General features: G+C 52.7%; 48 protein-coding genes, 4 pseudogenes and 1 riboswitch (1 of these 53 running past the window's edge). Of the genes and pseudogenes, 15 read left to right on the top strand and 37 right to left on the bottom strand.

Annotated features, from left to right (window positions below; translation table 11 throughout):
• The 10 genes and pseudogenes from M891_RS0110990 to M891_RS0110945 form a co-directional block, all read right to left on the bottom strand.
• On the bottom strand, positions 1-630 hold the 5' portion of the coding sequence (locus tag M891_RS0110990; protein WP_028538867.1) for a Gfo/Idh/MocA family protein. The gene continues 474 nt to the left of window position 1, outside the view; 630 of the gene's 1,104 nt are visible here — the first part of the coding sequence; it begins with the start codon at positions 628-630; the stop codon falls past the left edge of the window.
• A gap of 22 nt (positions 631-652) precedes the next feature.
• Positions 653-2,272, bottom strand: coding sequence for a response regulator transcription factor (locus tag M891_RS0110985; RefSeq protein WP_028538866.1), 1,620 nt, complete (start codon positions 2,270-2,272; stop codon positions 653-655).
• Between the two features lie 64 nt (positions 2,273-2,336).
• Complete coding sequence (locus M891_RS0110980; RefSeq protein WP_028538865.1) at positions 2,337-4,139, bottom strand: cache domain-containing sensor histidine kinase; 1,803 nt, start codon at positions 4,137-4,139, stop codon at positions 2,337-2,339.
• Positions 4,140-4,235: 96 nt separating this feature from the next.
• Positions 4,236-5,078 (bottom strand): carbohydrate ABC transporter permease, encoded by an 843-nt coding sequence (locus tag M891_RS0110975; protein WP_028538864.1) that lies wholly within the window; start codon positions 5,076-5,078, stop codon positions 4,236-4,238.
• The gene (locus M891_RS0110970) at positions 5,075-6,037 is read right to left on the bottom strand and encodes a carbohydrate ABC transporter permease (protein WP_028538863.1); all 963 of its coding nucleotides are present in this window, start codon (positions 6,035-6,037) and stop codon (positions 5,075-5,077) included. Before M891_RS0110970 ends, M891_RS0110975 begins: the two co-directional genes overlap by 4 nt.
• A 117-nt stretch (positions 6,038-6,154) precedes the next feature.
• Complete coding sequence (locus M891_RS0110965) at positions 6,155-8,230, bottom strand: alpha-glucuronidase family glycosyl hydrolase (protein WP_028538862.1); 2,076 nt, start codon at positions 8,228-8,230, stop codon at positions 6,155-6,157.
• A 14-nt stretch (positions 8,231-8,244) separates the two neighbouring features.
• On the bottom strand, positions 8,245-9,021 hold the full coding sequence (locus M891_RS0110960) for a Nif3-like dinuclear metal center hexameric protein (protein WP_028538861.1): 777 nt from the start codon (positions 9,019-9,021) through the stop codon (positions 8,245-8,247).
• A 76-nt stretch (positions 9,022-9,097) separates the two neighbouring features.
• On the bottom strand, positions 9,098-10,414 hold the full coding sequence (locus M891_RS0110955) for an ABC transporter substrate-binding protein (RefSeq protein ID WP_028538860.1): 1,317 nt from the start codon (positions 10,412-10,414) through the stop codon (positions 9,098-9,100).
• 156 nt (positions 10,415-10,570) lie between these two features.
• Positions 10,571-11,512: pseudogene (gene glsA / locus M891_RS23735) on the bottom strand (glutaminase A).
• 58 nt (positions 11,513-11,570) lie between these two features.
• Positions 11,571-11,861 (bottom strand): alpha/beta-type small acid-soluble spore protein, encoded by a 291-nt coding sequence (locus M891_RS0110945; protein WP_084628876.1) that lies wholly within the window; start codon positions 11,859-11,861, stop codon positions 11,571-11,573.
• A 148-nt stretch (positions 11,862-12,009) separates the two neighbouring features.
• On the opposite strand from M891_RS0110945, the gene M891_RS0110940 reads away from it, so the two are divergent.
• Positions 12,010-12,882: a YitT family protein gene (locus tag M891_RS0110940; RefSeq protein WP_016312239.1), complete on the top strand. Its 873-nt coding sequence runs from the start codon at positions 12,010-12,012 to the stop codon at positions 12,880-12,882.
• 3 nt (positions 12,883-12,885) lie between these two features.
• On the opposite strand, the gene M891_RS0110935 is transcribed toward M891_RS0110940, so the two are convergent.
• Complete coding sequence (locus M891_RS0110935) at positions 12,886-13,932, bottom strand: ABC transporter substrate-binding protein (RefSeq protein WP_028538857.1); 1,047 nt, start codon at positions 13,930-13,932, stop codon at positions 12,886-12,888.
• A gap of 202 nt (positions 13,933-14,134) precedes the next feature.
• Here M891_RS0110935 and M891_RS0110930 point away from each other — a divergent pair, with 202 nt between their 5' ends.
• Positions 14,135-15,115, top strand: a complete 981-nt coding sequence (locus M891_RS0110930) for a FecCD family ABC transporter permease (RefSeq protein ID WP_028538856.1) — start codon at positions 14,135-14,137, stop codon at positions 15,113-15,115.
• Positions 15,115-16,164 carry a FecCD family ABC transporter permease gene (locus tag M891_RS0110925; RefSeq protein WP_028538855.1) on the top strand — a complete coding sequence of 350 codons (1,050 nt, stop codon included), beginning with the start codon at positions 15,115-15,117 and terminating at the stop codon, positions 16,162-16,164. Before M891_RS0110930 ends, M891_RS0110925 begins: the two co-directional genes overlap by 1 nt.
• Before the next feature lie 300 nt (positions 16,165-16,464).
• Here M891_RS0110925 and M891_RS0110920 read toward each other — a convergent pair whose 3' ends face one another.
• The 10 genes and pseudogenes from M891_RS0110920 to M891_RS0110875 all read right to left on the bottom strand — a co-directional run bounded on the left by M891_RS0110920 (position 16,465) and on the right by M891_RS0110875 (position 26,051).
• On the bottom strand, positions 16,465-17,250 hold the full coding sequence (locus M891_RS0110920; RefSeq protein ID WP_028538854.1) for an ABC transporter permease: 786 nt from the start codon (positions 17,248-17,250) through the stop codon (positions 16,465-16,467).
• Between the two features lie 7 nt (positions 17,251-17,257).
• Positions 17,258-18,061: an ABC transporter permease gene (locus tag M891_RS0110915; RefSeq protein ID WP_036700098.1), complete on the bottom strand. Its 804-nt coding sequence runs from the start codon at positions 18,059-18,061 to the stop codon at positions 17,258-17,260.
• Positions 18,054-19,112, bottom strand: a complete 1,059-nt coding sequence (locus M891_RS0110910; RefSeq protein WP_028538852.1) for an ABC transporter ATP-binding protein — start codon at positions 19,110-19,112, stop codon at positions 18,054-18,056. The genes M891_RS0110915 and M891_RS0110910 overlap by 8 nt, the downstream gene beginning before the upstream one ends.
• A 235-nt stretch (positions 19,113-19,347) precedes the next feature.
• Positions 19,348-20,040 (bottom strand): response regulator transcription factor, encoded by a 693-nt coding sequence (locus M891_RS0110905; RefSeq protein ID WP_028538851.1) that lies wholly within the window; start codon positions 20,038-20,040, stop codon positions 19,348-19,350.
• Positions 20,037-21,575 (bottom strand): sensor histidine kinase, encoded by a 1,539-nt coding sequence (locus tag M891_RS0110900; protein WP_028538850.1) that lies wholly within the window; start codon positions 21,573-21,575, stop codon positions 20,037-20,039. The genes M891_RS0110905 and M891_RS0110900 overlap by 4 nt, the downstream gene beginning before the upstream one ends.
• Positions 21,576-21,599: 24 nt before the next feature.
• Entirely contained in the window at positions 21,600-22,349 is a 750-nt protein-coding gene (locus tag M891_RS0110895) for an ABC transporter permease (protein WP_028538849.1), read from the bottom strand.
• Positions 22,321-23,001, bottom strand: a pseudogene (locus tag M891_RS0110890) (ABC transporter ATP-binding protein); the annotation flags it as partial. The pseudogene M891_RS0110890 and the gene M891_RS0110895, both read right to left, overlap by 29 nt.
• 147 nt (positions 23,002-23,148) lie before the next feature.
• Entirely contained in the window at positions 23,149-24,093 is a 945-nt protein-coding gene (locus tag M891_RS0110885) for a hypothetical protein (protein WP_028538847.1), read from the bottom strand.
• 238 nt (positions 24,094-24,331) lie between these two features.
• Complete coding sequence (locus M891_RS0110880) at positions 24,332-25,333, bottom strand: glycerophosphodiester phosphodiesterase family protein (RefSeq protein WP_028538846.1); 1,002 nt, start codon at positions 25,331-25,333, stop codon at positions 24,332-24,334.
• 31 nt (positions 25,334-25,364) lie between these two features.
• Positions 25,365-26,051 carry an FHA domain-containing protein gene (locus tag M891_RS0110875; RefSeq protein WP_028538845.1) on the bottom strand — a complete coding sequence of 229 codons (687 nt, stop codon included), beginning with the start codon at positions 26,049-26,051 and terminating at the stop codon, positions 25,365-25,367.
• 201 nt (positions 26,052-26,252) lie between these two features.
• On the opposite strand from M891_RS0110875, the gene M891_RS0110870 reads away from it, so the two are divergent.
• The gene (locus M891_RS0110870; protein ID WP_028538844.1) at positions 26,253-29,582 is read left to right on the top strand and encodes a DEAD/DEAH box helicase; all 3,330 of its coding nucleotides are present in this window, start codon (positions 26,253-26,255) and stop codon (positions 29,580-29,582) included.
• A gap of 65 nt (positions 29,583-29,647) precedes the next feature.
• Here M891_RS0110870 and M891_RS25790 read toward each other — a convergent pair whose 3' ends face one another.
• Both M891_RS25790 and M891_RS23730 read right to left on the bottom strand, forming a co-directional pair.
• Positions 29,648-30,034 carry a discoidin domain-containing protein gene (locus tag M891_RS25790; RefSeq protein ID WP_332258796.1) on the bottom strand — a complete coding sequence of 129 codons (387 nt, stop codon included), beginning with the start codon at positions 30,032-30,034 and terminating at the stop codon, positions 29,648-29,650.
• A 36-nt stretch (positions 30,035-30,070) separates the two neighbouring features.
• Positions 30,071-31,225, bottom strand: a pseudogene (locus tag M891_RS23730) (glycosyl hydrolase family 8); the annotation flags it as partial.
• A 307-nt stretch (positions 31,226-31,532) separates the two neighbouring features.
• On the opposite strand from M891_RS23730, the gene M891_RS25555 reads away from it, so the two are divergent.
• Positions 31,533-31,709 (top strand): hypothetical protein, encoded by a 177-nt coding sequence (locus M891_RS25555; RefSeq protein ID WP_016312251.1) that lies wholly within the window; start codon positions 31,533-31,535, stop codon positions 31,707-31,709.
• Positions 31,710-31,862: 153 nt separating this feature from the next.
• On the top strand, positions 31,863-32,720 hold the full coding sequence (locus tag M891_RS0110855) for an SDR family oxidoreductase (RefSeq protein WP_028538842.1): 858 nt from the start codon (positions 31,863-31,865) through the stop codon (positions 32,718-32,720).
• Positions 32,721-32,727: 7 nt separating this feature from the next.
• On the opposite strand, the gene M891_RS0110850 is transcribed toward M891_RS0110855, so the two are convergent.
• Together M891_RS0110850 and M891_RS0110845 are read right to left on the bottom strand one after the other, a co-directional pair.
• A complete protein-coding gene (locus M891_RS0110850) occupies positions 32,728-33,993 on the bottom strand; it encodes an MFS transporter (RefSeq protein WP_028538841.1) in 1,266 nt (421 codons plus the stop codon).
• Positions 33,994-34,019: 26 nt separating this feature from the next.
• Positions 34,020-34,478 carry a MarR family winged helix-turn-helix transcriptional regulator gene (locus M891_RS0110845; protein ID WP_028538840.1) on the bottom strand — a complete coding sequence of 153 codons (459 nt, stop codon included), beginning with the start codon at positions 34,476-34,478 and terminating at the stop codon, positions 34,020-34,022.
• A 164-nt stretch (positions 34,479-34,642) separates the two neighbouring features.
• Between M891_RS0110845 and M891_RS0110840 the strand changes: the two genes are divergently transcribed.
• The gene (locus tag M891_RS0110840) at positions 34,643-35,419 is read left to right on the top strand and encodes a YheC/YheD family protein (protein ID WP_028538839.1); all 777 of its coding nucleotides are present in this window, start codon (positions 34,643-34,645) and stop codon (positions 35,417-35,419) included.
• A 63-nt stretch (positions 35,420-35,482) separates the two neighbouring features.
• Here M891_RS0110840 and M891_RS0110835 read toward each other — a convergent pair whose 3' ends face one another.
• From M891_RS0110835 to M891_RS0110805, 7 genes are all read right to left on the bottom strand, one after another.
• Entirely contained in the window at positions 35,483-36,556 is a 1,074-nt protein-coding gene (locus M891_RS0110835) for a glycosyltransferase family 4 protein (protein WP_028538838.1), read from the bottom strand.
• An 82-nt stretch (positions 36,557-36,638) separates the two neighbouring features.
• On the bottom strand, positions 36,639-37,055 hold the full coding sequence (locus M891_RS0110830) for a PaaI family thioesterase (protein ID WP_051416919.1): 417 nt from the start codon (positions 37,053-37,055) through the stop codon (positions 36,639-36,641).
• Between the two features lie 74 nt (positions 37,056-37,129).
• Positions 37,130-38,824 carry a long-chain-fatty-acid--CoA ligase gene (locus M891_RS0110825; protein WP_028538836.1) on the bottom strand — a complete coding sequence of 565 codons (1,695 nt, stop codon included), beginning with the start codon at positions 38,822-38,824 and terminating at the stop codon, positions 37,130-37,132.
• A 26-nt stretch (positions 38,825-38,850) separates the two neighbouring features.
• Positions 38,851-40,635: an acyl-CoA dehydrogenase family protein gene (locus M891_RS0110820; protein ID WP_028538835.1), complete on the bottom strand. Its 1,785-nt coding sequence runs from the start codon at positions 40,633-40,635 to the stop codon at positions 38,851-38,853.
• Between the two features lie 27 nt (positions 40,636-40,662).
• Positions 40,663-41,844 carry an acetyl-CoA C-acyltransferase gene (locus M891_RS0110815; RefSeq protein ID WP_016312260.1) on the bottom strand — a complete coding sequence of 394 codons (1,182 nt, stop codon included), beginning with the start codon at positions 41,842-41,844 and terminating at the stop codon, positions 40,663-40,665.
• Positions 41,845-41,866: 22 nt separating this feature from the next.
• Positions 41,867-44,263, bottom strand: a complete 2,397-nt coding sequence (locus M891_RS0110810; RefSeq protein WP_028538834.1) for a 3-hydroxyacyl-CoA dehydrogenase/enoyl-CoA hydratase family protein — start codon at positions 44,261-44,263, stop codon at positions 41,867-41,869.
• A 37-nt stretch (positions 44,264-44,300) separates the two neighbouring features.
• Positions 44,301-46,478, bottom strand: a complete 2,178-nt coding sequence (locus M891_RS0110805; protein ID WP_028538833.1) for a (Fe-S)-binding protein — start codon at positions 46,476-46,478, stop codon at positions 44,301-44,303.
• Positions 46,479-46,807: 329 nt separating this feature from the next.
• Here M891_RS0110805 and M891_RS0110800 point away from each other — a divergent pair, with 329 nt between their 5' ends.
• The 3 genes from M891_RS0110800 (at position 46,808) to M891_RS0110790 (ending at position 49,444) form a co-directional block, all read left to right on the top strand.
• A complete protein-coding gene (locus tag M891_RS0110800) occupies positions 46,808-47,392 on the top strand; it encodes a TetR/AcrR family transcriptional regulator (RefSeq protein ID WP_028538832.1) in 585 nt (194 codons plus the stop codon).
• Between the two features lie 272 nt (positions 47,393-47,664).
• Positions 47,665-48,432, top strand: coding sequence for an electron transfer flavoprotein subunit beta/FixA family protein (locus tag M891_RS0110795; RefSeq protein WP_028538831.1), 768 nt, complete (start codon positions 47,665-47,667; stop codon positions 48,430-48,432).
• Positions 48,433-48,451: 19 nt separating this feature from the next.
• Positions 48,452-49,444: an electron transfer flavoprotein subunit alpha/FixB family protein gene (locus tag M891_RS0110790; RefSeq protein ID WP_028538830.1), complete on the top strand. Its 993-nt coding sequence runs from the start codon at positions 48,452-48,454 to the stop codon at positions 49,442-49,444.
• Between the two features lie 53 nt (positions 49,445-49,497).
• Here the strand turns inward: M891_RS0110790 and M891_RS0110785 are convergent, their stop codons facing one another.
• A complete protein-coding gene (locus M891_RS0110785; protein WP_028538829.1) occupies positions 49,498-49,680 on the bottom strand; it encodes a hypothetical protein in 183 nt (60 codons plus the stop codon).
• 140 nt (positions 49,681-49,820) lie between these two features.
• Here M891_RS0110785 and M891_RS0110780 point away from each other — a divergent pair, with 140 nt between their 5' ends.
• Positions 49,821-51,647 (top strand): ABC transporter substrate-binding protein, encoded by a 1,827-nt coding sequence (locus M891_RS0110780; protein ID WP_232228327.1) that lies wholly within the window; start codon positions 49,821-49,823, stop codon positions 51,645-51,647.
• Between the two features lie 49 nt (positions 51,648-51,696).
• Here M891_RS0110780 and M891_RS0110775 read toward each other — a convergent pair whose 3' ends face one another.
• The 3 genes from M891_RS0110775 to M891_RS0110765 all read right to left on the bottom strand — a co-directional run bounded on the left by M891_RS0110775 (position 51,697) and on the right by M891_RS0110765 (position 53,058).
• The gene (locus M891_RS0110775; protein ID WP_028538827.1) at positions 51,697-52,293 is read right to left on the bottom strand and encodes a nitroreductase family protein; all 597 of its coding nucleotides are present in this window, start codon (positions 52,291-52,293) and stop codon (positions 51,697-51,699) included.
• A gap of 102 nt (positions 52,294-52,395) precedes the next feature.
• Positions 52,396-52,713: a DMT family transporter gene (locus M891_RS0110770; protein ID WP_028538826.1), complete on the bottom strand. Its 318-nt coding sequence runs from the start codon at positions 52,711-52,713 to the stop codon at positions 52,396-52,398.
• Between the two features lie 3 nt (positions 52,714-52,716).
• Complete coding sequence (locus M891_RS0110765; protein WP_016312270.1) at positions 52,717-53,058, bottom strand: DMT family transporter; 342 nt, start codon at positions 53,056-53,058, stop codon at positions 52,717-52,719.
• A 57-nt stretch (positions 53,059-53,115) separates the two neighbouring features.
• Positions 53,116-53,224, bottom strand: a riboswitch (guanidine-I (ykkC/yxkD leader).
• 178 nt (positions 53,225-53,402) lie between these two features.
• Between M891_RS0110765 and namA (M891_RS0110760) the strand changes: the two genes are divergently transcribed.
• The 4 genes from namA (M891_RS0110760) (at position 53,403) to M891_RS0110745 (ending at position 57,352) form a co-directional block, all read left to right on the top strand.
• Positions 53,403-54,413 (top strand): NADPH dehydrogenase NamA, encoded by a 1,011-nt coding sequence (gene namA / locus M891_RS0110760; protein ID WP_016312271.1) that lies wholly within the window; start codon positions 53,403-53,405, stop codon positions 54,411-54,413.
• 231 nt (positions 54,414-54,644) lie between these two features.
• The gene (gene namA / locus M891_RS0110755; RefSeq protein WP_028538825.1) at positions 54,645-55,655 is read left to right on the top strand and encodes an NADPH dehydrogenase NamA; all 1,011 of its coding nucleotides are present in this window, start codon (positions 54,645-54,647) and stop codon (positions 55,653-55,655) included.
• A 183-nt stretch (positions 55,656-55,838) separates the two neighbouring features.
• The gene (locus M891_RS0110750; RefSeq protein WP_036700089.1) at positions 55,839-56,519 is read left to right on the top strand and encodes a futalosine hydrolase; all 681 of its coding nucleotides are present in this window, start codon (positions 55,839-55,841) and stop codon (positions 56,517-56,519) included.
• Positions 56,516-57,352: a 1,4-dihydroxy-6-naphthoate synthase gene (locus M891_RS0110745; protein WP_028538823.1), complete on the top strand. Its 837-nt coding sequence runs from the start codon at positions 56,516-56,518 to the stop codon at positions 57,350-57,352. The genes M891_RS0110750 and M891_RS0110745 overlap by 4 nt, the downstream gene beginning before the upstream one ends.
• Positions 57,353-57,510: 158 nt before the next feature.
• Here the strand turns inward: M891_RS0110745 and M891_RS23725 are convergent.
• Positions 57,511-57,671, bottom strand: a pseudogene (locus tag M891_RS23725) (IS200/IS605 family transposase); the annotation flags it as partial.

The raw sequence follows: 57,671 nt of genomic DNA, 5'->3' as shown, positions 1-57,671 counted from the left end.
ATTCCTGTGCGACGTATTGGCGGTAACTGCGTGGACTCTAGAAGGCATCCCCCGAAGCCATAGCAGCAGGTCCAGATGATGCACCGCGTGGTTCATCACACAACCACCACCTTCATTTTCCCACGTCCCCCGCCATTCCACATCGTAATAGCTGCTGCCGCGCCACCAATAGGAATTCACCTCGGTATGGACAATGCGGCCAGCCAAGCCGGCATCAATCACCCGCTTCACCCGGCGAATCGGATCATAGAAGCGGTTCTGCCCCACAACGGACAACAGCGCTTGACCTTGGGCAGCTGCCTCCAGCATCCGATCACATTCGGACAATGATGGAGCCATCGGCTTTTCCACCAGTACATGCTTGCCCGCAAGCAGAAAATCCGAAGCAATGTCGGCGTGAGTTGACGGCGGTGTACAGATCGATACTAAATCCACCGATTCTAAGCTCAACACTTCCTTGTAATCCGAGTAGATCGTGCAGTCCAATCCAAAACGCTCTTTGAGCTTGGCCGCCTTCCCTCCGCTTCGATCGACCAGCGCCATAATCCGGCAACGGTCACGAAAGCGGGCAAACGCCTCCAGATGGGTACTTGCAATCGAGCCAGTGCCAATAATGGCGATGTTTATCATGATATCTCTCTCCCCAGTTTCTTTATTTGATCAAATCGGTTGGGCTCATACCGGTGATTTTTTTGAACAGTGTACTGAAATAAGGCACATTCTTGTAGCCGACCTGTTCGGCGACCTCATAAACAAGCCGATTGCGCTCAAGCAACAACTCGCGGGCTTTTTCGATCCGAACACGCGTTAAGTAGTTGTTGAACGTTTCGCCGGTCATGTTTTTGAATATGATCGACAAGTGGTTGCGGGAAATGTACAGCTTTTCCGACAACTCCGCTAGCGTAATATCCTCGGCATAATGCTCATGGATATAGCCGGTCATATAATCCACTACCTGCCGGTGCTTACTGTTCCCTCGCCACTGGCGGCTGCTGCAGATCAGCGTAATTTTATCCGATAACCATTCGGTCAGCTGCTCTGGCCCCGTTAAGCCAACCAACTCTTTGGTGATCTGCCCTTCGGGGACCAGATCATTCAGCAGCACCCCAGTTTCATAGAGGCAATACGTAAATACCCCCCATAGCTCGCAAGCTAAAATTTGCACCGTTTCCGGAGTCATCGCTTTCTGCAGCTCCAGCCGGTTCATGTAATCAGCCACCAGCTTCTTAGCTTCCGCTTCCTGGGACGCCTTCAACGCCGAAGCCAATTCCACGTAAAATTTCACCGAAAATAAATTCGCCGCTGCCGTGTTTCCGTCTTCTTCGTCCTGATAATGATATAACGCGTATGTGGAATCTCGCCGTCCCAACCTCATGTCGATCGCGCGGAACGCTTCTTCCGTTGAATCCGGAATGTGCTGCCACTGCGCTTTCACGCCTCCAATCCCGACGCGGACAACCAGTTTCAGATAGCTTTTGATCGCATCGATCAGCTTCACACCCAGTTCATACAGCTTCTGCTCCAGCAATTCCTTGGGCTCCTCTGGACGCGGGTGGACGATTAAAACAGCCCTCGTGCTGTGCAACTCGGTATATTCCACAATCCCGAACCTTTTGCGGGCCACCTCGCAAACAATATTGCTGATCGCAAAACGGAACAGATTCCAATCCGTCAAGGAAAATTGGCCAACGCGCGCATCCCGGACAAGATCGATCCCGATCGTCACATGGCGAAAATCCGTCCAATGCCGATAAGGCTCCGGCAATCGCCCAGCCTCGCGGTAAGAGCTGTCCAGCGTTCCGACAACCGCCGAGCGAACCCATTCCTTCTCAATAAACGGCTCATACAGGCTCAGCTTTCGCTCCAGCTCGCCCTGTTTACGACGGTTTTCTTCCTCCTCGGCCAACTCATCGATCACCTTGCCCAGAATTGACTTCAGCGTGGGCATACTGATCGGCTTGGAGACGTAATCGCTGACATTAAAGCGCAGCGCTTGCCGCGCATGCTCGAAATCGGAGTAGCCGCTAAAAATAATGACTTTCCCGTCATACCCTTCCTTCCGCAGCTGCTCAATCATATCAATGCCATTCATCGCAGGCATATAAATATCCGTGATGACGATATCCGGATTGGTTTGCCGGACCACCTCCAGCCCGTCCTTCCCGTTCTGGGCTTCCCCAACCCAGGTCGCCCCAAGCTGTTCCCACGGAATCGCCCGTTTCATCCCCTGCAGCACTTGGCGTTCATCATCAATGATGGCGATTTTCCACACCCTCAACTACCTCCTTGACAGTTCTCTCCAAGATGTTTTAGATGTTTCGGCACGGACCTACGGTTTATGCAGCCGGTCCGGGTTCAAGCGGTTCGATCAGTTGAGGCACCGGGGGCTCCAACAGCTTCGGCAACGTAATCACCACACGGGTTCCCCCTTCCTCCCGTTGAGATAACTCTACGCCGTAAGCGCCTTCAAAGTAACCCGCGATACGCTCCTTCACATTGCGGATGCCGTAACCTCCCGTTCTCCGCTTCCGCTCACGAGGCACGGCCTGCTGCAGTCCAGCGCCGTCGTCATCGATCGTAATCACAAGCCGGTTCGACTGTTCCTCCAGCGTGATCCACAACTTCCCGCAAGTACGTCCGTTAAATCCGTGGACGATGGCATTCTCAACGAACGGTTGCAGTGTCAGCTTGGGAATAAACAACTCCTGAACGGAGAACGGAGCATCGATCGTGTAGTCCAGTTCACCGCCGCCTCCGGCTTGCCAACGAAGTTGCTGAATTTCCAAGTAACAATGGATATGCTCCAGCTCCTCGCCAATGGTAATAAAGCTGTTGCCGTTGGATAAGCCAATCCGAAACATCCTGCCCATCAGCTCGAGAATCCGGCTAAGCTCGTCCTGTCCAGCTTCGATGGCCATCCAGTTTAATTGATCCAGCATGTTGTACAAAAAATGCGGGTTGATATTGGCCTGCAGCGCTTCGATTTCCGCTTTACGTTGCTGCTCGTATCTTAGTCGCAGTGATCGGTACAACTCTTCAATCTGCTCCATCTGCTTGCGATATCCATCAAACAGATACCCAAACTCGTTCTCGTAATCGTTGGGCAGATCAACGGGATGCTCGCCGCTGCCTGCTTCGTCCCGGCCGCCTACGAAATATTGCCGCATGGCGGTCACCAGCTGTTTGATCGGTTTGGTAAATTGGCGGCTTAAGTAAAGCGTAAGCAACAAGACAAGCAAAATGGCGATCACGCCAATCACGCCGATGACCAGTGCCAGACGGAAACTGCCGCTCGTAATTTCACTCCAAGGCGTGACTTCCACGAGCATCCAATGGGAATCCTGCATCTTGGAATATACCAGCAGGGAATCCCCCAGCTCCTTGTTCCCCCGGATATGAACGTATCCCGATTGATCCGTTTTTACATTGATCCATTGGGATAACTCGGTATGCTCAGGCACCAGGCCGGTTTTTAGTGTCAGCTGGCCCAACGTGTCAATCATTATCCGATTCGCCGGCGCAGAATGTCCAGCTAAGAGTTGTTCAATCTCTTTGGCTTTGACGTGGACGACGAGCACGCCGAGGTATTTGTTCTCCTCGACGATTTTGCGGGCGAAGCTGAGCACCCGCACGTTCCCTTGGAAACTGGGGACTTCATGCTCGCTAACCCAGGCAAAATCATTCTTGTCGAGCGCCTCCACCCAATCTTGCTTAGCCAGATCGCCTAGACTACGGAATTGGATATAGCTGTTGGCGTCCCCACGTAACGGACGCTCCATATATAAGTCGATTCCTTGGATGATCGGAATCGAATAGGTCAAATTCGCTAAAGCGCGCTCCACACTCACAGAGCGGCGATGCCGATCGTATTCATCCTGCCGATCGCGCAGGAACGTAATCAGTTCATTATCGCGTGACGTCGACAACGAAATTTGCTCAATCGTCACCAACCGAGTGGTAATTTCGTTATTTAGCTCATCCAGCAACAACTGCTGGTAATGGGAACTGGTCTTGGCCAGTTCATTCGATGAAATAAGATAGCTGGCCCAGGCAATACAAGCCAAGACGGCCACCATAAAGATAGAAAAACTGCGAAAAAACAAACTGTCAATTCTGAATTTCTTAAACGGATTCGTCATGCGCAAGGCTGCACTCCCTTCAGGTGTAAGGAAAAAACGGTAAAGCTGCGAAGGTCGTTCACGCTTTACCGTTATATAATTGGCTATCCGCCACCCTTATCCCTTTATTCCGGTTGTGGCAATCCCTTCAACGAAGTATTTTTGCAAGAACATAAAGATCAAGGTAGCCGGAATGATGGAGACGAGCGACATCGCCAGCAGTTGTCCCCATTCTTGAGCCGACTGGGAATCGTTAATCATCCGCAGCGCCAGGCTAACCGTATATTTGTCTACCGAATTGAGATACAACAGATGTCCAAGGAAGTCGTCCCAGTTCCACAAGAAGCAGAAGATGGTGACGGTCACGATCGCCGGAACCATCAGCGGCATGACAATCCGGAAGTAGATCCCGAACCACGAGCAGCCGTCGATTTTGGCCGATTCGTCCAGCTCCTTCGGAATGCCGCGCACGAACTGGATCAGCAGGAAGACGAAGAACGTCCCGCCCGCACCGCCCGCAAGCATATGCGGCACGATAAACGGCAAATACGTATTCACCCATCCGAGCTGGTGGAACAAAGCGTATTGCGGAATGATCAGCACCTGCCCCGGCATCATTAAGGTGAGCATAAACAAGGAGAACCAGAGGTTTTTCAAAGGGAAATTCAATCTTCCGAACCCAAACGCTACGAGCGTGCTGGATACCAGCGTCGCAGCAATAACCGCGGCCTCTAAGGCGAAAGTGTTCAGATAGAAATCGGTGAATGTGTGACCCGGCACCGCATTCCAGCCCTTCACAAAGTTGCTCCATTGAGGAACCGAAGGGAAAATATTTGGCGAAGCCAGCTCGCCGTTCGTCTTCAGCGACGCGCCGATCCACCACAGCACGGGGTAGATCATGACCAAGCTAAACAGAATCATAAAGAAGTGCCGAACCAGCGGCTTCCATTTAAAGGTCATTTGCCATTTCTCCCTTCCGGTTCCGTCTCGTAGAACACCCAATATTTCGAAGTTCCGGCAATGATTAACGTAGCAATCACGATCATCACCAACATGATCCAGGCGAGTGCCGACGAATAACCCAGCTGATACCGGCTAAACGCCCGCTCGTACAAATATAGCGCATACACAAACGTCGAGTTCATTGGGCCGCCGTTTGTGATGACAAACGCTGACGTAAACATTTGGAACGCGTTGATCACGCCCATCACCAGGTTGAAGTACAATACCGGCGAGAGCATCGGCAGCGTGATGTTGAAGAACTGACGGAACCTACCGGCGCCGTCCACGGCGGATGCCTCATACAGTTCAGCCGGGATTTGCTTAAGTCCGGCCAGGAAGATTACCATCGATGAACCGAACTGCCAGACCGTCAGCAACACCAGCGTACTTAACGCCGTATCGGGGCTGGTGATCCAACCTTTCCCCTCAAAGCCAAACGCTCCGATAATTTTGTTAAAGATCCCGTCTACACCAAAAATATTCCGCCAAAGCAGCGATACCGCGATACTGCCACCGATCAACGACGGGAAGTAAATCGCCGTACGGTACAATCCGATCCCCCGCACCGCCCGGTTCAACACCATGGCGACAAGCAACGCTGCGATCAGCTTGAGAGGGACCGAGGCTAAGACGTACAGGAACGTAACCTTAACCGAGGTGACAAATTTGGAGTCTGCCGTAAAGATCAGCTCGTAGTTTTTGGTCCCTACCCAATGAATCGGTTCCAACAACGTGTAGTCCGTAAACGAGTAGTACAACGATAAAATCAGCGGGTATGCGGTCAGCCCGAGAAAACCGAGCAGCCACGGTGAAATAAATAAATAGCCGGCCACCGGAGCATTCCATCGTTTGTGGAAGGTCCGGCGTTTGTTGCTGACTGGCGCGTCTTCTAAGCTCAAGGCCGCGGAACTTTTCATGCTTGATTCACCTCTGCAGTTTCAGAATGCCTTATAGTTCAAGTATAGGGCGGGCCCACGGCCGGTTGTAGAAGAGGAATCCTCGAAATCTTTTAAAATATCACGAAAAAAATAATCTTAATAAATCCGACGTCCTTGCTGATCGTTAATGCCGCTTTTGCGATAGAAGTACGTATTGATTTGGTCACGCCACTCCTTGGCATGCTCCGCTTGCTCCGCCAATCGCTCGGCAACCTGCTGATGCAGCGAATCTTCCATCAAGCCGGATAGACCAGCCCACAATTCCACCAACTCCTCGGCTCGCTCAACCCCTTCAAAATGAGTATCGTAAATATGCTGAATGACCGTCTTGCCGGATTGGAGCACATGGGTGTACGGCACGTGATGGAAGAAGAGCAACAGCTCGTCGGGACACGTCTCCAGCTTTTCGTATAAACTTTGATTCGGCTCTGCATATTGTGAGGTATATCCCGTTCCCGTAGCTTTCGTGCGGTCCACACCGATCCCGTGGCAATCCGCAAAATGATACGTCCCCCACATCGAGTATTCATAACCATCGACATTCGGGCCATAATGATGGTTTGGATTCACCATAAAGCCGATGCCCAGCGGAGCGGTGTAGCTTTCATAAATGCTCCAGGAATCCATCAAAATACGAAGGATCACTTGGTTGACCCGCTCGTCGCTTCCAAATACGAGCTTAATCCATTCCTCCGCAATCGCTTCAGCGCTAAGGTCCGGATTCCAGGCCAGCCGCCCATAGCCATAAAAGTTCGCCTGTGCCAGCAAATGACCGGTCCAGTTAGCATCGTTCCCGATATTGGAAACCGCGGCAAACCCGCTGTAACGGGAACTATGCAGCGTACCGTCCACAATCCGTTTGATGGTCGAGCCCTCGCCCTTCAGATGGGTATCGAAGTCCAGCACTTCCTTCCACTGAGGTACGAGGTAGCAGACATGACGTTGCTGCCCGGTATATTCTTGGGTGATTTGGAACTCGATCATTTGATTTGTCGCAGGCATCGCACCTAGCAGCGGCGATACGGGCTCGCGCACTTGAAAGTCGATTGGGCCGTTTTTCACCTGCAAAATCACGTTCTCTTTAAACCGTCCATCGAGCGGAACGAAATGATCATAGGCAGCCCGTGCCCGATCTGTTTTGCGATCCCGCCAGTCCTGCTTACAGTTGTAAACGAAGCAGCGCCAGATCACTAGTCCGCCGTAAGGTTCCAATGCCTCGGCCAGCATATTGGCACCGTCTGCATGATCCCGTCCATACGTAAATGGTCCCGGTCGGTTCTCCGAATCTGCCTTTACCAGGAAGCCGCCAAAGTCCGGGATCGCCTGGTAAATCTCATCTGCGCGCTCCCGCCACCATGCTGCAACCTCTGGAACCAGCGGATCGGCAGTAGATAATCCGCCGATTTCAAGCGGCGCTGCGTAATTAATGCTGAGGAACAGCTTAATGCCATAGCTGCGGAAGATTTCAGCCACCTTGGCGACATCCGGCAGAAATTCCTTCGTAATCAGCCCGGTCTCGACCCGATGCACATTGACATTGTTAATGGAAATCGCGTTGATTCCTGTCGATGCCAGTAGCCGCGCATAGTCGGTAATGCGTTCCAGGTTCTGTGTGAACCGATGATTTTCGTAAAAAATCGAAGCTCCTGCGTAACCGCGCTCAATGCTGCCGTCCATGTTGTCCCATTGATTCACCATCCGCAGTACGTTCACCGGTCGCTCCGAAATATTCAATCCTTGCAGCGACTGTCCAGTCCCCAAGCGGCGCAGCAAGTCAAACACCCCGTACAATAAACCGGAGGCATTCTCCGCACCGATGGCGAACCGAGCGGAATCCGGTTTATACCGCAGAGCATAGCCTTCCGCCCCCAATTGCAAGGAAGCCTTCCCTTCCGAAAATACCTCATCTAGGATAGGACTATGCCCCAACAGCCCCAGCACAAAACAAGGACGGTCCCCTGCACTTTCCATAATAGAAATCTCACGCCCCAGCATTTGGGATAAACCTCTCGACAGCTCCTGAGCAGCAGTGTGCGCTGCCGGTTCATCCGTGCCATCGATAACGATGCCGTCACATTGATCTAACTCCGTCCGTCTCTCTCCCGGTTCAATCCTCCGGTATCGAAGCCAGGCATCATAACCAACTTCCGTCATAGTAGTTGTTTTGCTCATGGAATCTCCCCCTGTCATATCCATTGAAATAACGTTTCATTTTCGATCACATGCACCGGAAGGGTTGGGAAAGCCAAACGAAGCTTGCCGGCTAACCGCTTCATTCCAGGCGCTTCGCTGGGACCGTGGCCAAGGAACATCATCGCCTTCTCCCGCCCTTGATAGACGGCATCCCGCACATACTCAGGCGCTTCCCATTCCGGGCCTTCACCGGCAATGATGAGATCGACCTCTCTAAGCAGCGGGATCGCCAGATCGCCGCCGCCCCGGTAACCAACCAGCACTCCAATTTTCCGACATATCAGTTTCGGATTCCCTGTAAACCGGATAAACGGTAGATTCAGCTTCCGCTTTAACAAGCTGGCCAGCTCCTGCAGAGTCATGCCCGAATGCTCTAAAACTGCGGACGCAGGGCGATATTCCCGCACCGCATCCTGCCAACCGAGCTCCTCAATCAACCCGGCGGTAATGCCGTCCGGAGTCTCCCGGTGAATACCGTCATGGTAGCGATAGATCGCAAGGTCCAGCTCCTTTAATCGCTGCAGCTTATAACGGGCAACAGGATCCTCTTCCAGAAGCTTTGTCGTGTCCATCTGATGCCTGTAAAGAACCCCTTCATGCGATATCAACAAGTTAGCTCCCAGCGAAGCTGCCTGCTCGATCGCCGCTTGCGTGGCCATAAACGTCACCGCGATTCCGCGCACTTGGGATTCCGCCTTACCGCTGACTAAACCATCTACCGTAGGCTGGACCCGTGTTAACTGGTCGAGAACATCTTGAATGCGCAGCATGCATGACCTCCCCCTTCCCTGGTAAAAATCAACCCGGAACGAGAAACCTGTTCCGGGCTGAAGTCGAATGTAAATCTTATTCGTAAGCCATAGCTGCTTCTTTCAATTGCTTATAGGCTTCTTCTGGTGTAATCTTGCCGAAGCTCAGCTGATCATGGACCAGAGGGAAGTCTTTATCGATATAGTTCGTCCAGCCGCCTGGACCAGCTGTCCAGGTTTGGCCGTCTTTCTCAGTAGCGCGGAGCAGCTCCATGCCTACTTTATCCACTTCGCTCATGCTGGATTCCAACGCAGTTGCATTATCCTTGTTAACTGGCAAGCCCCGCGAGGTTTTCAGGATTTTGGAAGCTTCCGGATCATTGACGAACCAGTTGATAAACTCTACGGCCTCTGCCTTATGCTCGGAGTTCTCGGACACAGACAGGTACATCGAAGGTTTCAACCAACCCCCGGCTTCCTCAGCTCGCGGCATCGTAACGAGCGCGTAAGCGCCTGGCTTGATGCTGTCCCATGCCCCGTAGTTGTTGGAGAAGCTGTAACGGAACAAGATTTTACCGGCTACCATCAGGTCCATTTGCGGATCGAACTCTTTGTCAGAGGAGTTGACGTCCGCCGGCGGTACTAGCCCTTCGTTGCGCAGTTCCTCAAAATGCTTGGTCCATTCCATGAAGGAAGCTTCATCGATGTTAAACTTCCCATCATCCGTAATGACCGTGCCTTTACCTTTACTATATTGATACGCTGAGTACATGAAGTAGTTAGCAGCATAATCTTTGGTAAAATACTGACCGCTTGGCAGCTTACCTTTCAGTTCCTTCGCCAGGGCGAAGAAATCATCCCAGGTCCAGCCGTTTTCCGGATTTTTGACGCCCAGCTTGTCCAATGCGGCCTTGTCATAAATCATCCCAAACGCCACAGAACCGAGCGGAATCGCGTATTGCGTTCCATCCAGTTGACCGCCGGCCAAGAGCTTCGGATCGATCTTCGACACATCAACCCCATCCAGAGGTGCTAATTGCTTGCGGCTAGACCAGTCTGGCGTCCAGCCCGGATCAAGTTGAATGATGTCCGGTGCATTTTTCGCCGCCGCTTGAGTTGACAGCTTGTCCAAATAACCGTCCATCCCAGAGTATTCCGGTTCAAAAGTGATGTTCGGATGGTTTTTCGTGTACAAATCAAGAGCTGCCAAGGTGGCTTCATGCCGTTCCTGAGCCCCCCACCACATAATCCGCAGTTTCACCGGCTCATTGCCCGAACTCGTTGAAGCATTGCTTTCTCCAGCAGCTCCAGCCGGTTTGGCTGCATTGCCGTTTGTACCGCCGCCGCAGGCAGCCAGTGCACCAACCATGGTAACCGCTACCAGCGTCGTCAGTAAACGCTTCCATTTAAACATTGATAACCCTCCCATTTGAATCGTAAATATCTGTTTACATCCTTTATAGTAACGACTCCAAACGGAAGTGGGTATGAGAATAAAGCACAATTTGTTTTAAAATTCCTCGAAAATTGTTATTCACCTAAATATGCCCTTTCCTATTAAATAGGCTCCTTAAAATAGACTCCAATCCAACGCTTGCGATAGCCGTTCTATTAACTGGACGCCTGCGATGCTATTACCTTTGGAATTGAGTGCAGGCCCCACCACGCCAATTCCGTAACGTCCGGGCACTAGCGTCAAGATCCCGCCGGATACGCCGCTTTTTGCCGGAAGCCCTGCTTCGATGGCAAATTCTCCGGACCCGTTGTACATTCCACAAGTCACCATAAACGTTTTCGCGATTTGCACATACCGTCGGGGAATCAGCGTCTTGCCCGTCAAGGGGTCCTTCCCGTCAAAGGCCAGAACCAGCGCCATCCGCGCTAAATCCTCACAGCAGACCTTTATTGCACAATGCCGGAAGTAAATGTCCAGCACCTCTTCAACGCCGCAGCCCAACACCCCTTTATCCAACAAAAAATAAGCGATCGATCGATTCAAATGCGCCGTCTTCGATTCGGAAAGATAGACTTCCCTATCGTATTCCAGGTTGGAATTGCCGGCCAATTCGCGAAAGAATGACAAGATCCGTGCCGATTTCGCCTCCGCATTTTCCCCTTTGATCATGGAAGACACCACGATAGCGCCAGCATTAATTAACGGATTAAAGGGAATCGCCGGCTGCACCAACTCCAGCTTCATGATGGAGTTAAAGTGATCACCGGTTGGTTACATGCCGACCTTAGCGAAAACAGCGGATTCCCCATGGTCCATGAGGGCCAGAATCAACGTGAATACTTTCGAAATGCTCTGCATCGTAAAACTGTCCTGAGCTTCCCCCGCAGAGATCGATCGCCCCTGAGCATCCAGGATATGAATCCCCAGCAAATCTGGCTTCGCCTTGGACAGCTCCGGGATGTACTCCGCAACCTTGCCTGCAGCGCTTGTTTCTCGGCACTCTTCCACCCACTCCTGAAGGTGGAGCTTCAGTTGATCCCATTCACTCACAGCCATGGTGAACCCTCCTGCACGTTCTCTCGTATGAATCGCATCTAGATTTCCGTATCCAACTTTACTGCTGATTGTTTAAGCGTTCTTTCGCCAAGCGAATCATTTCCTTGACCATCGCTCCGCCGATGACACCGCCAACCTTGCCGGCCTTCGCGGTCGTTAAATCACCGTTATCCCCTTCGCGCAGCGGAACGCCTAACGATTGGGCCACTTCATATTTCACATCATCGGGCCGCTCTGGAGGGGCATTGTATCCCTCACGCATCATGACTTCCGCCTTAAACCGGGCCAGGCGTAGTGCCGGGTCCATCTCTTGACGACCTTTCCCGTTATTCCCTTTTGGTTGTACCATGGATATCCCTCGCTTTCAAGTGAGAATTCTCCAATAAGATTCCCCATCAGCGGTGAGATAAGTCATTGTCGATCGTTGTGATAAAAAAGATAATTTTAGCCGATAATCATATCTTAAAAAAACCGTTATCTTTAAGGAAGGCGCAGATATGAATTTGGACCAGTATCGTCCGATGATCGAAAAACCGTTACGAGCATGTTTAAAACCAACGCAGGAGATCGCTGTCATCCTGCTCTCTGCCGTACTCGTAGCTGCAGGGCTCAATTTGTTCCTGATTCCGCATAGACTGCTGTCTGGGGGCGTCACGGGCCTTGCATCCATTATCGTGTATTTGACGGGATGGAATATCTCACTTGTCTACTTTCTACTGAATGTCCCCTTGATTCTATGGGGCTGGAAAGCTGTTGGACGTCGTTATATCGTGCTTAGCTGTATCTCTGTCGTCAGCACCACCTGGTTTATCTCTATCATCCCCGAGGTGCAAGTCACCCGAGATCCAATTCTGGCCGCGGTATTCGGCGGAATCATCTCTGCAGCAGGCATCGGATTTTCGCTGCGGGTCGGAGGCTCGACCGGCGGGTTCGATATTCTTGGATCCATCGTCACACGAAAAAAGGACGTCCCCATGGGGAACATCCTCTTTCTGCTTAACGGGCTTGTTATTTTAGTGCTTGGCTTTTTTCAAAGCTGGGATCTCGCCCTATATTCGATGTTGTCGACCTTTGTCAAAGGGAAAGTCGTTGATATGATTCACGTCGGTCATATCAAAGTGACCTGCTTCATCATTACGAAGCGTAAAGATGAAATGCTCTGCCAACTGCGCAAGCTGCATCATGGCATTACCTGCCTCAGTTCTGAGGGCGGATATCACGAAGAGAAAAACTATACCTTGATGACCGTGACAACTAGATACGAGCTCGCTGCCGTCCGTAAAGCGGTCGTGAGTACAGACCCGCACGCGTTCATGAATGTAGTCGAATCCACAGAGATTGTTGGACGTTTTTCAAGGCCGGTTCAATAGTGACTACTTTTCAATCTCATAAAATTTGTACAAGTCGTCCAGCATCAAGTTGGCTGCTTTGATCCCACCAGCGGTATTCCAGATGGCGTCGTCCACTTTGTAGGCTTGGCCGTTCTTGACGGCGCTCAGATTGTTCCATAACGGATCGTTAGTCCAATCTTGCTCGGTTTGGCTCGCATTTCCGTCGCCGGTTTCGTAAGTGAAGTAAAAAATTCGATCGGCGTCTACTTCAGGCAGCCGTTCCTTGGTGATTTCATCAACAAACGTATCCTTCGCATTTAGCGTCATGGCATTTCGGGCAATACCCAGCTGTTCAAAAATAATCCCCGAGAACGTATTCGTGTGGTACACGCGGGTCTTCCCGTCCATAAAGCGAACGACGGATACCGTTTCGTTCAACTTGTCTCCGGCTTTAGCTTTAAAATCAGCAATTCGTGCGTCGAAGTCAGCCAGCAACTCATCCCCTTTATCGGTGAGTCCCAAGGCTTCGGCGTACAATTTAAAGTTGTTCATCCAGTTGCCGCGCAAGTCCTCGGACATCACGGTAGGGGCAATCGCCTGCAGTTGCTCATATACTTTCTCCTGACGCATCTTGTTCCCGATAATGAGGTCAGGCTTCAGGCCAGCGATCAGCTCAAGGTTCGGCTGGCTTTCCTCACCAACTACCGTTACGCCCTCCATCTCGTCCTGAATATGTGGATACCACGGATCCCCGAGCCAGGAGCGCACGGCTCCGACCGGCTTAATTCCCAGTGCTAATAGCGCTTCCGTACCTTCGTTTGTCAAGACCACAACTTTTTGCGGGGTACCTGTAATTTCCGTTTCCCCCATCGCATGCTTCACAACCCGTTTGCCATTTGTCGCGGCGTTCGTGCTGTTGTCTGCCGTTTGGTTCTCGGTTGCCGCGCTTCCGTTGGTATCGGTATTGTTGGACGATCCTTGCGTATTGCTATTCCCACATCCCGCAACAACGAGTGCCAGCGCCATAACCGCGAAAGCCCATAAGACTAAGCGCCTGCGGTTTGTTTTTTGGGTATGAGTATGGTTCATGATCCTTCTCCCCTTTTGTCATTTTAATGTTCTCTTTGAGTGATAATGATTATCATCTTCATGAATATAGGACATCCCCCTTTAGTTTGTCAATACAATTACAATTAAGAATGATTATCAGCCTCATTGACAGACTCTTCCCTATCTTCTAAGATTTAAAGGTCATTATTATTTTGATCTAGAAAGTGGGTAATCTAGTCCGATGAAAGGTTTAGGCTTGTTGATTTGTGCGCTGGTATTAGCCGCAGCCGTCGTATGCAGTATCAGCTTTGGCGTGACGGACATCCCATTTTCTACCGTCTGGGAATCCTTTGTCCATCCGAACGGAAGCAATGAACACCTGCTCATTCAGACGGCCCGTGTACCGCGCGCTTTGATCGCTGCCTCCGTCGGTGCCTGCCTCGCCGTTGCGGGCGCATTGATGCAAGTCATCACCCGCAACCCCATCGCTTCGCCCAGCACGTTGGGCGTAAATTCTGGGGCTGCTTTCTTTATTATCTTGGCCTCGGGTTGGCTTGGCTTATCGGGGATTCAAGCCTTAACCTGGGTCGCCTTGATCGGAGCTGCGCTTAGTGGAGCGGTCGTATTTCTTCTCGGCAGCCTGGGTCGAGACGGCATGACGCCGATCAAGATCACGTTGGCAGGGGCTTCGATGGCAGCGTTTTTTTATTCGTTGACTCAAGGGCTTATGCTCTCCGACGGGAAGATGTTCGATCAGGTGCTCGTCTGGCTCGTAGGATCTGTGACCGGACGCGGGACGGAGCAGTTGCTGAACGTCCTTCCTTATATGGGAATCGGCTTGGTTCTTGCTCTCATGCTCGCTAGACAACTTAACGTATTGGCGATGGGCGAAACCGTTGCGCAAGGACTGGGCCAACGTACGAGCTTAATTAAAGCGTTAGCCGCTGCAGCCGTCATCCTGCTCGCCGGCGGCTCTGTTGCTGTTGCTGGCCCTATCGCCTTCGTTGGCATTATCATCCCGCATATCATTCGGCATTTTGTCGGGACGGATCATCGTTGGATATTACCCTATTGTGCCTTGACGGGGGCCATCCTGCTCGTATCGGCCGACATCGGCTCCAGATACATCGCCATGCCTAAGGAAATTCCGGTAGGCGTGATGACAGCAATCTTGGGGGTTCCGTTCTTCGTATACATCGCAAGAAGAGGGGTGAAGAACTGATGGCTAAATCCAACAAAGCTGCATCGCTCCCCGTCCCTTCGTCGCATCGGGCCAGAAGAAGCAGAACCCTCTGGATCTGCCTGCTCCTCGCTATCCTATGTATCGTCATGATGATTATCAGCGTAGGGGTCAGCAGCCAATATCTCCCGCCGATGACCGTCTTGAAGGCCTTGTTTGGCATGGCCGAGCCGGGAGAACAAGTCATCGTCGTGAATCTCCGTCTACCGAGAATTCTCATTGCTGTGCTGGTTGGCGCTTCCTTGGCCGTGGCCGGGGCGATCCTGCAAGGCGTAATCCGAAATCCGCTTGCTTCCCCCGATGTCGCTGGAATTACGGAAGGAGCTTCGCTCGGCGCGATTTTGTTTATCTATGTGTTTCAAGGCACGATTTCAATCCATTGGATGCCGCTAGCATCCATCCTTGGCGCTTTCTTCATTACCGCGCTCTTATATGTACTTGCTTGGAAAAAAGGAGCCTCCCCGCTGCGGATCATCCTCATCGGGATCGGGGTATCTGCCGCGATCAAGTCGTTCTCGTATATGCTGATCATCTCCGGACCGATGCAGCTGGCGAATCAGTCACTCACGTTTATGACCGGCAGCATTTACGGCGTCTCCTGGGATAACGATGTGCTGACGCTGCTGCCTTGGACGACCGTGCTGCTCGTTCTCACTTGGCTGCAAGCCCGCCAAGTCAACATTCAAGCACTGGGTGACGACATCGCCACCAGCGTGGGCTCCCGCGTTCAGCTGCAGCGTTTGCTTCTGATCGTGCTCAGCGTTTCGCTGGCAGGATCTGCGGTAGCCATCGGTGGAGCCATCTCCTTTATCGGGCTGATGGCGCCGCATATGGCTCGCAGGCTGACCGGGCCGTCCTTCTCCGGCGTGCTCCCGGTCAGCGCGCTGCTCGGCGCATTGATCCTGCTCGTGGCAGATCTGATTGCGCGCACGGCTTTTTTGCCGCGGGACGTGCCGGCAGGCGTGTTGACTGCTGCGATTGGCGCGCCGTTCTTTATGGTTCTGCTGTATAAGAACCGGAACCGGTTCTGATTCGCGAGCAGGCTGCTTGTTCTGCTGCGCCCCCTGTCTTTGCGGCCAACTGCAAAAGTACATTTGAAACAGCCCTAAACCCACGGTTTAGGCACGATAAAATGTAAAAGTGCAGTTAGAAACGAAGATTTCTCGTAAATCGACTCCAAATGCCGGAAAGGAACTGTACTTTTACATCTAAATCACGAAAATAGCCTGTTTCTGCAAAAATGAACTGCACTTTTGCAGTTGAAGCAGCTGACGAGAACGAACAAAAGCCGGTGCCCCATGAAGGGACGCCGGCTTTATACCTACTAATGTTTACGATCCAGCCCCGCGATATCGCTTAACCCCATAATTCCAAGCGGTCAGGCCAATCGCTAAGAATACGATGCCAACCAGCGGGGTGAGCCACGCCATCCGCCACATTTCCTCGCGCTCCAGGAACAACGAAGCCGGATAGACGCCAACAAAAGCAAACGGTAAGATCCAGGTCAGCAGCACTTGAATCGCCCGGTTGTAAATCGTCACCGGATAGCGCCCGTACCCCTGCACGTTGTACATCAACGGCAAGATCCCGGTTGGCGCATCCGAATAAAACGACAAGGACGTCAACGTCGTGTAGATGCCCGTGTATATCGCTACTGCGCTAATCGTAAACAATAGCATCACAGGAATCGTCCACCACTCGAAGCTAAGCCCCAGCTGCCCGCCGCTGATCAGCATAATGATGCTCCCAATGATCGAGCCGACGAGCGCTGGCGGATCTACGTTTTCCAGGAAGATCTGGAACAGATTATACGCCGGACGCGTCATAATCCGGTCCATCTCCCCCTTCACAATATACCGCTCACTGAAGTTCCACAGGTTGACAAAGCAGCTAAACACACCAAACGGCACCATAAAGAAACCGTAGACGAACACCACTTCGCTTTCACTCCAACCGCCCAAGCTGTTGGTGTGCATAAAGATCACAAAGATAAAGATCAGGTTGGTTGCCTGAAACAACAGATCGGAAATGACCTCCACCCAAAAGTCAGCGCGGTAGGTCATCCGGGTTTTCATGTAATTTTTCAAGTATTCGCCCATGAGGCCTAAGTAGTACATGCTTCCCTTAACCTCCTTGCACGAACAGGCGTTTCCGCGAAGCACGGTACAGCCCAATCATCGGAATGAGCAGAATCAAGAACCAGATCACCTGAATGCCCAGCACGTTCCAAATTGAAGCGCCTTGAATTCGGCCGGTAAAGACCGAACCCGGCAAATAGGTAATCGCCTGAAAAGGCAGGAACGCCATAATGCCGCCCAGCCAGGCCGGGAATAAGCTGATCGGTATAATCAGGCCGGAGAACAAATCCACAACCACCCGTTTCATACGCATAAAGCCCTCGTTATTCTCCACGAAAAAAGACATCAACCCCGTGATCACGTTCAGCTGTGAATTGATCAGGAAGCTGAAGAACAACATCACCAGGAACCCTGCCCAAGCGCTTAATTCAGTTGGCAATTTGACCGGAAAAAGCACCATCGCAATCGCCATGCCCGGGATCATCAGCATCATGAAGCGGAACATCCCTTCGCCAAGTCCTTGCATCATTTTGACGATCAGGTAGTTATAAGGGCGGATAAATTGAATCGCAATGCTTCCATCTCGAATATCCGTGGAGATTTCACGATCCAGATTATTAAAATAAAACGCCCGAGCCATCCAGGATACGGCCAGGTAGGTCGTCATCTGTGAAGCGGTAAAACCGCCAAGCTCGCCGCCGTCGCCGTAAATCGCCTTCCACGTGAAATAATAAACCCCGATGTTCAAGGAATAGATCAGAATACCCGAATAATAGTTCACCCGATACGCCAGCATTGTCAAAAATCGGATGCGGATAAAATCGAGATAGGCCCCCCACTGGTTAGACATGGATGACTGCACCTTCTTTGCTCTCCACTTCCGCTTCAGAGTTCGCCGGTTTGTCCGCCGAGCCGGATTGGTAAATGCTGCGGACGATTTCGTCGGTGTTGGTTTCGATAATTTTGATGTCGGTGATGTCCGCTTGGCCGACCACTTGACCCAATACCTCGGAGACACCGATATCCCGCGGAATCCAGACCTTGGCGTTCAGGTCGTTCTCAGCCGTCCAGATGACGGGAAGCGTGCCCGTCCAGCTCCGCAATTGATCGAGCTTGGTGGCTGTTCCGAACTGGAATAAGACTTCCTTGCCCGTCCCCCAGCGGTCCTTCAACTCCTCTAAGCCGCCGTCGTAAATGATCCGCCCGTCGTCGAGCATGATGACGCGGGAGCAAAGTGCCTCGATATCCTGCAGGTCATGGGTTGTCAGCAAGATCGTTGTTCCGTGGTCGCGGTTCATATCTTTAAGAAAATCGCGAATTTCCGATTTGACTACGATGTCGAGACCAATCGTCGGCTCGTCCAGGAAGACGATCGACGGGTTGTGCAGCAGCGCCGCGACCAGCTCACAGCGCATCCGTTGGCCTAGACTGAGCTTACGTACCGGACGGTTCAGCAAATCCTGCAGCTGAAGGCGCTCCACCAGCTCGTCTAGGCGTTTCTTATAATCGGCTTGCGGCACGCGATATACCTTACGCAGCAGTTCAAACGACTCGATGACGCCGATATCCCACCAAAGCTGGCTGCGCTGGCCAAAGACGACGCCAATATGCTGCACGAACTTTTCGCGCTCAGCGTATGGCACGAAGCCGCCAACCTTCAAATGTCCCGACGTCGGCACCAAAATACCAGTCAGCATTTTGATGGTGGTCGATTTTCCGGCTCCGTTTTCCCCGATATATCCGCAGATCTCTCCCTCTGGAATCTGAAAAGAAATATCTTTCACGGCGGCCACTTCGTTGTATTCCCGCTTAAATAAATCAAGAAAGGCCCCTTTGAGGCCTTCGCGGTTTTTCTGCACCTTAAAAGTCTTGCGCAAATCGCGCACTTCAATGGCAGCCATGATGTATCCCTCGCTTTTTTGAATCAATTTATGAGTCCGCTAAAGATTATATAGTAACTTCCAACAAAGCACCACCCCTAAGGGATGAGGGTTTTTAGATCCATACGTCATCATTATCCCTTTGGGTCAGAGAGCAAGAAGAAACACCAACTCTCCGCAAACTCACGGAGGTTTTTGCTCCCTTAACGAAAGGGATAATCCTGTAAAAGAAGCAGCAAAACGGTCATAGGCATATCTACAAATTAAAGCGGTAGCCAACGCCCCAAATCGTCTCGATATATTGCGGCTGCGAAGGGTCCTGCTCAATTTTTTCCCGAAGCTTGCTGATGTAGACGGTGACGGTGGCCAGATCGCCCAGCGAATCCATCCCCCAGATCTTCTCAAACAGATCGTCCTTGGAAAATACCCGGTTCGGATGCAACGCCAAAAAGAGCAGCAGATCGTATTCTTTTCCAGTCAGCGACAGCTCTTTGCCGTTCACCCAAACCTTCCGCGACAATTTGTCAATGCGCAAGCCACGGAGCTGCAGCTCGTCCTGGTCAGCCGGACGGGATTGGCTCGTCAGCCGCTCATACCGGGCCAAATGCGCTTTGATGCGAGCCATCAGTTCACCAACACTAAATGGTTTGCTCACATAATCGTCTGCACCTAAGCCGAGGCCGCGGATTTTATCGATGTCTTCCTTTTTCGCAGAGACCATGAGAATTGGAATATCCCTGGCTTCACGAACTTGCTTGCAGATCTCAAAACCGTCCACGCCCGGCAGCATCAGATCAAGTACAAGCAAATCGTAAGGCTCCGCAAGTGCAAGTCGAAGCCCTTCATCTCCGCTCGAAGCGATATCCGCCGCATATCCGCTTGCCTGCAAATAATCCCGCTCAACCTCCGCAATTACAGGATCATCCTCGATAATCAAGATTCTTTTCATTTCATCTCACCTCCCTTACGTGGTAGTCCTGGCACATGCCGCGGCAGCGAAAACGAGATTGTTGTCCCCACGCCAAGCTGACTGTCCGCCCGCACCATACCACCGTGCGCTTCGATAATCTGTCGAACGATCGCCAAGCCCAAACCGCTCCCGCTGCGGCCGTTTTGACTGCTCCGTGAAGCCTCGGCGCGGTAAAAGCGCTCGAACACCTTCGGCAATGCCCCCTCATTTATTCCATCTCCATTGTCTCGAAAGCGAACAAGCGCCTCGCTTGGATTCGACTCGAGCTCCAGAGTCAAGCGTTTGTCCGGCTTATTCATATAATGTAAGCTGTTATCGGCAATATTCATCAGCACTCGCTTGAGCTTATCCCGGTCAGCGGTGACGTAAAGCGGCGGTTCCGCAGAAGCAACAAACTCGACGTTCACCTCAGCAAAACGGGGATCCGCCTTCAACTCCTCACTACAGCTTTGCAGGAAGTTATACAAATCTACCGGCTCAAAATCAAAAGGCAGCCGTTTCAAATCCAGCTTAGAGAACAAGAACAGTTCCTCAATCATCCGGTCCATGTCGTCTGCTTTTTGCCCTATCATGGAGATGTATTTGTCACGTTTCTCCTCCGTATCCGCCACTCGGTCGCGCAGCCCTTCAACGCAAGCCTTGATCCCGGTGATCGGCGTCTTCAGATCATGCGAGATGTTCGACAACATTTCCTTCCGATTCTCCTCGTACTGCAACTGCAACTGGATCGAGTGCTTTAGGCGCTCGCGCATTTCCTCGAAAGCTTCGCCCACCTCGCCAAACTCATCTGTGCGCTGCATCTGAAGCGGATGATCCAGATCGCCCTCCTTGATGCGTTCCGCGGCACGTTTCAGCGTATACAGCGGACGAAGGATGCTGCGAGACACGAAAAACGTCAGTAGCAGATTGGTTAGTCCAATGATCAGCAGCAATATCAAAAACATCAGCGGCATAAACCGCGACATTTTGCCCAGCAGCGGACTTAAATCAGACAGCAGGTAAAGCGTTCCTGCGCTCCCATCTGCAAAGGTGAAGTCTACACGTTCCGCAGTATAACGTCCGGCAACTTTGGGTTCCCTGTGCATACGCTTCATCCATTTCGCATGGCTTTCCCCCTGTTCTGCACTAATCCGGGCCAGTTCTTCTTCCAAACCCTCTTGCTCCACATTAGAGGAAGCGAAGGCCACCTGGCCGTTCCGAACAACCACAAATCCGGCTTGCAGATCCTGCAGCGTATCTCCGGTTTTGGTCAGAAACTTGAGATCGGCCAGAAGCTCGGGAGCTTGTTCCGCGACGAATTTGACACCGTTCATCCGCTCTTCGCGCTCGCTGATTTTGGCCCAAAACTCCGACAACGCATGCCCGTGGAACTGGAAGCTGCCTTTTTCGCTGTCAGCGGAGTCTCCGGCGCCAAAAAAGACACGCGTCAGCACCATTGCCATCACCATCGTGAGAAGGATCGGAATCAATACCATCGCAATATAGGATAAAATCAGTCTTAAGCGGATCGTCATTGGCGGCCGTTCCTTTCGAGAGCATTAAAATGTCTTGCGTTCAAAACGCGTTACGCTGCTTACATAAGCCATCATACTATAAGCGATCAAGATGAAAAACGATTGCAGCAACTTGCCGGTACCCGCCCCGTCTCCAAACCACAAGGTGTGCCAGTCCATATAAGCAAACGGTGACCAAATCGTAAAGATCGGGAAGATCACCGGAAGCAGCTTCATAGCCACATATACCAGGATCATCGATCCAATAGCGGCAGCGCTGTTCGCAAAAAACATCGCAATCCATACGGCGATCAGACTCAACGCCACCAGCGGCACGATCGATACTATATAGGCGATCAAGCTGTCCGTCCACTCGCTTGCTGTCAATACGGGGAACGACAATAAACTGCTAACGGCGCAAACGATCCATGCGACAACCAATATCACTGCAGCGGCTGAGCTTAACGCCAGCACCTTGGACGCGAACAGCTTGGCGCGGGTTACGGGGCGGACCAACGTAAGCTTCATCGTGCGTGCCGCGGTCTCACCTGCAAACATCTCGGCAGCTGCTATAAATAGATAGAGCGGCAACAAGTAACCCGTTAGCAAGTTCAGCGTAATTACCGATACTTGCCCGCCTAGCGCAGCGGTCAATGCGAAGGTACGTCCAAGCAGACCTAAACCCAGCGTGAGCAATATCGGAATGAGGACGGATAGGGCAAGTACCGCCCTCGTTCTTTTTCGCAGCCACAGTTTCTCCGCTTCATTATGCCAGCTGGTCAGCAGTGCGTTCATAGGTCTCTCCTCCTGGTTCAGAGCGAATCGCGTCCAAATAATACTCTTCCAGCGTCATGCCCGGCGGAACCAGCTCATAACGTCGGCCAAACTGAACCAATTCTCCGTGGTGTAGAATGCCCAAAGAAGTTACGATGGGCTCAAGATGGCTGATCATATGGCTGGAGATGAGAAAAGCAATCCCTTCTTCGCGCGCCAGCCGATCAATTGTTTGGCGAAGCTCCACCATGCCTTCGATATCCAGCCCATTGGTTGGCTCATCGAGAATGACAAGCCGCGGTTTAGGCAGCAAAGCCGCCGCCAGCGCCAACCGCTGCTTCATGCCCAGCGAATAATGTTTCGCCTTCTCATTTTGATATCGCGTCAAGCCCGTCATCTCCAGCACCTCATCGATTCGTGAAGGTGGTAACTCCGGATAGTACCGTGCGGCTTGCCGAAGGTTCTGCCTTCCGGTCATATAGTCGTACGCATCCGCCGCTTCAATGACGCACCCTACTTGGGCCATAGCCTGCTCATAGTGTGAGTCCAGATCATAGCCAAACATGCGGATATTCCCTTCATCGGGACGACATAAACCGGTGATGACTTTGAGCAGAGTCGTTTTACCGGCTCCGTTCTGTCCGAACAGCCCAACGATGTCTCCAGCTTTAATGTCCAGACTGATCCAGCCAATCCCGCGGCCGTTCCTGAACCTTTTCCGGACCCCCTGTACCTCCAAAAACGTCTCCACATCATCAACTCCTATCGTCAGGTTTTAGTTCAAATGATGCCGGGCCGTTTGGCCCGGCATCCGGTAAGGTTATCGATGCCAACGCGGCGTATGTTCCGATCGTTCGATCACTTCAACTCGTTTTCCGGTTAAATCTACGATATCCGGGGTCGTCTGACCGAATCCGGACAGATCAAAGCTGATTTGGATGACAATCTTGTGGGCTTGACCGGCATCATCTGTACCGCGAATGATGATCTGCCCTTGTTGATGCTCCACCAATTGATCCTTGTTAATGTCCGCTGCCAGACGGATGTCCTCAACCTTCACATCCTTCGTTAAGGCGGGGAAATCCAAGTCCATCAAAAGAGGATGCACCGGCATCACCGCATCGGAGGACGATCCCATTATCCCGTGACTCATCTGCGTACGGTGATCGCCTTCCGCCATCATCTTGTCGGCAGCACCCATGTGGCTGACCGCGATGGTTCCGGCCGCCTGCACGATCGCCGGAATTTGGCTGCCGCTTAAATGCAGTGAGGTTTGCTTTCCGCCGGACGGCAGCTCCTTCACCACAGCCAAATCTTTGATATTGCCCAATAAGACTTCCATGAACTGCTCAGCGTGCTGCGGCGGTTCAAAGTCCCCGTCCCCGAATCGCCGCTCCTCTTCCGGCAACTGCAGGACACGATAGGTGTCAGAATCCTCACCGACGACAAACACCATCTTTCCGTCTTGCTTATATACCTGGAACGTTTGAGGCTCCGATGCACCGGCCAACTCGATATTTGCACTCAACGCCTCCTTCCTCTTGTCCAGCTTTACCTCCAGCTTGGCGTCAACGATCGTCTTCCCGTTATCGGTCACCACGAGGCTACCTTGGTTCGTTAAGCTGGATGCAGCATGCGTATGCTTGATAGCGGCTTTATACGTTTCATACCCGTTCGTTCCAGCCATAGCGGACAACCCGCTGCCGAGCAGCAAGGCTGCTCCAATCCCGAATACCGCTCCGCGCTTGATCCATTTTGAGTTCATCTTCAACTTCCTTTCCCTTTGTTTTGTCTCACCTTGCTAAGCTTAGCCCCCGGGTCTAAATTGCTTCTAAACGAAATCTAAAAAAAGTGTAAAAAAGCCGGCTCAATGTCTATGGAAAGACATCAAGCCGGCCATGGAGTCAGTAATTATAGAGATTTTAAGATATTTCGTATGACTCAAGTGTAAAGAGGAAGATCACTGACAGATGTATTTCTACCTCTTAAAGGTTGTTTCGTCCTCAATTGTTCATCCTAGTTCCAGTTTGAACCGCCTTAGCGATTCGGTCGACTCGGTTCGTCCAGATCCAGCCGCTGTATCCGGCGGGCAGACGCTTCACGTCTTCCAATGTATCGAAGCCGCTGGAGAAATCACTGCCGTCCCCTCCGACGATAACAACGCGGGTGTTTGCTCGCTCCATACGGCTTAGGAATTTATCCGGCCAGCCCCACAGCCAAGGCGCGATTTTCTCAGGGATGTGCAGCTCGGTGTTTCGGCAAGCATCAGGGATGTACCCTGTCCAGCCGGAAGCCTCATACGAGAGCAGACATTGCTTTAACGTTGCCTTGGACATGACCCGCAGGTCCGGCAGGCGCTCCTTCAAGACCGCAATGGGCAGATCGCCGCCATAAACGGTTATCCCGTCCCGCTCCTCCTTCTTTAACGTAGACAGGTATGCCGCAAGCTGCTTCCCTTCCTCGGGGTCATCACTTTTGATGTGCAGTAGCAGCGCCTTGCCGGGAAAATGCTCCACCACTTCAGGTAACGATGGCATCAGCCCAACCCCTTTGCCGCGAAACGGATACGTCTTGCCTTGATCGGCGGTATATCCGTACCCGATATCCAACATTTTCAGCTCCGCCATCGTATAGTCTTTCGTTGTGCCTTCCGCATTGGTCCGGCAATCCAACGTCCAATCATGGAACACGGCAAACTGCCCGTCCTTGGTTGGCTTCAGATCCAATTCCACCATATCAGCCCCGGCTGCAAAAGCGGCTTCCATAGATGGCAAGGTGTTCTCCAGAAACTCGTGCTCCGGTTCATATATCCGTTCCGCTGTGCACGTATCGTTCTCGATCCCCTCCATCGGGAAGGTTTGCGCCAGACCACGATGCGCCAGCAGCTTAGGTTCCCCGCCCTGAGCTGCGGTCAGATGAGGCGTATTGTTCAAGTAAACAAAAGCAATAAGGGCAAGCAATATCCATAGCGTTCTGCTTCTATATATCTTCCTGATCTTGCTCAAGCCAGTCTCCCCCGATCCTTCCTAACCCGTCCTATTCTGTCTCTAAAATATATCCGCTCCCCCGGATCGCATTGATCTGGAACGTATCGCGTCCATATTTCTTGCGAATCCGATAAATTAATGTCGTTAATTCATCGATCGTCACATCCGGTAACCCGTCAGGACCAGGATTACGGTCATACCACACCGTCTGCTTAATCTCACGGATCGTCACCAGACGGTTCGCGTGATCATGAAGCAGCTGCAGCAGCAAATATTCTTTTTCCGACATCGAAATTTTGACGCCGTTCACAATGCATTCCCGTTTCTCCCAATGGATCGTCACCGCTCCCTCGGTCGTCTCCGAATGCGTCGATTCATGTACGGGCTCAAACTCCAGCGTTTGTTCTCCAGGCGAATAAGAGAAATGCAGTACACAGGTGCCCCGCGCCAATTTCAGGATATCATTCGTTTCAAGCACATAAGGGGCATGCGGGATCATCCGGACCCCGTTCAGTTCCGTCCCATGACGGCTCCCCAGATCGTAGGCGACAGCACGGTCCCCTTCTTTCCGAATCATTAGATGTTTACGAGAAATAAAGATATTCGTAAAGGCCATATCCGGAAAACTCTCGGAAGACGTCCGACCGATTTCCGTCGTCTCTTGATCCAGGTAGATGCAGGTTCCCGGACGAAACGGGTCCCCGCGAAGAATATAAATACAGGCAAAGGTATCCATACCTAAGCTCCCTCCATTTTCTATACCATCATCATCTTATCTTAAGGGACGTCTTAAGAATATAGCAACCGCAGTGATATTATCCTCACAGCAGGCTGATTTCAACGCTCGTTTTTCAATAGTCGATTTTCTGTTATCATAGGGGGAGAACAAAAGGCGAACACCTGACGAACGGAAATTATACGAGAAAGGAATCCGTGCATGAGTTTTCAGTTAACGGAGCGCGTCATTAAATTGTTATGCGGCCGAATCGCTTACGAGCGTGGAGAAGCATATTACCGGACCGGGAAAGTGGCCTTTCTCCGGATGGACCACGGCTCCCGTGTCTATGAAGCGGCAGTGTCTGGAACCGGACACTATCATGTGTCGCTGCAAATCGATGAACACGGCGACGTGCATGCGGAATGCAACTGTCCCGCCTTCTATTCCTATAACAACTATTGCAAGCATATTGCCGCCGTCTTGCTGGGGGTTCATGACATGCTGCAAGGCGGTAAGGCGCCGGTTCGTCCGTTTCCGTCTCTGCTGCGGCAGCAGGATGACCTTCTAGATTCAATGGACGACGATCGCAATGGATCCTACGGCCTGATCCAGCGTAAACAACCTGGGGACATCCCTTCCCGCGATATCTGGATCGCCCGTGATATGATGCGCTTGTTTGAAGAGACTGCCCCGCCGCCGCTGCGGACTGGACTAAGGTTTGATCAGCGGACGCCGCTGGAGGTGGAATTAACACTCCATCCGGTGCCGTACGGCTACCGTAAGTACTTGTTCGGTCTGGAGCTGAAGATCGGCGAGAAGCGTCTGTATATCGTCAAGAACATTCGGGATTTTCTCGATAAAATCTCACGCGGCGAGCCATACAGCTTCACCAAACATTTCAACTACGACCCGGAACGTTACGCCTTTCGGCCGGAGGATGAAGCGATCCTGCAGAAGCTGGCGGAAATCCAACGCAATGAGCAGATGTTTCACGAGAGCCTCGGAGGATACTCCCTTAAATCGAACGGGGTTTCCGATCGACTGTTACCGGTGCCGCCTGTCTTTTGGGACGATCTGCTGCCGCTGCTCACCCAAGCTCCGCTCGTGCAATTGGAGCAAGATGGCCGCATCTGGCCGGGGCTTGAAGTGACAGACGGAACGCTGCCACTTAGCTTTCAACTCGGCCAAGCCGGGGACGAGAGCTATCAGTTTTCCGCCCAGGGCCTGGATGATGTTCTGGTCATGGACGTCTATGGCATCATTTTATCGGAAGGTAAGCTGATCCGCCTCTCGCCCGCGCAAACTCGCCGGCTCGCTGAATTAAAACATATGATGATTACTGCGCGGAAACCGTATATCCTGATCTCTCCAGACCAGATCGAGCCCTTTGTTGAACGGGTGCTGCCCGGGTTGACAAAGTTCGGAACTATCCACGTCGAGGAAAAGGTCGCCAGCCGTATGGTACGGACCCAGCTGAAAGCCCGGCTGTACCTTGATCGGGTTAAGGACCGGCTCCTGGCGGGCTTGGAATTCCAATACGGTGATATCGTGTTTAACCCCTTGGATGATCATGGTCCCAAGCGAGGTACGGATTTAATCTTGCTGCGCGATACTGAGAAGGAACGGGAGATTATAAATCTGTTGGATTCCGGCTACATGACCCGAACCGAAAGCGCCTATTTCCTCGATGATGAGGAGGCGGAATACGAATTTCTGTATCATGTCGTGCCAGAACTGGAGAAGCTCGTGGACATATATGCTACCTCGGCAGTCAAGACCCGGCTCATCACCGACCTTCGACCGCCGAAAATATCCGTGGAGCTCGACGAGCGTACGGATTGGCTGGAGTTTCGCTTCAGCATGACCGGGATCGGTGAATCGGAAATCCGCGGATTGCTTCAGGCACTGGAGGAGAAGCGCAAATACTACCGGTTGCCAAACGGTGCATTAATGCCGCTTGAAAGCGAGGAGTTTCAGGAGATCGTCAAGTTCCTGAACGAATTTGGCTTGCGCCAAAGCGATATCCGCGGGCCGGAATTCCGTGTACCGGTGATCCGCGGATTGCATATCCAGGAAGACCGTGGACAAGGCCCAGTGAAGCTGGGCAAAGCGTACCGCGAGTTGCTGCATAACCTGCAGCATCCCAGCCACCTGGACTTTCCGGTGCCGCCACAGCTCTCCGATGTACTTCGCGACTACCAGGTTTACGGTTATCAGTGGCTTAAGACACTGGCCTACTATCGCTTCGGCGGCATTCTTGCCGATGATATGGGGCTTGGAAAGACGCTGCAAAGCATCGCTTTTCTCATATCGGTGCTGCCGGAGATCGCCGAATCTGGACAGCCAGCGTTGATCGTCTGCCCTGCTTCCCTGGTGTACAACTGGCGGAACGAGCTGACGAAATTCGCACCAAACATTAAGGCGGTAATCGCCGACGGAAGTAAAGCTGAACGGGTGCGAACCTTGCGCGAGGCGTCGCAAGCGGATGTAGTGATCACCTCCTATCCACTGCTGCGCCGCGATATTGAGCAGTTCGCAGAACTGGCGTTCCATACACTGATTTTGGACGAGGCTCAAAGCTTCAAAAATCACGCCAGCCAAACGGCCCAAGCCGTGAAGAGCTTGCAAGCCAAGTACCGGTTCGCCTTAACCGGCACTCCGGTAGAGAACTCGCTGGAAGAGTTATGGTCGATTTTTAGCGCCGTCTTTCCAGAGTTATTCCCTAGTCGCCAGGCGTTTAACGATTTGTCCCGGGAGACGGTAGCCAAACGCATCCGCCCTTTCGTCCTGCGCCGGCTGAAAACCGACGTGCTGAAGGATCTGCCGGAAAAAATTGAGTCCCTTCAACCTTCTGAGCTGCTGCCGGAACAGAAGAAGCTGTACCTGGCCTACTTGGCCAAGCTGCAGCAGGAGACGCTTAAGCATTTGGATGACGACACGTTCGGGCAGAACCGTATTCGCATTTTGGCTGGCTTAACCCGGCTGCGCCAGCTATGCTGCCATCCGGCCTTATTCGTTGACGGCTATGACGGCGGTTCAGCGAAGTTTGACCAACTGATGGAAATGATCGAAGAATGCCAAAGCGCCGGCAAACGCGTACTGATCTTCTCCCAATTTACGGAGATGCTCGGATTGATTGGCCGAGAGCTGGGCTACCGAGGGATGCCTTTCTTTTATCTCGATGGGAAGACGCCAGCTGCCGAACGGGTAGAGTTATGCGATCGCTTTAACGACGGGGAACGCGATTTGTTTCTCATCTCGCTGAAGGCCGGAGGCACTGGCCTGAACTTAACCGGTGCGGATACCGTCATTCTTTATGATCTATGGTGGAATCCTGCGGTCGAACAACAGGCGGCAGATCGGGCCTATCGGATCGGGCAGAAGAATATCGTACATGTCATTCGCATGGTTGCCCAAGGGACCGTGGAAGACAAAATGTACGAGCTGCAGCAGAAGAAAAAGCACCTCGTCGAAGAGGTGCTGAAGCCTGGACAAGAGGCCATTTCCGCGCTGACCGAGCAAGAAATTCGCGAAATCTTGATGATCTAATCTGTAACTTAAAAAAGGGATCGGAAGCTCCGAATCATTTCGGCAGTTCCGGTCCCTTCTTCATTTCACTGACCTGTCACTTCAAACTCGTAAAGGGAATACCCGTAAGGTGTCCCCCGCTCGATGCCATACATGCGGACATATCTTGCCGGCTGCGGCGAAAGCGGGATTTCATCAAGTCCTCCATCTCCGCTTGAAGTCGAATATACTTCCTGCCAATGCTCTGGCGCTCCGCTGTCCGTGGAGATTTCAATCTTGTACCGCTTGGCGTATGCCACCTCCCACCGCAGCTTGACGCCGGTGATTTGATGTACGGCACCCAGATCAACGTAAATCCATTCCGGATCGGTCCCCTCGCGACTGGCCCAGCGCGTCATCTGGTTGCCGTCTACCGCCTTGTCCGGTTCAAACCCCACGCCTTCCATTGTGCTGGATACCGCTGTTTTATTCAGGGCCAGATTCGGAGCTTCCGGTACAGTTGCCCCGCCGGGCTTCCACCAATTCCCCGATAGGAACAGCAAGTTCAGCAAATTGTAGGTATCGCTGAAGTAATCCTCTTTCTTATTCTTCATCCAGTCCCAGCCCGCATTCACCCAAGCTTGATGATTGGAATTCGCCGTTCCCGCCGAGATGAACGGAGCGACAAATACCGCTGTGGCATAATTTCCTATGGCTGTGCCGTCCAGCTTGTAGCCATTTTTGATATTTGCAGGTGCACCGCCGGTTTTCGTTTTGATCCAGCTCACCATTTTGTCGGCGAGCGCTTTCGCTCTGGTATCGCCGTATAACGCATAATCCATAACGATGCGCAGCGGTACACGGCTTGCATTATAGTAATATTGATTCGTTTCTTTGAACTCATCCAGATACCACTCTGGCGCAGGTCTTGGCGGGTTGCCCACCACAAAGTCAGAGATCAGTCCGGTATTCGGAGAATATGTTGCGCTAAACTGTTGATACACGTCGTACAAATGATCTATCACATGAATCCAAGTCTCATCCGCTGTGACCTCATAAAAAGCGCGCAAATGACTGAGCATCCAGTCCGACGGCCGCGTATTCAGCGCATCCTTACCGTCCCAATCTCCAAGATTAAGCCGATTACCAGATGTAACATAGCTTGCTTTAATGCCGTCGGTAATCATTTTTTTCGCTTCTTGCAAATAGTTGATCGCCCCGCCCGAGCCCCACTGGTTGTGAGCTAAAATCAACGAATAAGCGATGTCCAAATCACCGTCGGTAGCTGACCCAAAATGGCCTTGAGCGGCTTTGCTGTCCGCTACTACCCAACCCATCAAGTTCGGATTTCCGCTGCTCTTATATGTACGTGCCGTCTTAAACAATCCGTCATAAATCGTCTTGGCGTTCGGATCATAACCTGCCATCAGCACGGTGATGATCATGCCGTAGCCCTGACCTTCAGAGGAACCAAGCGCGGTAAACCCGTCGGGATCTCCCGTAATATTGCCCTTCACATAGTAACCGCCCGGCAAAGAAGACAAATTGTTGCGAAGATAAGTCGCTTTCCAATAATCGTAATATGACGCCACAGCCTGATTCATCGCGGCTTGGGTGACGTGGCTTGGCTTGATGATTCCCGGATAGCTGATCTGCTGCGGGAACGGCTTCATTTCCCCTGCGGCGTTGGCGGGAGCAGCCGGTGCAACGGCCCCAAACGTGGTGGCTATAAAGAAACACAGCAAAACTAGACAAACCTTTTGAAGCTTCATCATCATTCCTCCTCAAAGCGAAAGTGGAAAGCCTGTCTTTCGTTAAGCGACTTCGGAGTTGCAACGAATGAAACGCAAGGATGTCCCAATTCCTATTTTATTCCAGCTTTTTATAAATATAAACTAATTTCTACAGGTCTGAAACATGAAATCACCGTGATCGGGATACCCTATGGAAGGTAATGACTACTACCGAGAGAATCACTTAAGGAGGATCAGCATGGAGCATCAAAATCAACAAGCCCGCGATGAGGCTGAGCTGCGTAACAAATTAAATGAGCAAGGGGATTCACTAGCGGAGAAGAAGAAGATCGAAAACGGCGTGGACATCGAGCCGGAAGCCGATGAATGGGTGGCCAAGCCGGTGCCGTTCACCGATACAGATTCCGCGAAATAACCTTCCTCTTCCGTTGATCATCCGCAGGGTTCCTTGATGGAGCCGCTGCGGATATTTTATTATCCACCAACGCTTCCCAGACGACAGGATAATGAAGTTTTAGCACGAATATCATGGTACAGAGGTTGATTTGAAATCTGGGAGCGTGAAGATATGGAAGCGTTCACACAGGATTTATTGAAGGATAAGGTGATTCTGATCACCGGAGGCGGTACGGGATTGGGACGGGCGATGGCTGGTCGGTTCTTACAACTCGGCGCGAAGGTCGCCATCTGCGGACGACGTGAAGAGGTATTGGAGCAAACCGCTGAAGAACTATCCTCTGCTTATGGCGGTGAGGTATACCGGCAGCGCTGTGATGTTCGCGATCCCGGACAAGTCCACAATTGCGTGGATGCCGTGTGGCAACATTTCGGTCGGATCGATGTGCTTGTCAACAACGCTGCCGGCAATTTTATCAGTCCGACGGAACGCTTGTCGCCCAATGCTGTCAACGCAGTACTGGGTATCGTATTGCACGGTACGTTTTACATGACATTAGAGGTTGGAAAACGGTGGATTGAACAGCAGCTGCCCGGAACGATGCTGAACATTGTCACGACCTACGCTTCGACCGGATCGGGATACGTCGTGCCCTCCGCCGCTGCCAAAGCTGGCGTACTTGCGCTGACCCGCTCCCTCGCCGTCGAGTGGGCACCTCACGGGATCCGTCAGGTGGCGATCGCACCCGGACCGTTTCCGACGGAAGGCGCCTGGTCTCGCCTCTCCCCTACTCCGGAGCTGGAGGCGAAAATGCTGGGACGCGTACCGCTTGGAAGAACCGGCCGCCCCGAAGAGCTGGCAGACCTAGCCGCTTTCCTCGTCTCGGATGCCGCCGGATACATCAACGGCGAGGTGGTCACGATTGACGGTGGGGAATGGCTGCGCGGGGCCGGACAGTTTAACGACCTTGCCGAGGTGACAGAAGAACAGTGGGATCGCTTGTCCGAGTTAACGCGCAAAGGGAAATAGCTGCGCCTTAGCTCGTGCTGCTTACCTTCACTTCAGCGCGGTCTGCCGGATCATTGTTCGTGGATAACCGCTTGTTCCCCAACAAATGTGACACAACGTAAAAGATCAGGAACAATCCCATAACCCCGGCGGAATAACGGTACATCACCGCATAATTCGTGGCGGAAGCGATGGCTCCCAGAATGATTGCACCAATGGCAACACCAAAATCTGTGGTATTAAAAAACATGCTGTTCGCCATTCCGTATTGCTCCGGTGTGCTGGATCGCAGCATCCAAGCCTGCAGCGTAGGCTGGGTCGCCCCGAAGCCAAGTCCATACAGTAACGCCGAAACGATCAGCATTGGCAGCGACTGGGTGAAGGACAAAACAAACATGCTCGCAACTACCAAAAGCGCCGCAGGAATCAGGACGGCCCCAGGGCCCTTCGCATCAAAGATTCTGCCGGAGATCGGACGAATGATGACCACCGTGGCCGCATTAAACAAGAAAAATAACCCCACTTGTTCCAAGTGGATAAATTCGCCGAAGAGAGCGATAAAGCTTAACAGACCGCTGTAGGTGATCGACAATAACATATTTAGAAATGCTGGCAACAAAAATTTACGGTTAAACGACGTACGACGTTCCAGGGCCGGGGCGCCGGCTCTCGGCGTCGTTTTCTTCTCGCTTGCTTTCATCTCTTGATTATGGTTTCTTGGCAATGCTCGGGTAATTAGCAACAACGGGATCACCACCAGAACAGCCAATGCCCCCGTCAAGGTCAATGTGCCAAAACCGTACTTCTGCAGCATATTTAAACCGATCATTGGGCCGATCGACATCGCCAAGCTGCTCGACAACCCATAATACCCAATGCCTTCCCCCATTCGAGTTGGCGGAATGATCCGTGATGCCAACGTTGGCAAAATGGTGCTGCCAATCCCAAAACCAACACCGTACCCGGCCCGTAACAGCATCAATCCTTCAACCGAACCCGCCCAATGATTGAATTCAGTCATAAGTGCTGCGATGATTAAGCCAGTGAACAGCAGAACGTTAGGTGAAAACTTCCGCAGCATCGCTGCTGTGAGGAAACGAGCCAAGATCGCGGATACCGCAAAAACGCTGGTCACGAGACTGACCTCTAAATCACTGGCGGCAAGGTCATTTTTGGCATAAGATGAAAGTGAAGACAACAACATTTGCAAATTCAAAAATAACAAAAAAGCAGAGATCGTTAATGATATAAACGATCTCGTCCATAATCGGTCTGATTCCTTGTGTAAATTCATTTCTTCGCCTCTAATCTACTTAGTTGTCAACCTTTGTTTTGCGATTCTTCACCAAGCTGAAGATGGATGCGCTGGAGCAGCTCCACGAGCTTCTCGTATTCCTCCGCATCCATGAGCTGCTTCACCTCTTCATTTACGCCCCGTTCAATCGGCAACGTTTCGCAGATCAGTTCTCTTCCCCGCTCGGTTGCAAATACGACAAACGATCTTCGATCCCGCTCCCCCGCTTGCTTGCGAACGAGTCCTTTGCTTTCCAGCAAGTCGATAATTCGAGTAATCGTTGGCTTGTCCTTTCCGGTTCGATCCGCAATCTCTTTCTGGATCAAGCCATCCGAATTATAGATCTTATGAAGTACGGACCATTGCTCAGTAGTAATGTCATAATCCTTCAATCGATGCTGCAGTAATGCTGTGATTTTGCGGTAAGCCATCCCCATGATATATCCGATGGCCAGCTCGTGCTGAGAGTGGTCCCTTCTCACCATATGTCACACCTTGCTTTAATAGTTGTCTTGACAATTATATGCCAACGAACTAATTCAGGTCAATCATCTGTCTATTTTCAGGGCGGGTAGGTGATCATCTTTCCCTTTTCCAGTGCGGACGAATACATTACCATAAAAAAACATCTCGAAGGGGAACCGCGATCATGAAAACTGCTCGTCACCCGCGTCATATCACAAGCAAGCTGAAAAAAAATGAAGCGTTGATGCAAAGCAAGGCACTGCGGAGCTATCTCCCTGAAACCCGCCGATTTACTAAAGAGAATTTGCATAGTATGCTGCTGAGATACCATATGGTCTACGTTAAGCCAGTGAACGGCACATGGGGAAAAGGCGTCATGCGGGTCGAATATAAACCTTACTCCAGACACGGGATCTACCAACACCAGCTTGACAAGAAGGTGTGGACCCATCATTCAGTGGATGAACTCTATCACTCGATTCGAAAACATAAGCTGAAAGGTCGTTATCTCGTTCAGCAAGGCATTGAGCTGCTCAAATATGATCAGCGGCGCTTCGACCTGCGTGTCATGGTGCAACGTACCCCGCAGAAGGTTTGGAAGACAACCGGCATAATTGGCAGACTGGCCCACCCGAAGAAGATTGTCACCAACTATCATAATGATGGGAAGCTTATGCCGGTAGAGAAGCTGCTTTCCCCATATTTGAAGGGATCGCGGCTCAAGTCTTATACCAATATACTGGAGGGCTTTGGGGAGGACATTGCCAATCACTTAAAGAAGAGCTTCCCCGGGCTGCGCGAAATCGGTGTCGATGTGGCGCTTGACCAGAAGATGCGGCCTTGGATTCTTGAAGTGAACACTTCGCCGGATCCGTTCATCTTCCGGAAACTGAAGGATAAGAGTATCTTCCGCACCATCATGAAATATGCTCGTGCTTATGGCAAATACAAGCGGAAATAAATAAAAAGCGGACGAAGGCCATGCCACAGGGCATCCTATCGTCCGTTTTTGGTAGGATAAGGTTTATGAACCAAACTGCCGATAGATTCCCATCAGCTTCTTGGCCGTTTGCTTCCATCCGAACTTCTCTACAGCGTCCTTCCGCGCTTGTCTGGACATTCGAACGGTCAGCTCCCGATCCCGTGCAAGCTTCAGAATCCACTTCGCATGCTCTTCAGAGTTGCGGTAGGCATCGACGAGGTAACCATTCGAACCGTGTTTGACGATCTCCCCAATCCCGCCAATATTGGATGCGACGACGGGAAGACCCGATGCCATCGCTTCCACATTCACCAGACCAAACGCTTCATGCTCCTGTGACGGACACGCAAACAGATCGGCCTGCTGGAACTTGCGGTGAATGGAACGATGCGGAACTTTGCCGGTAAATGTGACAGGCACTCCCTTCGCCCTGGCTAAACGCTTGAGTTCTCTTAAATATCCGGGTTTACCGCCGCCAACTACGGTTAAGCTAACCGGCCCATATTCCTTGCGCACACGGCTGATCGCCCGGATCAGAACCGGAACCCCTTTGCGTGGAATGACCCGCCCCGCGAACAAGACGCGGAATGTTCCAGAGTGCCCTGCTCCGCTTGCCGGGCTAAACCGAGCGGTGTCTACACCAAGATGCACCTTGCGCAGTTTCCCCGCATGCCGTGGGAAGCGCGCGGCTAAATTCGCTTTCAGCGAATCGCTGTTGGCAATAATCAGGTCGGCTCGGCTCAGACTTTCGTTCACTTTGGTGGTGGGTTTCACAAACGTCAGCGAATGCAGGAACAACGTGACGGGAGTATGGGGAAACGCCGCCTTGATTTTGGCCATATAATGCGGACGATTATCGACTTGAATCAGGTCATACCGTCTCCCTTTCAAGTAATGCAAAACGGAGGCGATATACTTACTGGAGCTTCCGCTGCTCACCCGGACGATCGTTAAGTTCCCCATCCGGCTGACACTGGGCAAGTTTCGGGCCTTTCTGCTGATCAGCGTAACGCGATGATTCACGGCCAATTGCTTGGCGATGGCCAGCATGCTGATCTCCACGGAGCCGTTCCCGGGAACCGGGATCTGCTCGGGCGCCACCATCAAAATATTCATAGGCTCCTCCTAACACATATGTCCTTGCGTTTATTCACCATATGCGTTAGGAGGACTTCCTGCGCAGGTATCCACCTAAACGTCAGGTCACGCGGAACGTTCCTGTTCCAAATGCGCAGATTTCACCTTGATCCAGCCGTGCATACGCCATCGTGGTCACCGATTTACGCGATATGTGAACCAGTTCAGCAGTCACTGTGATCGATCCCTTCACGGCTTTGGTGACGTAATTTAAGTTTAAGTTCGTTGTCACCACACTGGCTTCCGGTTTGGCAATCATCGCCAGCAGTCCCATCGCCGAATCGATCAACGTCGCATGAACCCCCCCGTGGACGATGCCGATCAAGTTCAAATGATGCGGCTGAATCTGAAGGCGCATCACAACCCGCTGCTCATTCGCTTCAACCACTTCACAGCCGAGATAATCCACAAACGAGCCAATCGCCGCTTGATTCCACAACGCTAAACGTTGCTGCAGCTCTTCTGAATCCGTTTTCATTTCAGATAACCTCCGTTCATCCCGTTCGCTGCCTAAAGGCCCGGATTCTGCCTTGGATTTAAGCACACCAACGGTTACTTCTCTTTCGCTTGAGCCGGATTCTGACGCTCCGCTTCTTCTTCCACGAGCTTGCGGCGCAGCACTTTACCGGCCAACGTTTTCGGAAGACTATCCCGAAATTCGTAAACCTTCGGCACCTTATAAGCAGCGAGCTTCTCCTTGCACCAGCGTTTGATGCCCTCCTCGTCCGGTACTGCCCCTTCTTTCAGAACGATATAAGCTTTGACCGTCTCGCCGCGATATCGGTCGAAGATACCGGCCACAATTGCCTCTTCCACGTCCGGATGCTCGAACAACACCTCTTCGACCTCCCGCGGATAAATGTTATATCCTCCGGCAATGATCAAATCTTTGCGCCGATCTAAAATGTAGAAGAATCCGTCTTCATCCATCCGCCCCAAATCTCCGGTGAGCAGCCACCCGTCACGCAGCGTCTTGTACGTTTCTTCCGGGCGGTTCCAGTATCCCCGCATCACTTGAGGGCCCCGTACGGCCAGCTCGCCGACTTCACCAACCGGCACCTCCTCGAGCGTATCGGGCTGCACGATCATCGCATCAGTATCGGGAAATGGGATGCCGATTGATCCGGTTTTCCGCATCCCCCAGATGTTGTTGGCATGCGTGACCGGGGAGGCTTCGGTTAATCCATAGCCCTCGATCAGCTTGCCGCCGGTGATTTCCTCAAACCGGGTTTGGACCTCAAGCGGCAACGGAGCCGCACCGCTGACGCAGACATTAATCGAGGATAAATCATACCCGCCAACGTCCTTATGATTAATGATTGCAACATACATCGTGGGTGCGCCAGGAAATACCGATGGTTTCTTGAGATGGATCGTCTGCAGCACCTGATTAATTTCAAAACGAGGCATCAGCAGCAGAGTTCCACCTAAAGAAACAGATTGATTTAACAGCACCGTCATACCAAACACATGAAAAAAGGGGAGAGCCGCCAAATACTTCTCCTTTGCCGGCCTAGCCCGGTAGAACCAAAGCTGGTTTTGAATCGTATTGGCCACCAGATTCATGTGCGTCAGCATGACCCCTTTGGCAAAGCCCGTGGTCCCGCCGGTGTATTGCAATAACGCTAAATCCTGCTCGGGATCCACTTCCACATGGCAGGGTTCGGGGCTGCCGCTGGCAAGAAAGGTTGGAAAAGCGATTAAGCGATCATTGTAGTTTAAATGAACCAGCATGCCGTCTTTTTTGGCTTTGATCGGATACAGTAAATTTTTGGGGAAAGGTAAATAGTCCTTAATCGAGGTTGCAATGATATATTCCATGGGATGTAACTTGGTCGCTGTTCTTACCCGCTCCACGAGCGGATCTAACGTCACGATCACGCGTGCGCCTGCATCCGTGAGCTGATGCTCCAGCTCCCTAGGCATATAAAGCGGATTCGTCATGACGGCGATCCCGCCCATGAGCAGTGTTCCGTAATAGGCGATCACCGTCTGCGGGCAATTCGGCAGCATGATGGCTACTCGGTCCCCCTTGCGAATGCCCAGCTTTCGCAGGGCATTCGCAAATTGGTACGACTGTTGCAGCAGAGTGCGGTAATTCATCTTTTTTCCCATAAACTCCAGAGCCGTAACTTCGGGGTAACGAGCAGCCGTAACTTCTAAAAAGTGGGCGAGATTTTGCTTCGGATAATCATAGGTCGGTGGTACTTCAGCAGGGTAGAACTTCAGCCAAGGTTTACTCGACATACGCCTTGCCTCCCAACCTCGCAATTTTACAGTACGTATTTCTCCGCCCGAATCACTTCGGCGGCAATTTGCCGTTTTAATGACAGCGTATTCACAGCCGAGCGCTTTGTCAATTTTTTCAGGATGGAGAGTTGTGTGCGCAGCATATCCCCTGTCTCCATATAACTTAACGTTTCCTTCGCCAAGGCTTCGATCTTGCCAAATTCTTCTTGCATAAACACCGTTGTCATGGCGATATACAGCGCGGCCTTGTCTTCACCCGCTTGTGCAATGCGCTTCTTCGTACGAAGCAGCGCGCTTTCCATCGCATAGATGGCGATCATCATATCCGCTAAATGGCTGAGCACTTCCTGCTCCCGCTCCAGTTTGAGCTGATATTTTTGCACCGCTTGGGCGCCCGCCATCAGGAAGATCTTTTTGGCCATGGTCAGCAGATAAGCTTCCTCTTCCAACGTGCTTTCAAAAGTGCGGCTGGGGATCGGCTCCATCAGTTCTGCCTGCAGCTTTTGCGCCGCCTGGAGCAGAGGAAGTTCCCCCTTCATTGCGCGTTTGACCAGCGCGCCGGGAATCAGGAGGCGGTTGATTTCATTAGTGCCTTCAAATATCCGGTTGATCCGCGAATCGCGGTAGATCCGCTCGATTCGATATTCCTGGGTAAACCCGTAGCCGCCATGAATTTGCACGCCTTCGTCCGCGACGAAATCGAGCACCTCCGAGCCAAACACCTTGTTGATGGAGCATTCCAGTTGATATTCCGCGATTTGCTTCGCCGATTGGTAGCCCACATCTGCACTGCTGTAATCGACATCTGCTAATCCGACGTCAAACAAGCCCGCTGTGCGATAGACCATGCTTTCCAGCACGAACGTCCGCGTATTCATCTCCGCCAGCTTTTTGCCGATGAGCGGGAAGGACGATATCTTTTGCCCGAATTGGGTACGTTCATTAGCATATTTCGCCGCATATTCAATCGCATCCTTGGAGGAACCGAGACATCCTGCCGCCAATTTGAAGCGTCCGATATTCAGAATGTTGAAGGCGATCAAGTGGCCTTTGCCTACTTCCCACAGCAGGTTTTCGACCGGCACTTTCACGTTTTCCAGGATCAACGGGCACGTGGAGGAGCCTTTAATACCCATCTTCTTCTCCTCCGGACCGATACTTACCCCTTCCATGCTCCGTTCAACGATAAACGTACTGAAGTCAGTGCCGTTCACCTTGGCGTATACAATGAAAATATCCGCAAAACCCGCGTTTGTAATAAACTGTTTGGTTCCGTTGAGCACATAATGCGTCCCGTCCTCCGACAGCACCGCAGTTGTCTTAGCCCCCAGCGCATCGGAGCCCGAGGAGGGTTCAGTTAAGCAATACGCCGCAAGCAGCTCCCCTGTCGCCAGCTTCGGCAAGTATTTGCGCTTCTGGGCATCGGTTCCGAAGAACACGATAGGCAGTGTCCCGATGCCGACATGGGCTCCGGCGGAGAGGGCAAATGAGGAGGCTTTCGTCAGTTTTTCGCTGATTAACGTGGTGCTGACTTTGTCTAGCCCCATGCCGCCGTATGCCTCCGGCACGTCTGCGCCGAGCAGACCGACTTCTCCCGCTTTCCGCAGCAGGTTGGCGGTCAGCTCATAATTCAAATGCTCAATCTCTTCGTCCCGCGGAAGAATTTCCGTGCGAACGAATTCCTCCGTCGTCTCGCCGATCATGCGATGCTCCTCGCTGAAATCCTCCGGGGTCACCACCTGACGGTAATCGACATCGGTAATGACAAAGCTGCCGCCTACGATTTTTTCCTTCGTTTCGTTACTCATGCGATCCTCTCCTTCATTCAAATAGATTCAAGGGTGAACTTCAAAAACGCCGGCCGCGCCCATACCGCCGCCAATACACATCGACACGACCCCATATCTGCCGCCACGACGGCGCAGTTCATGAATCAGGGATATCGACAACTTCGTCCCGGTGCAGCCGAGCGGATGTCCGAGAGCAATGGCGCCGCCATTGACGTTCACTTTGTTCTCATCCAGACCCAGCTCGCGTATCACGTGGACGCATTGCGAGGCGAACGCTTCGTTGATTTCAAACAGATCCACATCGTCCAGCGTGATCCCTGCAGCTGCCAGCGCCTTCGGAATCGCCTTGACGGGTCCTACGCCCATCAATTCCGGCTCCACGCCCGCTACCGCAAACGAACGGAACGTTGCCAACGGTTGAAGCCCTAACGCATCTGCCTTCTCCCGGCTCATGACGACGACTGCGGCTGCCCCGTCGTTCATCGGCGAGGAGTTCCCTGCCGTCACGGTTCCACCTTGCTTGAAGCTGGGTTTCAGCTTCGCTAAAGCTTCAAGGGTCGTGTCGCTGCGGACGCTTTCGTCGGTGTCGAAGACAAAACGCTTCACTTTGACCTTCCCACGCTCATCCAAGCTGCGCAGCTCTGCCTCAAACGGGACGATCTCCTCCTTGAACTTGCCTTCGGCGATCGCTTGAGCAGCTTTCTGATGGGATACATAAGCGAACCGATCTTGATCTTCCCGGGAGATGCCAAAGCGTTCGGCGACGCGTTCCGCCGTATGCCCCATCGCGATGTAGACCTCCGGCATTTCCGCAACGATCCGCGGGTTGGGCGACACCTTGAACCCGGTCATAGGCACATGGCTCATGCTTTCCACGCCGCCGGCGATCAGCACGTCAGCCTGACCTAGCATAATCCGCTCCGCAGCAAAGGCTATCGCCTGCAAACCCGAAGAGCAAAAGCGATTGATGGTGATGGCAGGCACCGTGACCGGGAACCCGGCGTAGAGCGCCATGATCCGCGCAAAATTAAGTCCCTGCTCCCCCTCCGGCATGGCACAGCCGATGATGATGTCCTCGACATCTTCTTTGTTCAGACCAGGTGCGCGCTCAATGGCGGCTTCCAGCACGATTTTACCTAAGTCATCGGCGCGGGTTTGGACCAGGCTGCCTTTCTTGGCTCTGCCCACCGCCGTCCGGGCCATGGATACAATCACAGCTTCCTTCATCTAATTTCATCCTCCCCCTCGTTTAGTTCCGCAGCGGTTTGCCTTTGCTCAGCATGTGCTGCATGCGCTGCTGCGTCTTTGGTTCACCGCATAAGCTCAGGAATGCCTCGCGCTCTAGGTCAAGCATATATTGCTCGGTTACCAGCGTTCCGGCGGGCACGTCGCCTCCAGCAAGCACATGGGCGAGTTTGTTGGCGATCAGCAGATCGTGATCGCTGATATAACCGCCCTCGTACATGCCAAGCGCGCCTAGCTGCAGTACCGCTTTGCCTTCGGAGCCGACAACGCGGAACTTCGTCTCGGGAATGGGCTCATATCCGCTTCCCGCCAGCTTTAATACGGCCTGCTTCGCTTCGTAAATCAAATGGTCGGGATTTAGCACCACCCGGTCGGTAGATTTCATGAGCCCAAGCCGTTTGGCGTCATGACCGCTGCTGGACACTGTGGCAGTCCCCACCGTTTGGAAGTAATGGTTGATGTAGGGCTGTAAATCAGCCTCTGCCAACATCGCCTGTTGGCTGGCCCGTAGCGCCAGCTCCTTACAGCCGCCGCCCGCCGGAATCAGGCCGACGCCCACTTCAACGAGCCCGTAATACGTTTCAGCAGCGGCGATAACCTGATCTGCCGGCATACATGCCTCCACGCCGCCGCCCAGTGTCATGCGGTGCGGCGCCGCTATCACCGGCTTTTCAAACCGTTTCAGCCGGTACATCGTGTTCTGGAATAGACGAATAATGTCATCGATTTCGTCCCATTCCTCGTCCTGCGCTTCCATCAGCAGCAGCATCAGGTTGGCGCCAACGCAGAAGTTACGTCCCTGGTTTGCAATGACCAGCCCTTCAAAGTTAGCCCGCACCTCATCCATGCTCTGCGAGATCATCTGTAAAATATCTGCCCCAATCGCGTTGTTCGGCGAATGGAACTCCAAGCATGCCACGCCGTCGCCAAGATCGATCAGGCTGGCGCCGCTGTTGCTGCGCACCACTCGATTCTGCGCCTTCAAGTCGCGAAGCGAGATCTGTTCCGGCGGCAGCTTGACCGGTGCGTAACCTCGGGCGGCGGCTTGGAAGAGGGAGCCCCCTTCTTTTTTGTAGAACGAAGTGTTGCCCTGTGCGATCCAGTCCTTCACCCAGGCCGGTACCGTCAGCCCTTCCGCCTCCATCTTCTCAACGGTACGCACTAAGCCGATGGCATCCCATGTTTCAAACGGGCCCAACTCCCAGTTAAAGCCCCATTTCATCGCTTCGTCGATATCACGGATGTTATCCGCTATTTCCCCCAGTTTGGCGGCGGAATAGATCAGCACTTGTTTCAGCACATCCCAGGCGAGCTGCGAGTAGCGGTCTTGCGTCCCAAGCAGCGCCTTCGTTTTGGCAGCTGCCCCTTTCGCCAGCTTGGCAGCCTCCAATGAAGCGGAGTTCACCTTGCGCTGCGGTGCGTACTCCATCGTCTGCAAGTTCAAGGACAGAATTTCGCTGCCCTTCCCCCCTTTGATTTTGCGGTAAAAGCCTTGCCCGCTCTTCTCACCGAGCCAGCCCCGCGATACCATATCCTTCAGGGAAGCTGGAGCAGCAAACACCTGTTTCTCCGCTTCGTCCGAGACGTTCGCATACACGTTGTCGGCCACATGCAGGAAGGTGTCCAAGCCGACCAGATCCAAGGTGCGGAAGGTGGCGCTTTTCGGACGGCCCATGGCAGGTCCCGTCACGGCGTCCACCTCTTCAACGGTGTACCCCTTCTCGGCCATCTCGCGCAGCGTCACGAGCAGGCCATATGTGCCGATGCGGTTAGCGATAAAGTTCGGTGTATCTTTGGCCAGCACGACCGTTTTGCCCAGCTTCTGCTCGCAGAAACGGCTTAAGCTTTGAACCAACTCCGGATCGGTCGTCTGACCCGGAATGATCTCCAGCAGCTTCATATAACGCGGCGGATTAAAGAAATGGGTTCCAAGAAAAGACTTGCGGAATTCCTCGGACCGTCCTTCAACCATCGCGTTGATCGAGATCCCCGACGTATTGGAGCTGACGATGATCCCCGGCTTCCAATGGCGCTCGACCTGAGCGAGCAGTTGCTGCTTAATGGCGAGGTTTTCGACTACGACCTCGATCACCCAATCCACATCCGCAATCTGGTGCAGATGATCCTCCAAATTGCCCGGCGTGATTCGCTCCGCGAAAGCGTTGTCATATAACGGTGCGGGTTTTGTCTTGGAGAGGCCGGCGATCGCCGACATTGCTAAGCGATTGCGTACGGACGGATGGTCAAGCGTCAACCCTGCGGCCATCTCCTCGTCGCTCAATCGCTGCGGAACAATGTCAAGCAACAGGCAGGAGATGCCCGCATTCGCCAGTTGGGCAGCGATGCCGGAGCCCATGATACCGGAGCCGATAACGGCTGCTTTTCGGATCGGTTTGTTCATTTGATCTACCTCCTAGGTCCTTCAAAATTCATTGAGATCATGCGGGGACCGGATCCGCCGCCTGTTCACCAAACACAGATAACGCTAAAATCTCAGCAATGTCCCGCGCCTTCACCTGGCTTTCCACTTCCTTAAGCTTGGTGCCGTCTTCCAGCATCGTCAGGCAATACGGACAAGCGCTGCTGATCATGCTCGGACCCACCTCCAATGCCTGCTCCGTGCGGGCCAAGTTAATTCGTTTGCCGTCGGTTTCCTCCATCCACATCAGCCCGCCGCCTGCTCCGCAGCACATCCCGTTCTCTCGGGACCGGTTCATCTCCACCAGCTCCACCCCGGGCACGGCCCGCAGCACCTCACGCGGCGCATCATAAACCCCGTTATACCGCCCAAGATAACAGGAATCGTGATAAGTCACTCGTTCGTTGACCTGGTGAGTCGGCTTTAATCGTCCTTCGCGGATCAACTGCTCCAGCAACTGTGTATGGTGCAGCACTTCCACTCCCTCCAAGCCAAATTCGGGATATTCGTTTTTCAATGTATTAAAGGTATGCGGGCAAGCCGTAACGATTTTACGTACGCCGTACCGTTGGAACGTTGCAATGTTTTCATGGCACAGTTGTTGGAACAAGAACTCATTGCCCATTCGGCGCGGCGTATCTCCGGAGTTGCGTTCCTCGTTGCCAAGAATGGCGAAGTTAACGCCCGCTTCGTGGAGCAGCCGGACAAACGCCCGCGTCACTTTACGGCTGCGCAGATCATAAGAACCCATCGAGCCGACGAAATACAGATACTCAAATGACGGATTATCCTTCACTGTTGGCACAGGGATGCCCTCCAGCTCGCCCGTCCAGGCTGCGCGGTCGCTGCGGCTGATGCCCCAAGGATTGCCTTGGCGCTCGATGTTTTGCATCGCCCGTTGGCCTTCTGCAGGTACGCTGCCTTGCATGAGGACCAGGTGACGGCGCAGGTCCACGATTTTGTCAACATGCTCATTCCCCACTGGGCATTGATCCTCGCAGTTCCGGCAGGTCGTGCAGGCCCAAATTTCATCTTCGGTCATGACATCCCCAATCAGCTCAAGCTCGGTGACTGCTTTACCTTGAGCGGCTGGCTGCCAAGCCGCCTTCTGCCAGTCCAGCGTCGGGCGAATGTCGGTGATGCCCGAGGCGCGCCCCCAGTCCGGTGCGGCAGATGCCACGCCTGCCGCCACCGCATGGACGCCGTCCGAGCCAAATACATTCGCCGGTACCCACGGCGATTTGCCCGTAACGGCGGCGCCCTTCTCGGTGAGATGATCGCGCAGCTTCGTGATCAGATGCATCGGCGACAACGTTTTACCGGTGCTCGCCGCCGGGCAGACGCTGGTACAGCGCCCGCATTCCACGCAGGCGTAGAAGTCGAGCATTTGCTTTTGCGTGAAATCCTCGATGCAGCCCACTCCGAAGCTTTCGGCTTCTTCGTCTTCAAGATCCAGGCTCTGCAGCTTGCCATGCGGTTCCCGGCGGCGCAGCCAGATGTTAATAGGTGCAGTGATGAGATGGAAGTGCTTCGATTGAGGGATGTATACGAGAAAAGAAAGCAAGATCAATAAGTGCAGCCACCAGAATACGTAAAATACAGCTTCTGCAACAGCTTCAGGCAACCAAGTGAATACTGCAGCAATGGCTGACGAGACCGGGGCGTACCATGAAAACTCCAGCCCCATCCATACACGTTCGAACCCTAATGACAGCAGAACGGATACCATCAACGCATAGATGAAAATTACAACGATTCCGGGTTTCCAACCCTTTTTGAGTCGCGGCAGCTTTTCAATATAACGGCGATAGGCGGCGTACCCCATCGCAATGAGGATAGCCAGTGCGGTAAACTCCTGGAACCAGCCGAACAGCTCGTAAGCCGGTAGTGGCAGATGCCCGCCGCGCGATAACCCTTTGACGATCAGATCAATCGCTCCAAATTGCAACACGATAAATCCGTAAAACACAACGATGTGCATCAAACCGCTTTTTCGATCCTTGAGCAGCTTCTTTTGCCCAAATACCTGTGACCAGAATTCCCCCTGGTCTCCCCCTCGCCTAGCACGGAAGTTGGTGGGTCGGCCTAGCCGCAGGTAAAGGTAACGACGGAACACGGCCTGATAGAACACATAAATGGCGTATCCCGTAACGGCGGCAAACAGCAGAGCGTTTAGCGTAAGCCAGAACGTAACCATGAGAAGGCGTCCCTCCTTCGAATATTTTCTTATGAGAAAAAGAGATCGCTGGTGGTTCAAGTGCGTCAATGTGTGCGGGAAAAGTTGCTACGTACATGAAGAGAGATTATTGAAATGCTGAGGTTCGTGTGCTTCAGTATTGCGATGTGTTCCTGACACGATGGAAGATGGCTCTCGTACAAGTGAACAGGGGTAAACGGTTACAACATGGAGTGAAATGAAAAATCTTAAGGAACGTCCCTTGACAACCGGTAAGTTTTTCCCCTAAGATTAAGAAAATGAATGACGGTTCATTCAGTTGTTTTAAATTTTAGCATTGAGGTGGCTCGATGACAAGTAGGAAACAGGAAAAATTTGAAATGATCTTGGATGCAGCGGAAAAAGTCATTGCAGAGAACGGGTTCCACGGCTCCCAAGTCTCTAAAATCGCCAAAGAAGCTGGAGTCGCGGACGGCACAATTTATCTATATTTCAAAAATAAAGAAGATATCCTGATCTCCCTCTTCCAGGATCGACTGGGCAAGCTGGTTGAGCTGTTCCATCAGAACATCGCCGAGACGAGCACAGCCGAAGAAGCGTTGCGTAAGGTGTGTGAAATTCACTTCACTCATCTGGAGCAGAACGTAAATTTTGCGTACGTGACCCAAATCGAGCTGCGACAAAGCTCCCTCGAACTGCGCAAAGCGATCGGTCTGGCGGTGAAGCCCTATATCACGCTGATCGAGCATATCTTGAAGAGAGGGATCGAGGAAGGTTCGTTCCGCGACAACCTGGACACCAAGCTATCCCGTCAGCTGATCTTTGGAGCCTTGGACGAAGTCGTAACCTCTTGGCTGATCTCTGGCATGAAGTACTCCCTATCCGCTCAGGTGGAGAACACGGTGGACTTTTTCCTGCGTGCACTTAAGAAGTGAGCCGTTATTTTTGAGCAATACCCCACCTATCCAATCTGCTCTAACGCTTGTGATCAACCTTATTCGCAGCAAAATTAACATCTGCAACATATAACGCTTGACACGAAGCTGATTTGCTCGTTTTTGAGGCAAATCCCCCAAAATCATGCCAATAACGTTACGGGTCAGCGTTAGAATTGAAACTCACTTCATAACAACCCAATAAGTGCGCTGGCAAGCGTTAGCATGTACTTGAGGGGAAACATTCTTGAATTTGAAAGGAGTTGGCCCGCATGCATGTCGTTGTCATCCTGAAACAAACCTTCGATACGGAGGAAAAAATCGTCCTCACCGACGGAAAGATTGTTGAGGACGGCGTTAAGTTCGTCATTAACCCTTACGACGAATATGCGGTTGAGGAAGCGCTGCGTCTGAAAGAAGCCCACGGCGGTACGGTGACAGTCGTGTCGGCAGGCCCGGAAAGAGCGGCCGAAGCACTGCGCACCGCGCTGGCGATGGGCGCGGATGAAGCGGTACGGATCGTCACAGAGACGATCGATACGGATGAATATGGCATCTCCCGCCTGCTCGCCGCCTATTTGCAAACGCTAAGCTATGACCTCATTTTGGGCGGCAACTTCTCCGTCGATAACGGCGCCGGTCAAGTCGCTGTGCGGCTTGCCAAGCTGCTCTCACTCCCCCACGTCTCATCGATTACGGAGTTGACCGTAAGCGGAGATCGGGCAACTGTCGTACGGGATGCGGAAGGTGACGCAGAAACGCTGGAAGTTGCATTACCCGCAGTACTCACGGCCCAGCAAGGCTTAAACGAACCACGCTATCCATCGCTCCCCGGAATTATGAAAGCGAAGAAGAAACCGTTCCGTGAACTGACCCTTTCTGATCTTAGACTCAACGAAACCGACATCACCCCTAAAACCCAACGGCTTGGCCTCACCCTGCCGCCGGCCCGCCAAGCTGGCAAACTGCTTGCCGGTTCGCCTGCCGAACAGGCAGCGGAACTCGTGCGACTACTGCGCTCTGAAGCAAAAGTCATTTAACCCGAAGGAGGCGTTAAACATGAGCAAAACGTACGTGGTGATCGTCGAAACGAAGGATGGTAAACTTCGTCAAGTCTCTTTGGAAGCGCTTCACGTTGCAAACACGCTGCGTGGCGAAAGCGACCGTCTTACAGCGGTACTGCTGGGTCATCAGCTGGATGATGCTGCTGCCGAGCTGAGCCGCCATGTGGAGGGCCAAGTGCTCATCCTGGATCATGCCGAACTCCATGCCTATCAGCCGGAGTTGGCCTTTGAAGCAGTGCTGCAAGCCCTAGCTGTACTGCCGGAAGAACCGAGACTGATCCTGCTTGGTCATACCGCCATCGGCCGCGATCTCGCACCTCAATTGGCAGCCCAGCTAAATTGCGGGCAAATTTCTGATGTGACCTCTCTCACCAAGGACGGCGATAGGGCCGTGTTCACGCGTCCCCTTTATGCCGGGAAAGCCTTCGAGCAAAAAGAACTGACAGACGGCACGGGTATCGTGACCATTCGGCCCAACAACTTCTCCCCTGCAGCCCCTGCCGCTGCCCCAGGGACGCTCGTACCGCTGGAGTTTACTGCGCCTGCAACGCTGCACACGATCCTCAAGGATGTGGTGCGCAAGGTATCCGGCAAGGTCGATCTCACCGAAGCGAAGATCGTCGTATCCGGAGGACGCGGCGTGAAAAGCGCCGACGGCTTTAAAGTGCTGGAGGAACTCGCAGACACCCTCGGCGGCGCTGTCGGTGCTTCACGCGGCGCATGTGATGCCGGCTACTGCGACTATGCGCTGCAAATCGGCCAAACGGGGAAGGTCGTCACACCAGAGATTTACATCGCCTGCGGGATCAGCGGTGCAATTCAGCATCTGGCTGGCATGAGCCAGTCGCGAGTGATCATTGCCATTAACAAAGACCCGGAAGCACCGATTTTCAAGGTAGCTGACTATGGCATCGTCGGCGATCTATTCGAAATCGTTCCACTGCTAACCGAGCAATTCAAAGAAGTTCTCGCTGAACGGACCTCTTGATAAACCAAATGCCTGCATCTCATGATGCAGGCATTTTCCTTGTCAGGTTGTGATCAATAAAACATATTCAAGATCGACCGCAGCACCTTCCCCATGCCGCTCGCTTGTTTCCGCTTCTTGACCGGTCGCTTGGGCAGGGTCATCCCCTCCAAGCCGTTAGGGGTGCCCGGTCTTCTCAACGACTGATGGAACTCTTTAATCTCCCGCTCTCTTACATAAAAATCTTGATAATTCATGGGATAACCTCCTTGCTTCCAGGGTGGCCATGACCGACCCTTTTGTTATTTCCATTATCTTCTTCAAAAGCAGGAAGAAAAAGAGTATACTATTTCAAAGTCATTTCCCCTTTTGCCGTTTGCAAGGAGGACGGGGGGGTATGGAGGTGTGTATGGTCGTGTTAACCGCAGAACGTTATTTAGCGTTGCTGAATCATTATGCGGAGGGAATCGGCGATTCGGCAGAGCCTCGCGAAGTTGAGGTCGCGCTGGAGGATTTAACGAAGTTGTTTCACTGTACGGAGCGGAACGCTAAGCTGGTCATTCGTAAGCTGCAGGAGGAAGGTCTAATCGACTGGTCGCCGGGTCGAGGTCGCGGGCACCGCTCCCGTCTCGTGTTTCGGGTGAATCGGGAAAATTTCTTGATCGATCTGGCCCAAAGGCTGGCGGAAAAAGGGGAATACCGCTTGGCCTTCGAATTCCTTCATCAGCACGAAGGCGATATCCATGCGCGAGAGCGGTTTATTCAGTGGCTAAATGACCAGTTCGGCGCGGAACGACAGCTCGCCGCAGGCCAAAGCTGCCGTGACATCTTTCGACTGCCGGTATATAAAGCTCCGTTTACGCTGGATCCGGCCAAGCTGATTTACGACTTGGATTCCCACCTCGTTCGGCAAATCTTCGATCGGCTGGTGCAATACGACCAGACGATCGGTCAAGTGACCGGCATGATCGCCCATCACTGGGATCATGATGAGACTGGGACGGTATGGACGTTCCATTTGCGCAAAGGCGTGCGTTTTCATCATGGAAAAGAGCTCACCGCCGAGGACGTCGTTTTCACCTTTTCTCGGCTGAGGGAAGTCTCAACCAACCGCTGGCTGGTATCCAGCATTGATCAGATCGAAGCCTTGGATACGCGAACGGTTCTGTTTCGGCTGCACCAACCGAACTGGCTGCTCCCTCGCCTGTTTTGCTCCTCGTGCGCTTCGATACTACCTGCCGATTTACTCGGTAAGGACGAGACGGCGTTTTGGCAGTTTCCAAGCGGTACCGGCCCGTTCCGACTCACGCATTGGAGCTTGAACCGGATGGAGCTTGAGGTCCATGCGGGATATTTTCTCGGGCGGCCTTATTTGGACGGCGTCACCCTGGTCTTTCTGCCCGACGATATTCCGAATTCCTCCAAGTTGAGATGGGAGCAGCTAATCGTCAACGATTCACGGGTTCCCACCAAAGCCGGGGACGATTGGAATCGAATCCAGACCTTAAGACGGGGCTGCAGCCTAATTTCTTGGAATCGCAACCGACTGGGGCCGCAACAATCGCTGGCGTTTCGGCAGGCGATTAACCTGGCGATTGACCGCCCCGGGCTGATCCAAGCTACGGGCAAATCCGGTTATCCGGCACGTAGCTTCCAACCCACCGAAGACACCATCCTGGGGGTTCATCGGCACGATCCGGCCGCCGCAAGACAGCTGCTGGAGGCGCACGGTTATAATGGTGTGCCGATCCGCCTGGCAGCCCATCATCTCGATCGAGAAGAAGCTGAATGGATTCAAGCCCAATGCGAAACGATCGGAATTCCGGTTGAGATTGTGAAATATGAAAAAGGCGATATGGCAAGAACGGCTGCCCTTGAAGCCGATGCCGTCCTCTTATGCCTCGTCTTCGCTGAGGATGAAGTGTGCGAGTTGGAAAGCTTCTTGCAGGAAGACAGCTACATCCGTTTGCATATGCCGCCGGAATTAAGCCGTTGGGTGTTCAGCATGGTGGATGAAGTGTTTGCGTCCAGAAGTCCTGAGAAACGGCGGGTGTTGCTGCAGCAAATCGAATATCGCCTGCAAGATGAAGCGCAGGTCACTTTTCTAGTGCACAGCATGTTGAACACGTATGTCCACCCTTCCATTCGCGGTGTTGCGATCAACAATCTTGGCTGGATGGACTTTAAAGACATCTGGTTGACCTCTGCTTCCTCAGCGGGATGAATTGCCTAAGAAAAAAGCGTCTGGCCTTTGAGCCAAACGCTTTTTTGGATTAATTGAACACCTTCATTCGGTTGTCAATCGGCGCAAACTCTTTGTCGCCTGCCGGAGCCTCGATCTTGCCAAACGGCATTTGTGCAATCAGCCTCCAGCTTTCCGGTACGCCCCATTCCTTCCGCACTTCCTCATCGATTAAAGGATTGTAATGCTGGAGCGACGCGCCGACGCCTTCATCCGACAAGGCTGTCCAAACAACATATTGCAGCATGCCGTTGGATTGCTCTGACCACACCGGGAAGTTCTCAGCGTATAAGGCAAATTGCTTTTGCAGCCCTTCAATCACCGTCTGGTCCTCAAAGAACAATACGGTACCGCGGCCGCTCCGGAAGGAAGCCATCTTCTCTTCCGTTGGGCCAAAGTTGTCCGCCGGAACTATTTTGCGCAATGTTGCCTTGGTAATGTCCCAGAGCTTCTCGTGCTGCGCATTAAACAATACAACCACTCTAGCACTTTGCGAGTTAAATGAAGATGGCGTGTAGAGCACCGCGTTGCTTACAATCTCCTTTACCCGCTCTTCAGTAATGGGAATGTCCTTCCCGATGGCATAAATGCTTCGTCTCTTTTTGACGGCGTGCCAAAAATCGCCCATTCGTTCAGTTTCACTCCGTTTCTGCCTGGATTGATGTCAATGGAACCTTCCTTAATATATCCCAATCGACATCAATCCAACCGATCCTGAAGCTAGTTCCACCTACTCACTGATGAGCTTTAACCCCATTGCAGCCCCTAAAATAAAGGCAATAAACAGCAATCGCCGCCACTCGCGAGATTCACCATAAAGCAGCATCCCCGCGATAGCACTTCCCGCCGTACCGATACCTGTCCATACCGCATAGGCCGTCCCCATGGAAATGGTTCGCATCGCCAAGGTCAGAAACAGGAAGCTAAGCAAAAAACCGCCGGCCATCCAGACATACGCCCCTAGGCTCTTACGGGTGTTGATTTTGTTGATCCCAATCACGCCCAGCACCTCGCCAAATCCAGCGAGCACCAGCAGAATCCAATCCATCGCTTACGCTCCTCCTTCCGTCTGCTTCTCCCCATCGGTCACCAGCTTCAAGCCGATGACACCAACCATTAACAGCAAAATGAGCAGCAGCTTGGCCCAACGAAACGGTTCCCCAAACAACGCCATCTCCGCAATCACCGTCCCTGCCGTACCGATCCCCGTAAATACGGCATAGACCGTGCCAATCGGAAGCCGTCGTCCGGATAAGATCAACAAATACATGCTCATCCCGATACAGATTGCCGTCCCTACCCAGCTGAGCGCATCCCCGGCATGCTTCAGGCCGATGACCCAACCGATCTCAAATAAGCCAGCAACGCCGACCAAGCCCCAATCGCGTTTCATGCGTATGCCCCTCTCCTTTATACAAAAAATAAAACCCGAAAGATATCACCTTGCGATATCTCCCGGGCTTTTGTCCCTCCGTGTCCACGGCCTATGAAGCGCCGCGCGTTCCCTCTTGGACCAGTCCGGTCGGCAGATCCGCCGCGGAACCCTAGGGAACAATTCGTTAGCTATCTTAACCGATTCCTGCTTCAGGGTCAAGAAGTATGGATCGGATAACAGTATCAAAAACTATACTATAGAACAATTTAGTACGTACTTGTAAGTTATAATCCGATTGTCTAACATGGAAATGACATAGGTTTATTCTATTAACCCCCAATCCAAAAGGAGGAGTGGTCGAGATGAACGCCCAACTATTTAGCCCATATACGATCAAACAGGTTACGTTCAAAAACCGGATCGTCATGGCTCCCATGTGCCAATATTCTGCCCACGATCAGGACGGAAAAATCCAGGATTGGCACCGAGTTCACTACGCATCCCGTGCCGTCGGCGGCGTTGGCTTGATCATTATTGAAGCGACAGCCGTTCTGCCGGAAGGACGGATTTCGTATCGAGATCTTGGCATCTGGAGCGATGAACATGTATCCGGGTTAAAGGAGCTGGTTGATCTAGTGCACCGCAATGGTGCGAAAATCGGGATTCAGCTCGCCCATGCTGGGCGGAAAGCGGAGCTTGAGGAAACGATCATTGCTCCGTCGGCGATTCCGTTTCCAGACAAAAAAACGCCAAAAGCTGCTGAATCCGGGGATATTCGCAGGATTGTAGAAGGCTTCCGAGATGGGGCACGTCGCGCGAAGGAAGCCGGTTTTGACGTGATTGAGATCCATGCAGCCCATGGGTATTTGCTGAATGAATTCCTTTCGCCGGTGACCAACCATCGGGAAGATGAGTACGGCGGAAACGCCGATAACCGTTACCGGTTGCTGGGCGAAGTGATCGAGGCGGTCAATTCGGTTTGGTCCGGTCCGCTGTTTGTTCGGGTCTCGGCGAATGAATACGATCCGCAAGGTAATTCGCTGGAACAATATATCGATTATGCCCGCCGAATGAAAGCGCAGGGCGTGGATTTGATTGATTGCAGCTCTGGCGGATTGGTCCCGGCACAAATTCAAGCGTTTCCGGGCTATCAAGTGAACCTGGCGGAACAAATCCGCCGTCAAGCTGAGGTGGCCACGGGTGCGGTTGGCTTGATCACGGAGCCCTCCCATGCGGAGGAAATTCTCGGTAACGGCCGGGCAGATCTGGTGCTGTTAGGCCGTGAATTGCTGCGCAACCCTTATTGGGCGTACGAGGCGGCTAAAGCCTTAAATATAACGCTAGATCGTCCGGTTCAATACCAAAGAGCTTAATACGACCCGTGCTGCAGGCCCGTTTTCGCGATTGGCGAAGACGGGTCTTTTTCCATTCGGGCAGGAATCATCGCTCCGGTTACACCAAATAGAGTGGAGAGGATCTCACTTCAACATCGGGATGAGTTCATTTTTAAGGCGTACTTGCAAGTTATCGTCTGATTGACTATTATTGTTATTGACTTATTTTTTATCATTAACTTACTAAAAGAAAGAGAAGGAGTGATCTAGATGAGTGCCACCCTGTTTTCCCCTTATACGATCAAACAGGTTACGCTTAAAAACCGGATCGTCATGACCCCTATGTGCCAATATTCTTCCCACAATCAAGACGGAAAAGTCGAGGATTGGCACCGAGTTCACTACACATCCCGCGCCGTTGGAGGCGTTGGATTGATCATTGTGGAAGCTACGGCCGTCCTACCTGAAGGACGGATAACATATCGGGATCTGGGCATCTGGAGCGATGAGCATGTCTCCGGTTTGAAGGAGCTAGTTGACCTTGTGCATCAAAACGGTGCTAAAATCGGGATTCAACTTGCCCACGCCGGACGAAAAGCAGATCTTGAGGAAACGATCATCGCTCCGTCGGCGATTCCATTTCCCGGCCAAAAAACGCCAAAAGCCGCTGATGCTGAGGATATTCGGAGAGTTGTGGAAGGCTTCCGCGAAGGAGCACGCCGCGCGAAGGAAGCTGGTTTCGACGTCATTGAGATCCAGGGGGCCCATGGTTTTTTGCTGAACGAATTCCTATCGCCGGTAACCAACCATCGGGAAGATGAATACGGCGGAAACGCGGATAACCGTTACCGGCTACTAAGCGAAGTGATCGAGGCGATCAATTCGGTTTGGTCCGGTCCGCTGTTCGTCCGGATCTCGGCGAATGAATACGATCCGCAAGGCAATTCGCTGGAACAATATATCGACTATTCCCGCCGAATGAAAGCGCATGGCGTGGATCTGATTGATTGCACCTCCGGTGGATTGGTTCCAGCACAAATTCACGCGTACCCAGGATATCAAGTGAACCTGGCAGATCAAATCCGCAACCAAGCGGATATCGCCACCGGTGCAGTTGGCATGATCACCGATCCCTCCCATGCCGAAGAAGTACTTTGCAACGGGCGAGCTGATCTGGTGTTCTTAGGCCGCGAACTGCTGCGCCACCCATATTGGGCATATGATGCTGCTAAAGCTCTGAACACAACCTTAGAGCGCCCGGTTCAATACCAAAGAGCCTAAAACGGACATGTGTTGCAGACCCGTTTTCGCGATTAGCGAAGGCGGGTTTTTTGCTTAGGTCAGTGCTCTTCACACTTGGCGCGGGGTTTGGTGATGACGAATAACCTGACTTGGTTTTCCTGCAGCAGCGTTTTATAATTTGAAGAGTGAATTTGTCCACGGACTAAGGAGTTGTTCTTATCGATGCTAAATCGTTCACATTCCAAAATTCTGATCATGACGGCGGTGGATGCCGAACAGCAAGCCGTCCTGCGCGGACTCGATGGCTATGAAGGCGCTGATGTGCAGCTGGCTGGTGTTGGTCCGGCATCAGCGGCTGCTTCGACAGCTACCGCGCTGGCACGTGCTGGCCAAACTGCCGACGGCCCGTACAGCCTCGTCCTCAGCGCCGGCATTGGCGGCGGATTCGCCGAGGTCGCCGGCGTGGGCTCGCTGGTCGTGGCGAGCGAAATCATCGCCGCCGACCTTGGCGCGGAGACGCCTGACGGCTTCGCCGGCGTGGACGAGCTGGGCTTCGGCTCGCCGCGGATCGCCGTAGCGGACGAGCTGGCGGCTCGCTGGGCAGCGGCGCTGCGGGAGGCCGGGCTGCCGGTCCACCACGGCCCGATCCTGACGTTATCCACCGTCACCGGGACGGCGGAAACGGCACAACGGCTTGCCAAGCGTTATCCCGGCGCCGGCGCCGAAGCGATGGAAGGCTTTGGCGTGGCTGAAGCCGCCCGCCAGTTCGGCGTTCCCGTGCTGGAACTGCGCGCCGTCTCGAACGCTGTAGGTCCAAGGCAACGGGAACTTTGGAAAATCGGCGATGCTTTGCAAGCTTTAGAGCAAGCTTGCGCTAAACTACCGGAGGTGTTGCAATCATGAAAATCGCTTTTTCGCCTTGTCCTAACGATACTTTTGTGTTCCACGCGTGGGTTCACGGCTTAATCCCGGGCGCTCCGGAGCTGGATGTCTCCTATGCGGATATTGATATTACGAACGGTTGGGCGGCTTCCGGCACCGGACCTGAGGTGCTGAAAATTTCCTATGCCGCGCTCCCTTGGGTGCTGGACGAATACGCACTGCTCCCGTGCGGCGGAGCGCTGGGCCGAGGCTGCGGACCGCTTGTATTAACGGCGAAGGCATCCTCGGCTTCCGACCTGTCGGGCCGCCGCGTAGCGGTGCCAAGCGAACGTTCCACCGCTTACCTGCTGTTTCGGCTCTGGGCAGCAAAGCATGTGCCCGGCGGTGTCGGCGAGATCGTCGTCATGCCGTTTGACGAGATCATGCCGGCCGTTCAACGCGGCGAACTGGATGCAGGCTTGGTGATTCATGAGGCGCGTTTTACTTATCAAAATTATGGACTCCATCTGCTTCAAGACCTGGGCAACTGGTGGGAATCTGACACGGGCTTGCCAATCCCCCTCGGCGCCATCATCGCTCGCCGGTCGCTGGATCTAGCCTCGATAGCCCGCTGGACACGGGAATCCGTGGAATATGCTTGGGCGCATCCGGACGCTTCGGCGGACTATGTGATGAGCCATGCGCAGGAAATGTCGCCCGAGGTGCAGAAAGCGCATATCGGACTGTATGTGAACCAATATACTGCCGATTTAGGCGAGGACGGCTATGCGGCCATCCACGGTTTGCTGGACCGCGCGGCGGCCGAAGGCTTGGTGCCCAAAATCGATCCAGCCAAGCTGAATCCCAGCTGGTGAGCCATATCAATCGATCTAATCATAACCACCCGTCCAACGGGTGGTTTGCTCTTGGGGTATAACCCCTTGTTGCCAAACTGCGCCTAAAGACGCTAGCCTGACAATAAAATTGTTCAGGCTCAGTGTTTTTGTCACTTTCACTTACCAGTTAAACTGGTTTACTTTTTCTTGCTACCGTTTCTGCTAAATGGATCTTCATACTCTTTGACGCTCAGTTTATCGATTGCCTGGTCATGTGCTTCCTGCTCGCGGATATACTTTGCGACAGTGGCCTCATTCAAGCCCACTGTGCTTACGTAGTATCCCTCCGCCCAAAATT

Source organism: Paenibacillus sp. J14, from assembly GCF_000518465.1.
In the GTDB taxonomy this organism is placed as follows: domain Bacteria; phylum Bacillota; class Bacilli; order Paenibacillales; family Paenibacillaceae; genus Fontibacillus; species Fontibacillus barengoltzii.
Note: the sequence above shows the minus strand (reverse complement) of the source record. Positions and strands in the feature narration are given on the sequence as shown.

What these genes read in the sequence shown, in the direction of transcription:
- M891_RS0110965 (WP_028538862.1), bottom strand. Translation starts at nt 8,230, where the DNA reads ATGAGCAAAACAACTACTATGACGGAAGTTGGTTATGATGCCTGGCTT.
- M891_RS0110825 (WP_028538836.1), bottom strand. Translation starts at nt 38,824, where the DNA reads ATGTCGAGTAAACCTTGGCTGAAGTTCTACCCTGCTGAAGTACCACCG.
- M891_RS0110770 (WP_028538826.1), bottom strand. Translation starts at nt 52,713, where the DNA reads ATGGATTGGATTCTGCTGGTGCTCGCTGGATTTGGCGAGGTGCTGGGC.
- M891_RS0110905 (WP_028538851.1), bottom strand. Translation starts at nt 20,040, where the DNA reads ATGAAAAGAATCTTGATTATCGAGGATGATCCTGTAATTGCGGAGGTT.
- M891_RS0110790 (WP_028538830.1), top strand. Translation starts at nt 48,452, where the DNA reads ATGAGCAAAACGTACGTGGTGATCGTCGAAACGAAGGATGGTAAACTT.
- M891_RS0110820 (WP_028538835.1), bottom strand. Translation starts at nt 40,635, where the DNA reads ATGAGTAACGAAACGAAGGAAAAAATCGTAGGCGGCAGCTTTGTCATT.
- M891_RS0110940 (WP_016312239.1), top strand. Translation starts at nt 12,010, where the DNA reads ATGAATTTGGACCAGTATCGTCCGATGATCGAAAAACCGTTACGAGCA.
- M891_RS0110975 (WP_028538864.1), bottom strand. Translation starts at nt 5,078, where the DNA reads ATGACCTTTAAATGGAAGCCGCTGGTTCGGCACTTCTTTATGATTCTG.
- M891_RS0110750 (WP_036700089.1), top strand. Translation starts at nt 55,839, where the DNA reads ATGCTAAATCGTTCACATTCCAAAATTCTGATCATGACGGCGGTGGAT.
- namA (WP_016312271.1), top strand. Translation starts at nt 53,403, where the DNA reads ATGAACGCCCAACTATTTAGCCCATATACGATCAAACAGGTTACGTTC.
- M891_RS0110945 (WP_084628876.1), bottom strand. Translation starts at nt 11,861, where the DNA reads ATGGTACAACCAAAAGGGAATAACGGGAAAGGTCGTCAAGAGATGGAC.
- M891_RS0110875 (WP_028538845.1), bottom strand. Translation starts at nt 26,051, where the DNA reads ATGGATACCTTTGCCTGTATTTATATTCTTCGCGGGGACCCGTTTCGT.
- M891_RS0110805 (WP_028538833.1), bottom strand. Translation starts at nt 46,478, where the DNA reads ATGGTTACGTTCTGGCTTACGCTAAACGCTCTGCTGTTTGCCGCCGTT.
- M891_RS0110895 (WP_028538849.1), bottom strand. Translation starts at nt 22,349, where the DNA reads ATGAACGCACTGCTGACCAGCTGGCATAATGAAGCGGAGAAACTGTGG.
- M891_RS0110775 (WP_028538827.1), bottom strand. Translation starts at nt 52,293, where the DNA reads ATGGGCGATTTTTGGCACGCCGTCAAAAAGAGACGAAGCATTTATGCC.
- M891_RS0110810 (WP_028538834.1), bottom strand. Translation starts at nt 44,263, where the DNA reads ATGAACAAACCGATCCGAAAAGCAGCCGTTATCGGCTCCGGTATCATG.
- M891_RS0110785 (WP_028538829.1), bottom strand. Translation starts at nt 49,680, where the DNA reads ATGAATTATCAAGATTTTTATGTAAGAGAGCGGGAGATTAAAGAGTTC.
- M891_RS0110835 (WP_028538838.1), bottom strand. Translation starts at nt 36,556, where the DNA reads ATGAATATTTTGATGGTGGCGCCCGAGCAGATCCCGGTTCCCGGGAAC.
- M891_RS0110885 (WP_028538847.1), bottom strand. Translation starts at nt 24,093, where the DNA reads ATGAACTCAAAATGGATCAAGCGCGGAGCGGTATTCGGGATTGGAGCA.
- M891_RS25555 (WP_016312251.1), top strand. Translation starts at nt 31,533, where the DNA reads ATGGAGCATCAAAATCAACAAGCCCGCGATGAGGCTGAGCTGCGTAAC.
- M891_RS0110935 (WP_028538857.1), bottom strand. Translation starts at nt 13,932, where the DNA reads ATGAACCATACTCATACCCAAAAAACAAACCGCAGGCGCTTAGTCTTA.
- M891_RS0110850 (WP_028538841.1), bottom strand. Translation starts at nt 33,993, where the DNA reads ATGAATTTACACAAGGAATCAGACCGATTATGGACGAGATCGTTTATA.
- M891_RS0110765 (WP_016312270.1), bottom strand. Translation starts at nt 53,058, where the DNA reads ATGAAACGCGATTGGGGCTTGGTCGGCGTTGCTGGCTTATTTGAGATC.
- M891_RS0110925 (WP_028538855.1), top strand. Translation starts at nt 15,115, where the DNA reads ATGGCTAAATCCAACAAAGCTGCATCGCTCCCCGTCCCTTCGTCGCAT.
- M891_RS0110910 (WP_028538852.1), bottom strand. Translation starts at nt 19,112, where the DNA reads ATGGCTGCCATTGAAGTGCGCGATTTGCGCAAGACTTTTAAGGTGCAG.
- M891_RS0110845 (WP_028538840.1), bottom strand. Translation starts at nt 34,478, where the DNA reads ATGGTGAGAAGGGACCACTCTCAGCACGAGCTGGCCATCGGATATATC.
- M891_RS0110980 (WP_028538865.1), bottom strand. Translation starts at nt 4,139, where the DNA reads ATGACGAATCCGTTTAAGAAATTCAGAATTGACAGTTTGTTTTTTCGC.
- M891_RS0110780 (WP_232228327.1), top strand. Translation starts at nt 49,821, where the DNA reads ATGGAGGTGTGTATGGTCGTGTTAACCGCAGAACGTTATTTAGCGTTG.
- M891_RS0110920 (WP_028538854.1), bottom strand. Translation starts at nt 17,250, where the DNA reads ATGTACTACTTAGGCCTCATGGGCGAATACTTGAAAAATTACATGAAA.
- M891_RS0110745 (WP_028538823.1), top strand. Translation starts at nt 56,516, where the DNA reads ATGAAAATCGCTTTTTCGCCTTGTCCTAACGATACTTTTGTGTTCCAC.
- M891_RS0110815 (WP_016312260.1), bottom strand. Translation starts at nt 41,844, where the DNA reads ATGAAGGAAGCTGTGATTGTATCCATGGCCCGGACGGCGGTGGGCAGA.
- namA (WP_028538825.1), top strand. Translation starts at nt 54,645, where the DNA reads ATGAGTGCCACCCTGTTTTCCCCTTATACGATCAAACAGGTTACGCTT.
- M891_RS0110855 (WP_028538842.1), top strand. Translation starts at nt 31,863, where the DNA reads ATGGAAGCGTTCACACAGGATTTATTGAAGGATAAGGTGATTCTGATC.
- M891_RS0110840 (WP_028538839.1), top strand. Translation starts at nt 34,643, where the DNA reads ATGAAAACTGCTCGTCACCCGCGTCATATCACAAGCAAGCTGAAAAAA.
- M891_RS0110870 (WP_028538844.1), top strand. Translation starts at nt 26,253, where the DNA reads ATGAGTTTTCAGTTAACGGAGCGCGTCATTAAATTGTTATGCGGCCGA.
- M891_RS0110960 (WP_028538861.1), bottom strand. Translation starts at nt 9,021, where the DNA reads ATGCTGCGCATTCAAGATGTTCTCGACCAGTTAACACGGGTCCAGCCT.
- M891_RS0110800 (WP_028538832.1), top strand. Translation starts at nt 46,808, where the DNA reads ATGACAAGTAGGAAACAGGAAAAATTTGAAATGATCTTGGATGCAGCG.
- M891_RS0110970 (WP_028538863.1), bottom strand. Translation starts at nt 6,037, where the DNA reads ATGAAAAGTTCCGCGGCCTTGAGCTTAGAAGACGCGCCAGTCAGCAAC.
- M891_RS0110900 (WP_028538850.1), bottom strand. Translation starts at nt 21,575, where the DNA reads ATGACGATCCGCTTAAGACTGATTTTATCCTATATTGCGATGGTATTG.
- M891_RS0110955 (WP_028538860.1), bottom strand. Translation starts at nt 10,414, where the DNA reads ATGTTTAAATGGAAGCGTTTACTGACGACGCTGGTAGCGGTTACCATG.
- M891_RS0110930 (WP_028538856.1), top strand. Translation starts at nt 14,135, where the DNA reads ATGAAAGGTTTAGGCTTGTTGATTTGTGCGCTGGTATTAGCCGCAGCC.
- M891_RS0110830 (WP_051416919.1), bottom strand. Translation starts at nt 37,055, where the DNA reads ATGAAAACGGATTCAGAAGAGCTGCAGCAACGTTTAGCGTTGTGGAAT.
- M891_RS0110795 (WP_028538831.1), top strand. Translation starts at nt 47,665, where the DNA reads ATGCATGTCGTTGTCATCCTGAAACAAACCTTCGATACGGAGGAAAAA.
- M891_RS0110915 (WP_036700098.1), bottom strand. Translation starts at nt 18,061, where the DNA reads ATGTCTAACCAGTGGGGGGCCTATCTCGATTTTATCCGCATCCGATTT.